This window comes from Bradyrhizobium sp. UFLA05-112 (genome assembly GCF_053572325.1).
In genome coordinates, this window is sequence record NZ_JBANBK010000005.1 from 115,163 (window position 1) to 161,146 (window position 45,984).

A 45,984-nucleotide genomic window follows, 5' to 3' on the forward strand; every position below is an offset into this window, starting at 1 on the left:
GGCGCCTCGGAACCGGCGCCGTCACACCGGGGAAATGCGGTCATTCTCGACGCGAGAAAGCACCCCCGAATCGGGCTTTTTGCAACGCCCAGAATCCGTCTTCGAACGTCTTGAAAACTGCCTGAAAATCCCTATCTGATCAAAGGGTTGCGGGAGGATACTTTGCGCTAGGCGCAATCCTCCTTTCATGGCACAAATAGCTCTCAAATCAGCGCCTTTTGCGCCGCTGATTCGGGCGACACCCTCGAAGGCCTCTCATGACAGAACCTGCTCGGCAGCCGCGTGCCGAAAACGAGCCCTCCAACGCGAGCGATTACGGCGCGGAATCGATCCGCGTGCTCAAGGGTCTCGATGCCGTACGCAAGCGTCCAGGCATGTATATCGGCGACACTGACGACGGCTCGGGCCTGCATCACATGGTCTACGAGGTCGTCGACAACGCGATCGACGAAGCGCTCGCGGGCCACGCCACGCGCGTCGACGTCGTGCTCAATGCGGACAATTCCGTCACCGTGCGCGACGACGGGCGCGGCATTCCTGTCGACATCCACAAGGGCGAAGGCATCTCGGCGGCCGAGGTCATCATGACCCAGCTCCACGCCGGTGGAAAGTTCGACCAGAACTCCTACAAGGTCTCCGGTGGTCTGCACGGCGTCGGCGTGTCCGTCGTCAACGCGCTGTCGAGCAAACTCGGCCTGCGCATCTGGCGCGACGACAAGGAACACTACATCGAGTTCGCCCATGGCGATGCCGTCGCACCGCTGAAAGTCGTCGGCGACGCGCCGGGCAAGCGCGGCACCGAGGTGACGTTCCTCGCCTCGACCGAAACCTTCAAGAACGTCGAATATGATTTCGCAACGCTCGAGCATCGCCTGCGCGAGCTCGCCTTCCTCAATTCCGGCGTCAACATCATCCTCTCCGACATGCGTCATGCGGTCGAGAAGCGCGAGGAGATGCATTATTCCGGCGGCGTCGAGGAGTTCGTCAAATATCTCGACCGCAACAAGAAGGCACTCGTGCCCTCTCCGATCATGGTGCGCTCGGAGGCCAACGGCATCGGTGTCGAGGCCGCCTTGTGGTGGAACGACAGCTACCACGAGAACGTGCTGTGCTTCACCAACAACATCCCGCAGCGTGACGGCGGCACCCATCTCGCCGGTTTCCGCGGCGCGCTGACGCGCCAGGTCAACGGCTACGCCGAGGCCAACGCCAAAAAGGAAAAGATCGCCCTCACCGGCGATGACTGCCGCGAAGGTTTGACGGCCGTGCTGTCGGTGAAGGTGCCCGACCCGAAATTTTCGTCGCAGACCAAGGACAAGCTGGTGTCCTCGGAAGTGCGTCCCGTGGTCGAGAACGTGCTCAACGAGGCGCTTGCGGCGTGGTTCGAGGAACACCCCAGCGAAGCCAAGATGATCGTCGGCAAGGTGATCCAGGCCGCGGCCGCCCGCGAGGCCGCGCGCAAGGCGCGCGAGCTGACGCGCAAGAGCCCGCTCTCGGTCTCCTCGCTGCCCGGCAAGCTTGCCGACTGCCAGGAGAAGGATCCGGCGAAGTCCGAGCTGTTCATCGTCGAGGGTGACTCGGCAGGCGGCAGCGCCAAGCAGGGCCGCAACCGCGAGTTTCAGGCGGTGCTGCCGTTGCGCGGCAAGATCCTCAACGTGGAACGCGTGCGCCCCGACAAGATGCTGTCGTCCGAGCAGATCGGCACGCTGATCACCGCGCTCGGCACCGGCATCAGCGACGATTTCTCGGTCGAGAAGCTGCGCTATCACAAGATCATCGTCATGACGGACGCCGACGTCGACGGCGCCCACATCCGCACGCTGCTGCTGACCTTCTTCTACCGGCAGATGCGCGACATCATCGACGGCGGCTATCTCTACATCGCCCAGCCCCCGCTCTATAAGGTCAGCCGCGGCAAGTCCGAGCAGTATCTGAAGGACGAGCGCGCGCTGGAGGACTATCTGATCGACGCCGGGCTCGATGATTGCGTGTTCAGCTCCGGAAACGGTGGCGATCGCACTGGCCGCGACTTGCGCGCGCTGGTCGACGACGCCCGCGTCGTCCGCAGCATCCTGCGTAACTTGCACAGCCGCTATAACCGCAAGGTCGTCGAGCAGGCCGCGATCACCGGCGTGCTGAACAAGGCGATCTACGGCGATCCCGAGAAGGCTGCCGCGGCCGCGCAATACATCGCCGGGCGCCTCGACAGCCAGGCCGAGGAGGTCGAACGCGGCTGGATCGGCCACTACGTGGAGGGCCAAGGCTTCCAGTTCGAGCGCACGGTGCGCGGCGTCAAGGAAGCCGCCATCATCGACGATGCCTTCCTCGGCTCGGCCGAAGCCCGCAAGCTCGACGAGTACACGCTGAAGCTCCAGGATGTCTACGGCCGCTCCGGCAAGCTTCGGCGCAAGGACACCGAGCAACTGGTCCACGGCCCCGTCGATCTGTTCGAGGCCGTCACTGAAGCTGGCCGCAAGGGCATCACGCTCCAGCGCTACAAAGGTCTGGGCGAGATGAACCCGGAGCAGCTCTGGGAAACCACGCTCGACACCGAGGTGCGTTCGCTGCTCCAGGTGAAGGTCAAGGAGGTCGACGAGGCCGACGATATCTTCACCAAGCTGATGGGCGACGTGGTCGAGCCGCGCCGCGACTTCATCCAGGAACATTCCCTCAGCGCCACGATCGATATCTAGCGGCCCTTCCGGCTGCCGGAGCTTCTTGAGGTAGAGGACGCATGCACCTCGACCCCTTACAACGGCTCGATGCCGACCTGCTGCTGACGCTTGACGCGCTGCTGAGCGAATCGAACGTCACCCGCGCCGCGCAGCGCCTCGGCGTGCGACAGTCCGCCATGTCCGCGCGGCTCGCGCGCTTGCGCGAGATCTTCGACGACCGGTTGTTCGTGGCTTCGCCAGACGGACGCGGCGTGCTTGCCACGCCTCGCGCGCTGGCGCTTCAGCCCGCGCTGACCAGAGTGATCGAGCTCATGGAGGGCATGCTTGGCCCAGCGGCGGATTTCGATCCGGCGACGGCGCGCCGGACCTTCACGCTCGCGCTTCACGAGATCCCCGCGATGATGCTCGCGCCCGATCTCGTTCCGCGGATTGCGACGGCGGCGCCGTCAGCCAGGCTCGTGCTCGTCGCGCCGCCGGAGCCGCAAACCCTCGCCGATCGGCTCGAGGGCGGCGAAGTGGACATCTGCATCGGCAACCGAGCGACGGCGCAGAGCGCCTGGCAGGCGCGCACGCTTTTCGAGGACCGTTTCCTGACCGCGCAGCGAAAGGGCCATCCACGCGGTTGCGCTCCACTCGACCTCGAGGCCTTCTGCGACGCCGAACATCTGCTGGTCTCGGCCGACGGGGGCGGATTCTTCGGTCACGTCGATGCCGCTCTGGCGACACTCGGCCGCGAGCGGCGCGTGGCATTGTCGATCCAAAACTACGCACTGGCGCCTACGATCGTCGGCGCCAGCGATTATCTGTGCACGTTGCCGAGCCGCTTCCTAAGTCGGTTCGAGAATACGCTCGACTTCTTCGAGCCACCACTAGAACTCGGCGCTGCGGAGCTGGCGGCCTATTGGCACCCCCGGTTTCAAGACGACCCGGCGCATCGCTGGCTGCGCGAGCAGCTCTTCGCTGCAGCGAGCTCTACCGGGCGTCGCTAGATCATGATCCGGAAAAGTGTGCAGCGGTTTGCCGAAGAGGCCATGCCCAATCAACAAACCAAAGCGCGATGACAATTCTTCCTAGATTCATCGCGCTTCGGATTTAGTCCACCTGCCGGTTGCCGTACTCGATGGGGACCCATTGATAGCCCTTGTCCGCCCGGCGGACATGGCCGATGCCGGGGAACGGCAGGTGCGGAGCCGCAATGAGCTCGCGCTCGCTGGCAAATTGAGCGAAAGCCTGCTCGCGCGTCGCTTCGGCAGCCTTCGGATTGACGTCGTAGACGATGGTAATGCTCGGGTCAGGAAACTGCACCGAGGCGACGTGGATGATGTCCCCGATGAAGGTCATCCGCTCGCCCTGGCTAACCAGGGTGTAAAACGCGCTGCCTGGCGTATGACCGGGGTGGAGCGTTGCCGTGATCCCTGGGACGACTTCCGTGGTGCTCGAGAAAGCAGCGACCTTGCCGGCATCCACATAGGGCTTTAGCGTCTTGATCGCTTCGTCGAAGTATTTGCGGTCATAGCCCGACTCAACGGAGTTTGCCGGGTTGAGGAAAAAGTCGATATCGGGCTTCCCGAGATGGACCGTCGCGCTCGGGAATACGATTCTCCCGCCTTCCACGAGGCCGCCGCTGTGGTCCGTATGGACGTGTGTGATCAGGATGTCGGTGATCTGTTCCGGCCGGTAGCCTGCCGCCGCCAGACTGGCGCGAAGCTTGCCGCCATTCCCCGGACCAAAGAGCTCGCCGGAGCCGGTGTCGACGAGCACGAGACGATCCGGCAACGCGATCAGGAAAGCGTTGATCGAAGCCTCGATCGGATTGTGCAGGAAGCTCGCATCAAGAAGCTTGTCCGTCTTTGCACGAGTCGTGCTGGTCAGCAGGGCATGCAGATCCTGCGGCACCGTGCCGTCGGACAGGACAGTAACGGTGACCGCTCCGACGTGGACACGATAGAAATCGGCACCCTGCGCGGCGACATGTGGCGTTGGGCCCGTCACCTGGGCAAACGTCGGTGAGGTTCCGTAGAGGGATAGAAGGGTAACGGCGATAGCCAGATGAAACTTGCGCATGGATGTCTCCCGAGGTTGTTCGAGCGACGATCTAGGTGCACGTCTTCATCGCGCGCAGGCCGCTGGGATCGATCGGTGGCATCGACGCCGTTGATGGCCTTCGGTCAGTCGGCCTGTTGCGACCGGTGACGGCGGGACGGGCCTGAACCGCGGCAAGTGCAGAATTGATACTGCGCTCAATTCTCTGTATTTTCCGCCCCCGAAGCGGCCCCGCCCAACCGAACTCAGGAAAGCGAGAATCTCAGTGGCGCCCATCCAATATATCGTCGAGGGCGGTCACCGGCTCTCGGGCTCGATCGAGCCGTCCGGCAACAAGAACTCGGCGCTGCCGATCATCGCGGCTGCCCTGCTCACCGAACATCCGGTGACGCTTCAGAACGTGCCGCGCATCCGCGACACCGAGACGCTGGTCGAGCTGATCCGCTCGGTCGGTGCATCGGCCGAATGGCGCGAGCGCAACACGCTCGTCATTCATGCCAAGAGCATCCGCGCGGCCGATCTCGATCCTGAGCTCTGCGTCCGCATCCGCGCCTCGATCCTGCTCGCGGGGCCCCTCCTCGCTCGCTGCGGCGAGGTGATGCTGCCGCCGCCCGGCGGCGACGTCATCGGCCGGCGCAGGCTCGATACGCATGTGCTGGCGCTGGAGCAGTTGGGCGCCAAGGTCACCGCGACCGACCGGCTGGAATTCCGCGCGCCAAAGCTGACCGGCGCCGACGTGTTCCTGGACGAGCCGAGCGTCACCGCGACCGAGAACGCACTCGTTGCGGCCGTCGCTGCCGACGGCGTCACCTATTTGCGCAACGCGGCCTCCGAACCGCATGTGCAGGACCTCGCCAATTTCCTGGTCGCACTCGGTGCGAAGATCGAGGGCATCGGCACCAACACCATGATCGTGCATGGGCAGGCCACGCTTGGCTCGGCAACTTACGCGATCCAACCCGACCATATCGAAGTCGGCTCGCTGATCGGACTTGCCGCCGTGACGCGCTCGCCTTTGCGCATCGTCCGCGCCGGCGTCGAGCATCTGCGCTCGATCCGCATGGGTTTTGAGCGGCTCGGCATCGTCTGCCGGGTCGAGGGCGACGACCTGATTGTGCCCTCCAACCAGACGCTGAAGATCCAGGACGATTTCGGCGGCCACGTGCCCAAGCTGGAGGACCAGCCCTGGCCGGCCTTTCCGGCCGATTTGATGTCGATCGCGATCGTCACCGCCACGCAATGCGAGGGCGTGATCCTGATGTTCGAGAAGATGTTCGAATCCCGGATGTTCTTCGTCGACAAGCTGATCGCGATGGGCGCGCGCATCGTGCTGTGCGACCCGCACCGCGCCATCATCGCGGGGCCCAGCCGCCTGCGCGGCGCCTCGATGATCTCGCCCGACATCCGCGCCGGCATGGCCATGCTGCTTGCGGCGGTCTGCGCCGAAGGCACCTCGACGATCAATAACGCCGACCAGATCGAGCGTGGCTATGAGCGCATCGACGAACGGCTGAACGCACTCGGCGCCAAGATCAAGCGCGTGCCGGAACGGAAGAGCTGAGGCGCCTCCTCGCTTAAACCCTGTCGTGCCCCGGACGCAGCGCAGTACCAAAAGCGCGCTACGGTGATGCGCTGCTGAGCCGGGGCCCATGTTGCGAGGCCCGTGCCCGTGGCTTCTGGGTCCCGGCTCGCGCTTTGCGGTCCGGGACACGAGAGGAGGCCATGTTTTCGACGTGGGGCTGTGTTATCGGCCGGCCATGCTCGAAACCGTCCGCCGCCCATCGCAGCAGCTCGCCGCGCAAAACCACCTCGCCGATGAATTCGGCGAGACGTTGCGGCTGGCAGTGCCGATGATGCTGACGCAGCTCGGGCAGATCGCGATGATCACCAGCGATCTCGCACTGATCGGGCGGCTCGGCGAGGACGCCGTCGCAGCTGCGGCACTTGCGCACACCGTCTATTTCGTCAGCTTCACCTTCGGGCTCGGCTTGATGGCGGCCGTATCGCCACTGGCAGCCCAGGCGTTCGGCGCCGGCGACGTCAGACGCATCCGCCGCTCCTTGCGCGTGGGCTTGTGGGTTGCGTTCCTCATCTCGCTGCCGATGATGGCTTCGCCGCTTTATGGCGAGCACATACTGATCGCGCTCGGACAGGCGCCACCTTCGGCCGTGCTCGCGCAGCGCTATCTGAACGGTCTGGCCTGGGGCATTGCGCCGGCGCTCGGCTTCATCGCGCTGCGAAGCATGATGAGCGCGGTGAACCGGCCACAGGCACCGCTATGGATCACGCTGGCGGCGATCCCCGCGAATTTCGCGCTGGTCTATTGCCTGATCCATGGCCTGTTCGGCTTGCCGAAGCTCGGCCTGTTCGGCGCGGGGCTTGCGACCACGCTCGTCAATCTCGGCACCTTTCTCGCAGCACTCGCCATTGCGGCGTGGCGCAAGCCGTTCGCCGACTATCATCCGCTCGCGCATCTCTGGCGGATCGACTGGCCCTTGATGCGCCAGCTGATCGTGATCGGCGCGCCGATTTCGTTCTCGCTGTTGCTGGAATACGGCCTGTTCTCCTCGGCGGCGCTGTTGATGGGCCTGATCTCGACCACCGCATTGGCCGCGCACCAGATCGCGCTTCAGGTCACGGCTGTGCTGTTCATGGTCCCGCTCGGCATCGGCATGGCTGCGACGGTGCGGGTCGGCCACGCCTTCGGCCGCGACGACCCGGCGGGCGTCCGACGCGCGGGTCTCGTCGCAGCCCTGCTCGGGATTACGTTCGTCGCGGTGCTGACGGTTGCGATCATCCTCGGCCGCTATGAGCTCGGACGGCTGTTCTTCGGAAGCAGCGAGGCGAGCGCACCGACTGTCAATCTGACCGCGACGCTTCTTCTGGTCGGCGCGACCTTCTTCATCGCCGATGCGTTGCAGACCATCATGGGCGGCGCGCTGCGCGGCATCAATGACACCCAGATGACATTGGTGTTCGCGGCAATAGGCTATTGGTGCGTCGGCTTCCCGATCGCCTGGGTTCTCGCCTTCCACGCCGGCCTCGGCGCGGTCGGCGTCTGGATCGGATTGTCGATCGGATCGTTCGTCTATGCCGGCCTCTTGATCTTGCGCTTTCGGATGCTGACGCGCAAAATCCCGGGATGACAAGTCCCGTTCGCGAAATCACCCCGAACGTCGATACCGGCACGGTGCTGTCAGGCGCGCAGTTCATCGACGCCTTTCGCGTCGACATTGGCACCGCGGCAGTCAACGCCCGTGAGGCCTGCACACGGATGGTCTTGAACGGACCACGCTGGGTCGATGCGCTGGTGCGCCTGCGTAATATTCTGGTGACGCCGTTCGGGCTGAAAAAATCGGGCGAAGGCGCACCTGCGCCCGGCGGCTTGATCGGCCTGTTTCCAGTGTTGAGCGAGACGCCCGAGCGGCTGGTCGCCGGCTTCGACGATTCTCACCTCGATTTTCGCATTGTCGTCGACGTGGCCGGGGATGCAGCGAGCCGCCAGGTCACCGTGACCACTCTGGTGAAGACAAACAATTTCCTCGGCCGGACCTACCTCATGCTCATCACACCGTTCCACAAGCTCGTGGCCCGCGGCATGATGGGAAGGATCGAGGAGCCGGTCCGCTAATTATTCCGCCGCTTTCACCGGCCCATCGGCCACAGCTTCGGACCACTCGCCGATGACGCGATCGAGGTCGCAGAGATTCTGGTGCATCTGCTCCAGCGAGAAGCCGAGGGCGAAGAAGCGCTCCGCGGTGTCGCCGGGATGTCCGCGGATCACGCCGTCCTGACGGACGGCGGCAACCGCCTCGGCATAGTGCTGGAGCGCGACGTGCACGGGGTGGATCGGCGGCGCGCCGGCACCCTCGCGCATGGCGTCGGCCGCCGACTTCAGGAAGCGCACGATCGCCGCGCTGACCTCTGTCAGGGGTGCCGCGAGCCTGACCTGCACCTCGACGGGCAGTGGCACCACGGTCGCGCGGCCGATCATCACGACGTCGTGGCGCAGCCGCAAGATCGTGCGCAGCAACGGGCCGGTATCCGGTCCGCTGGACAATCGCGCGGAACGCTCGCGCTCGGCTTCGGCACCAATGGTATTCATGCCGACCATTGCGGCGCCGATCCCGTCCTGAATCCGATGCAACGCATCGTTGTCGCGGCCGCGCGTCAGACCCGCGAGCAGTTCGGTAAAGGCCTCCGCAATCAGCTCGAGCAGCTTGGCAGCGCTCGCGCGAATCTGCCGTACCGCGCGCGACGGCAGCACCAGGAACGAGACGAGCAGCCCCGTCACGGCGCCGACCGAAACCTCGCTGACGCGATCGATCGCCGAGGCCATGGGATCGGCATGATGCATGGTCGGAAGCACAAGCACGATTACGGCCGTCACCGTTGCAGAGCTCAGATTCGGATAGATCGACGCGATATAGGCAAGTGGCGCCACGGCCAGCACCAGCAAACACAGCAGGCCCAGTTCGCCGGAATAGGGGATCAGGATTGCGATGGCGCCGCCGTAGACGGCGCCGCCGATCGTGCCCAGCATGTAGTCGCGCGTCGCCTTGAGCGAGCGCCCTACGCTCATCTGAGTCACGATGATGGACGTCAGCACAGCCCAGAGTGGCAACAACAGGTGTAGCGCGGTGGCGAGTGCATAGGCGGCGGTGGCGGCCACCGTGACCCGGACCGCCAGCCCCAACTGGGTCTTTCGCAACCAGAGCCGGTCGAACAGCTGTCTTACGCCTACCATCGTCAAACGTCCCGGTCCCATCCTCGTCAACCGACCAAAAGCATAGCTGATACCCGTGGCCGCGAGGCGGCTTGAAAGGGGAAATCCGCCCGCCTACCCTGCCGGCCAAAACGAGGAAACACGATGGCCCACGAAACCGCAACGCTCGCGGCCTATGTCGCCAAGCTAAAATATGAGGATATTCCAGCGGAGGTACTTGAGCGCGCAAAGGTGCTGACGCTCGATTTCCTCGGCAGCGCCATTCGCGCACGGCGCGAGGCGGAATCGACGCCGTCGCTGCTGAAGATGCTGGAAGCGCTGGCGCTCGACGGCAAGGGCGAATCCACCGTGTTCGGCGATACCAAAACCTGGACGCCGGCGGTCGCCGCACTCCTCAACGGTGCCCTCGGCCACTCCCTCGATTTCGACGACACGCATGCCGATTCCTCGCTGCATCCGAGCGCGCCGGTGGTGCCGGCCGCGTTCGCGGTCGGCGAGATGGTCGGCGCCTCCGGACGCGACGTGCTGACCGCGATCGTTGCGGGCTATGAGGTCTGCTGCCGGCTCGGCAACGCGCTCGATCCGACTTCGCACTACGCCCGCGGCTTTCATCCGACCGCGACCGCAGGCACCTATGGCGCGGCGGCCGCAGCCGGCAAGCTGTTCGGCCTCTCCGAGACGCAGATCATCTCAGCCTTCGGCGTCTCCGGCAGCCAGGCCGCGGGCTCGCTGCAGTTTCTGCTCAGCGGCGCCTGGAACAAGCGCTATCAGGTCGGCGCCGCCGCGATGAACGGCGTGATCGCCGCCACGCTGGCGCGCAACGATTTCGTGGGTTCGACGGAATCGGTCGAGGGCAAGCACGGCCTGCTCGTCGGCTACACCGACGACGCGCATCCGGACAAGGCCGTCGCCGAACTCGGCAAGAGCTACGAGACCATGAAGATCGGCGTCAAACCCTATCCGAGCTGCCGCTATACCCACGCCGCAATCGACGCGCTGATCGCGATGCGGCGCGAGCACAATCTGACGCCCGAGCAGGTCAAGCGTGTCGAGATCGGCCTGCACCGCAACGGCATCACGCTGACCGGCGATGCCCCGACCAAGCGGCACCCGCGCTCGATCGTCGGGGGCCAGTTCTCGATGTTCTTCACCGGCGCGCTTGCGCTCGACCAGGGCAGCTTCGGCTGGGACGATTACAAACGACTTGGCGATGCCGCGATCGACGCGCTCGCCGACAAGTTCGAGGTGGTGCAGGATTCGCGGCTGGAAGGCCGCGTCCATCCGTTCGGCGCGCGCGTCAGCATCACCACCGACGACGGTGTGCACGAGCGACTGCACGCCGACCCATCCGGCGAACCGACCTCATTCCCTGACGCGCAGGCAATGCAACAGAAATTCTTGACGCTGGCACGCCCGGTGCTGAATGCACGCGCTGAACAATTCGCGGATGCGATCCTATCGCTGGAGCGGTTCGATCGCGTGGCGAAGGCAACGCAGCTGGGGAGGCAGTGAGTTAGCGCCGCGCTGACACACCCTCTCCCCTTGCGGGAGAGGGTGGATTCGATGCGAAGCATCGAAGCCGGGTGAGGGGTCTCTCTCCGCGCGTGAACCTTTCACAATTGAGTTCGCGGAGAGAACCGCTCATCCGGCGCCATTCTCTTAAGAACGGCCGACGAAAGCGGCCTGTGCCACCTTCTCCCGCAAGGGAGAAGGGAAGAGGAGTTCGCCAGCTCAGTTCCCACCCGCCATCTTCGCCTTGTCATGCGTCGCCGCAACCACGTCGCTTACAAGCTGAAACACCCCGTCCACCTCCGGCGGCCAGTTCGGCGAGCGGCCGAGGCGCACGATCACCAGGCGCTCGGACGGGATCACGATCGCATATTGCCCGATCGTGCCCTTGGCGAAGAAGGCATCGCACGGCCAACCGTGCTCGATGCGGTAGTTCGCGCCAAAACTGTCGCCACGATTGGTCCAGAAGCCGGCGCCGATGCCGACCCAGCCGTTCGGCGTGGCCGTCGCGGAATAGTTCACCCAGCTCTCGGGCAGGATACGCTTGCCGCCAACGACGCCGTCGTCAAGATAGAGCTGGCCGAAGCGCGCCCAGTCGCGTGCCGACGCCAGCATTTCGCCGGAGCCCTCGATCGTGCCGGCGCCGTCGAGCTGAATCATGACGTTGACCATGCCGAGCGGCGCGAACAGTTCGCGGCGCGCGAAGCGAAGCGCATCTGCGGGCTTACCGCCGGCGGCATTGCGAATCAGCTGCGCGAGGATGAGGAAGTTGCCGTCGTGATAGTTCCAGGCCGTGCCCGGCGCGGTCGCAAGCGGCGCGCGCTCGGCAAAGGCGGCCATGTCGTTTTCCGCATACTTCATCGTGTTGACCGGCTCGAGCACAGAGCCGAGCGACGCCTGCAACGAGCTTCCGAGCGCGAGCCCGGCGGTGTGGCGCAGCAATTGGTCGACGGTGATGGCATGGCGCGGATCGTCCGGACTCTGCCAGGCGGCGATCGGCGCGGGCCCGTCGAGCTTGAGTTTACCCTGGCGCACCAGAATGCCTGTCAGCGCCGAGGTCACCGACTTGGTCATGGAGAAGCCGAGCAGCGGCGTCTCCGGTCCGATGCCATCGGCATAGCGCTCGGCGATAATGCGGCCGGCTTTCATGACAACGATCGCACGGGTGCGCCGATAAGGCGCTTGCGCTGGCTCGGCGAAGGCACGGTCGAGCGCGGTTGACAGTCCTTCGCTTTGCGGCGCCATCAGTCCCGGGCCGGCGATCTCCGGCAGCAAGGCAGGCTGCTTGTCATCCGGCGACAACGCGACGTCGGTGATCCCCTGGCCGTGCTCGAGCGTGCAGCCGAGCCCCTCGCGATAGACGGCATGGCTGCGGCCGATGCCGAACAGAGACACGGTCACGTCCTTGCGCGCACGATCGACCTGAAAATCCATCGCCCAGGTGAGCGGGCCCGCGCCCGGCATCGCATCCGTGGTCTCGGCGAGATTGCGGCTGGGATCGAGGCCGGAGACGAACGTCTCCGAACAGAGCGTGTGGGCGATGAAGCCAGTCGCAACCTTGGGCACGTCACGGGCCCTCGCCGCGGCGAGCGCGAGGCCTGTACAGGCAATGGCGGTGGTGAGGAGGACGATCTTGCGGCGGCGGGTCACGGGCTTTCTCCGGCTTTGGGGCGAATACCGGAGAAGGACCAGAGCGGGCCGATGGCAGCTCGCCGGATTTGGAAAATGACCAGGTTGAAACTGATCGGACCTGGCCGATTCTAGAGTTATCCTGTGATTTCAAAGGCATAAAACTAAGCCACATCGGCCTTGAGGCGCCGATATTCCGTCGGTGTCACGCCCGTGACCGCCTTGAAGGCGCGGTTGAACGGGCCGAGGGACTGGAAGCCGGCATCCATCGCGATGGTGATGACGGGCACTTCGGCCTGCGAGGGATCGGCCAGCGCGGCCTTGGCTTCCTCGATCCGGTGGTTGTTCAGGAACACATTGAAGTTGCGGTAGCCAAGCCGCTGGTTGATCAGCCGGCGCAACCGGTATTCCGGAATCTTGAGCCGGCCCGCCAGCGCGCCGATGGTGATGTTCTCTTGGCGGTAGATCCGCTCGTCTGCCATCAGCCGCATCAGGGCGTCGATCAGCTTCTGGTCGGCGGCGTCTTCGCTAGCTTGCGGGCGGAAAATGACCGCCGGTGCGGCCTCGGCGACAACCGGAAACAGATCGGCGGCATCGACCCGCATCATGGCGTAGGCGATGGCCGCGACGATGCAGGCGAGCACGCCGGCATTGATCGTATCGGCGGCATCGCCGACGCGATAACCCGCGACGGAGATCTGAAGCAGCGCATTCACCCCGCCATAGAGCGCGCCGGCACAGACGAGGAAGACGCGAACGCGGCGGCGGCGCTCGACCAGGTCGGCCGGCCACGAGGCGATCGTCTGCCCAATCGCAAGCGCGATGAAGCCGAGCACGATCAGGTTGACCACCGTCACCGAAAACCGTACGTGGCCGCCAGGCGCAATCCAGACGCAGCCTGCGAAGCTGAACGCCGTCACCAGCGCCCAGACCCATCCGTGCCACCAGCTTAAGCGAAACTCGTCGTCGAACAGCGCGCGCGTGAACAGCCAGAACACGACGATGTTACCGGTCGATAGCGCAACTAGCGGCGCATGCGATGCCGGGATCCGAGACGTGACACCAACCGAATAGCTCACCGCATGCGCGGCCAAGCCCAGTGCGAGAGCAGCACCGAGCCGCCCCGCCAGCACGTTGCGGAAATCGGCGACCAATGACGCAGCCAGCACCAGCAGCAGCGCGACGCTGGCGGAGCGGAAGGCGAGCTCGAGAGCGGCTGTTGTCATCGAATGCTGCGGTCGATCACGGTTGAGATCGGCCGAACATCGTTCGTTACACCGGCTTTTTCAAGGACCATCCGCATCCCCCACGCACACTGTCATCGCCCGGCTTGCAGCCTCCGCTGAAGCTTCGGCGAGCCGAGTTTGCGAGCCTCGTCGGAGCCTTGGCGGAGACCGGACCTGGCGATGACAGTGGAGTTTGTGGCCGGCCTTTGTCGCGACGGCGCTGCAAATTCCTGCTAGGCTCGCGCCCAAGAAAGCCAAAAGGAGTCCACCATGAGCTGGATGCCCGACAACGATCCCGTGCTCGGCGATCCCAAAACATGCGATGCGCTCGATCTCGTCATCGTGCCGCGCACCCGTGATCTCGGCGATGGATTTGAAGTCCGCCGCGCGCTGCCGCATGGCAAGCGGCAGATGGTCGGGCCCTTCATCTTCTTCGATCATTTCGGACCGGTGCAATTCGTCTCCGGGAAGGGCATGGACGTGCGGCCGCATCCGCATATCGGCCTTGCCACCGTCACCTATCTGTTCGACGGCGCGATCATGCACCGCGACAGCGAAGGCAACATCCAGGAGATCCAGCCCGGCGCGATGAATCTGATGACCGCAGGCCGCGGCATCGCGCATTCCGAGCGCACGCCCGATACGCAGCGCGCCTCGGGTCAGAAGATGCTGGGGTTGCAAAGCTGGATCGCACTGCCGGCGGCATCGGAAGAGATCGCCCCGTCATTCCAGCACTACGCCGCGGGCGATCTGCCGATGATCTCCGAGCGCGATTTCACCGCGCGGGTGATCGCCGGCTCCGCGTTCGGCATCACATCGCCGGTCACGATGGTCTCGCCCTGGTTCTATACCGAGGTCACGGCGGTGGCGGGCGCGCGCGTGCCGCTCGATCCCGATCACGAGGAACGCGCGATCTATGTCGTCGACGGCGAGGTCGAGATCGCCAACGAACGGTATGAGGGGCCGCGCCTGCTGATCTTCCGGCCCGGCGATCGCATCACCGTGAAGGCCGTAAGGCCGACGCGGATGATGTTTCTCGGCGGCGATGCACTCGAGGGGCCACGCCACATCTGGTGGAATTTCGTGTCCTCCAGCAAGGAGCGGATCGAGCAGGCCAAGCAGGACTGGAAAACCGGTCGCTTCGCGGCGGTTCCGCAGGAACACGAATTCATTCCGCTGCCGGAATAGGCTATCCCGATCCTGGGCCGCGCTGTCGCGCGGCCCTAAGATCTCCTGCCTGAAGGCCCTGCCGATGACCACGATGCTGACCAGTGAACTGCCGCTCCCCAAGATCGGGCGTGGCAAGGTACGCGATATCTACGCCGTTGATGACGATCGCCTGCTGCTCGTCACCACCGACCGTATCAGCGCCTTCGACGTCGTGATGGGCGAGACCATCCCGATGAAGGGCGCGGTGCTCACGCAAATCAGCGCCTTCTGGTTCAGAGAGCTTGAGGGCGTGGTGCCGCATCACGTCATCAGCGCCAACACCGACGAGATCATCGCAGCCGTGCCAGCGCTGAAAGCGCACCGCGCCGACATCCTCGGCCGCGCGATGCTGTGCAAGCGCACCACCGTGTTTCCGATCGAATGCGTGATCCGCGGCTACATCTCCGGCTCCGCCTGGAAGGAATACGCGGCGTCCGGCACGCTCGCCGGCGAGAAGCTGCCGGCAGGCCTCGTCGAGAGTGAAAAACTCAATCCTGCGATCTTCAGCCCGGCGACCAAGGCCGAGACCGGCCATGACGAGAACATCACGATCGCGCGGATGCGCGAGATCGTCGGCGACGAGGTCGCCCATACGCTGGAGAGCATGACGCGCGCGATCTACACGCTCGGTGAGGAGCTCGCGCGTGAGCAGGGCATCATCATCGCCGACACCAAGTTCGAGTTCGGCCGCGACAAGGACGGCCGCATCATCCTGATCGACGAGGTGATGACGCCGGACAGCTCGCGCTTCTGGGCGGTCGACGCCTACAGGCCAGGCCAGCCGCAGGCCAGCTTCGACAAGCAGCCCTTGCGCGACTACCTGGATGTCGAACGCCGCGCCGGCCGCTGGAACGGCGACGCCCCGCCCCCGCCGCTCCCGGCAAGCGTGGTCGAGGCGACGAGCAAGAGATATCTGGAAGCGTATCGGCGGATGACGGGAAAAGAGCTGAAGATCTAGCGCGGTCGCAAGTCATCGGGCGAGGACGCCCCTCCGACGTTGACCGCCATTCACATTCACTGTCGTCCTGGACAAGCGAGCAGAGCGAGCGCTGATCCAGGACCCATTACCACAGGACAGGGTTTGGCGAAGACTCGCGGTTAACCGATTTCGCTCCACGACTTCTCCCTGGGTAATGGGTCCTGGCTTTCGCCAGGACGACATCGAGAGATCGCCCGAAACTGTTGGCGATTTCATATTTGCAAAAATCCTTTTGCGCTAGGCTCGCAGTCGTCTACGTCTCGGACGGAAATTTTCAGGGGCGAGCACAAGGGCGTGACAGATCCAGCAATCACCTACAGTCCGGCCGCTCGATTCGATCCGGCCATCAAGCGTGCGCTGAATGATATACTGGGCGGAAGCGCAGCGAGTGTCCTGACCGTCACCTTTGGGCTTTCCTATGCGCTGCTGATCTTCGCCGGTCCGCTCTCCCCCTATCTGTCCTACGGAATCGCCGCGACCTTCATCAGCTCCGCCGTGCTTGCGGCCATCATCGGATTCGGAAGCTCTCTGCCCTTTGCGATTGCCGCACCGGACAGCTCCACCGCCGCGGTGACGGGAATCCTGGCCGCCTCGCTGGTCGAACGCATCGAGACGGCGAATCTGCCAGCACCATTGCTCTCGTCCGTATTGATCACGCTCGGCCTGTCGACCGTTCTGACCGGACTCACTCTGTGTGGATTGGGACTGACACGGATGGGCCGCGCGATCCGCTCCGTGCCTTTTCCCGTGGTCGGCGGCTTCCTCGGCGCCACCGGACTTCTGATCGTCATGGGCGCCATCCGGGTCATCACCAATCATCCGGTGCAGTTCGGGACGCTGCTGGGCTTCACGAGCGGCATCATGCTGTCGGAACTGGGGGCGGCGTGCGCGATGGCGCTGGTGCTGTATTTCACCTGGCATCGCTCGCGCAGCCCGTTCGGACTGCCGATCATCCTGGTCGGCGGCATGCTCACGGCACATGTGGCGTTCTGGATCGCGGGCATCTCGCCGGAGGACGCGCGCGCCATGGGCTGGACCTTCGAGCCTCCGCCGCCGGCCGCCTTCATGCTGCCCTGGCATACCGACGGTCTCGTCCGCTATCCTTGGCCGGCCGTGCCGGACCTGCTCGGCAACGTGGTCGCCGTGATCTTCGTCACGGCATCCAGCACGCTGTTCAACACCACGGGTATCGAGGTCGCCGTGCATCGCGAGGCTAATCTCGAGCGCGAGCTGAACGTCACGGGCGCGGCCAACATCCTGGCCGGAGCGCTCGCCGGCTATGCCGGCTGCATTTCGGTCAGCCGTTCGATCCTCAATTTCCGCAGCGGCGGCCGCGGACGCCTGTCGGGTCTGACCGTCGCGGCGATGTCGCTCTTGATGCTGGCCATCGCGCCCGATCTGCTCGGGTTCATGCCGAAATTCGTGCTTGGCGGCCTTCTGCTCTATCTCGGCGCCGATCAGCTCCACAAATGGATCATCGAGTCGCGCAAGCGGCTATCGAAGCTCGAATATCTGTCGCTGATCGCCATCATCGTGATCATCGTGATCTGGGGCTTCGTGCCGGGCATCCTGATCGGGGTGATCATCGGCTGCCTGACATTCGCGTTCAGCGCGGCGCGGGTGGAGTCGATCAAATACAGCTTTGACGGCTCCGAATACCGCTCTTCGCTCGACCGCTCGCGGGACGATCAGGACGTGCTACTGGCCCATGGCGGCACGATCCAGGGCCTGAATCTCCAGAGCTACCTGTTCTTCGGCTCGGCCAACCGGCTCTATCAGCACGTCAAGCGCCTGCTCGGGGAGCGGCCGGAGTGCCGCTATCTGCTGTTCGACTTCAAGCTCGTGACCGGCGTCGATTCCTCGGCCGCCTACAGTTTTGCCCAGATCAAGCGCAGCGCGCGCGACCTCGGCGTCGAGCTGATCCTGGTGCATCTGTCGGCCGCGGCCGAAAAGGTGCTGCGGTCCAGCGATTTCATCAGCGAAGGCGTCACCATCATTCCCGAGCTCGATCATGCGCTGGAATGGTGCGAGAACGAGATCATCTCGCAACATCAGGGGCTCGCTCAGGAAGAGGCCAACTTGCGGGACTGGTTCGCGCGGATTCTCGATAGCGAACGGGACGCCGACGAGCTGATCCGCCGCTGCCAGCGCCTCGAGGTCGATGCCGGGGAGATCATCGTGCACGCCGGCGACCCCGCCGATTCCATGCACTTCATCCTCGACGGACGCGTCGGCATCATGGTCCCTGCCGAGGACGACCGGACCACGCGCGTACGGAGCCTCGGCCGCTACACCACGATCGGCGAGATGGGGCTGGTGTCGCACACGCCGCGCAGCGCGACCATCCAGGCCGAGGTCGCAAGCGTGCTGTACGTGCTGAACACGCACCAGTTCGATGCGATCAGGGACGAAGACCCCGAGCTCAGCCACAAGCTGCTGACCTATTTCGTCTCGGTCATGGCCGAGCGGCTTAGCTTTGCAAACAGGACCATTGCGGTGCTGCGCCGGTAAGGCCGGCGTAGCTCGGAGCAAAGCGCAATCCGGGCTTTCGCACGAGGCTCGAACGTTCCGGATTTCGCTTCGCTCCATCCCGGCGACGGCACTCCCTCCGCGGCTACAGGCCTACACCCCTGCCATCATCACGTATTTGATCTCGACATATTCTTCCATGCCGTGATGCGAACCCTCGCGGCCGAGACCGCTCTCCTTGACGCCGCCAAAGGGCGCGACTTCCGTCGTGATCAGGCCGGTGTTGACGCCGACCATTCCCGACTCCAGTGCCTCGGCAACGCGCCAGACGCGGCCGAGGTCGCGGGAATAGAAGTAGGAGGCGAGACCGAACGGCGAGTTGTTGCACATCGTGATCACCTCGGCTTCGTCCTTGAAACGGAACACCGGCGCGAGCGGGCCGAAGGTCTCCTCATGCGCAACGAGTGCGTCCGGCTTGACGTTGGCGAGCACCGTCGGCTCGAAGAAGCTGCCGCCGAGCGCATGGCGCTTACCACCGGTGACGATCTTCGCGCCACCCTTCACCGCGTCCGCAATGTGTTTTTCGACTTTGTCGACGGCTTCCAGATTGATCAGCGGGCCCTGCACCACGCCGGCCTCGGTGCCGTCGCCGATCTTCATTGCAGCGACTTTCTTGGAAAGCTTTTCGACGAACTCGTCGTAGACCTTATCCTGGGCGTAAATGCGGTTGGCGCAGACGCAGGTCTGGCCCATGTTGCGATATTTCGAGACGATTGCGCCCTCGACCGCGGCATCGATATCGGCATCGTCGAACACCACGAAGGGCGCGTTGCCACCAAGCTCGAGGCCGAGCTTCTTCACACCGACGGAGGCTTGCTGATAAAGAATCTTGCCGACCTCGGTCGAGCCGGTGAAGCCAACGAAACGCACGGCGGGATGCTCGCACAGCACCTTGCCGATGGCCGACGAATTGCCGGTGAGGATATTGAATACGCCCTTCGGCACGCCGGCCTTTTCGGCGAGCGCGACCAGCGCAAGCGCCGTCAGCGGCGTTTCGTTCGCGGGCTTCAGCACAACGGTGCAGCCGGCCGCGAGCGCAGGCGAGACCTTGCGGGTGATCATCGAGCAGGGAAAATTCCACGGCGTAATCGCGCCGCAGACTCCGATCGGCTGCTTGATCGCAAGCAGGCGCGCATCGGGGCGCTGCGTCGGGATCGTCTCGCCATAGACACGGCGCGCCTCCTCCGCGAAAAATTCGACATAGGCGCCACCGATATCGACCTCGCCGAGCGCCTCGGTCAGCGGCTTGCCCTGCTCCGAGGTGAGGATCAGTGCCAGATCTTCGCGATTGGCTGCAATCAATTCGAACCATTTGCGCAAGATATTGGAGCGCTGTTTTGCCGTCAGCTTGGCCCAGGCCGGAAACGCCCGCTCGGCGGCTTTCACCGCCTGCGTGGTCTCCGCCGTGCTCATAACGGGGATTTTGGCTAGCTCGGCACCGTTCGCCGGATTGGTCACTGGCCGCGACGGCGTGCCGACCCAGGCGCCGTCGATGTAGCAGGCCTCGCGCAGCAGCGCGGGATCCTTGAGACGGTCGCGCAGGGTGGAGGTGGCTTGCGAGGCGCGTGCGGCGGCGGTCGGGGTCATGACGTTGCTCCTGGGACTGTCGGATTGGCCCGGAATATAGGGGCATGCGGCGCATCTTGCATCGCCCCGCAAACGCAAATCTGCTTCAAGCTAATCTGGGGGCAGCGCGAAGCCCGCGCAGGACGATTCTTGCTTGAGCCTGTCTTGCTTGAGCCTGGCCGCGATCTCTTAACCTCTCCCTACGGGAGGGGTCCTGCATCGTAGGCAGAAACTCAGCCCAACTCAGTCTTGTCGTTGGTCTACGCTGCGCCGCTCATATAGGTCTCGCGCCGGCCGACCATGTGCTCGGCGGCCGCCTTGGCATCGGCCTTGGTCGAGGTCGCGCAGGTCCGGTATTCGAGATCCGGCACGGCCGTGGTGTCGCGCCGGCCGAACCACGACTTTGAGCCGACCGGCAGCAGTGCGAGAGCCTGCGCCAGATTGAGCCGACCGGCAGCAGTGCGAGAGCCTGCGCCAGATTCTCGACCGCTCCGAAGGAAAATAGCGCGCCGGTACCGGCGATCCGGACTTCGTAAATGCCGGGCGAAATCGGCGCCTCGAGGTTGTCGCCCCGCCCAGCACGGGGATAGCGCTTCCATTCGCTCCAGGTCGAAATCATTTCAAGCCCCCTCGCGGTCATCGAAGCCGCCAAGATTTGCATCAATTGTTTGGCCGGCCGCGTCGATTCAGCCGTGTTCTGAACGCCTTGGTGCACAAAATGTTTCAGAGCAGTATGTTCGAAGCATACCGCCTGTTACCCTACGAGGTCTCGGCGAAGTGCGGTCATCCACCGCCGATTGTGACGAGGTGTTGCAGTTTGGTTCGCCTGTCGTCCTTCGCACGTGACCCGCCGTCAAGTCACGACATCGCGAACGGCGCGGGGGTTGAGATGCTTGCCGCACGTGGTTGCCGGGAGGACAATCGATCACTTCCAACAATAATCAAACCGGAGGAAACGCGCATGCAAAGCAAAGCCCAGATCGATCAGGTTCTGCGCCAGAAGAGCGATGCGAAGGCCATTCCAGGCGTCGTCGCCATCGCCGCGACCGGTAAGGACGTGCTGTACGAAGGCGCGTTCGGCAAACGCGACCTGTCCAAGCCCGATGCGATGACGGTGGACAGCGTATTCTGGATCGCCTCGATGACGAAGGCGGTCACCGCGGCAGGTGCGATGCAGCTGGTCGAGCAGGGCAAGCTTTCGCTCGAAGCGCCGATCAGCACGGTGTTGCCGGACCTCGCCTCAGTGCAAGTGCTCGAAGGTTTTGACGCCAGCGGCGCGCCGAAGCTGCGCCCGGCATCGCGACCGATCACGCTACGTCAGCTCCTGACCCATACGGCCGGCTTCTGCTACAACGTGTGGAACGGCGACTGCGCTCAATATCTGGAGAAGACCGGGACCCCGAACATCTTTTCCTGCCAGAACGTCGCGCTGAAGACGCCGATCATGTCCGACCCTGGCACACGCTGGGAATATGGCATCAATATTGACTTCGTCGGCAAGGCCGTGGAGGCCGTCAGCGGCAAGAAGCTCGATGCTTACTTGCGCGACAATCTGTTCACGCCGCTTGGCATGAGCGATACCGCGTTCAAGATCACCGACGACATGCGCCAGCGGCTGGTCGCCACGCATGCACGCGGCGAGGATGGATCGCTGGCGCCGATCCTGTTCGAGATCGAACAGAACCCGGAATTCCACATGGGCGGCGGCGGCCTTTACAGCACTGCCGGCGACTACATCAAGTTCACCCAGATGATCCTCAACAAGGGCCGCGGCAACGGCAACCAGGTGCTCCGGCCCGAGACGATCGCGACGATGAGCCAGAACCACATCGGCGATCTCAACGTCACCAAGCTGACGTCCGTGGCACCGATGTACACCAACGACGTCGATCTCTACCCGGAGCAGACGAAGAAATGGGGCCTCAGCTTCCTCATCAACACGGTCAAGACTGCTGAAGGCCGCAGCGCCGGCAGCCTCGCCTGGGCCGGACTTGCCAACACCTATTTCTGGATCGACCCGTCACGCGACGTTACGGGCGTCATCCTGATGCAACTCCTGCCATTCGTCGATAAGGAGTGCCTCGAGGCCTACGCCGGCTTCGAGCGCGGCGTCTATGCCGGGCTCGATGCCGGAAGCGGCCAGAGGGCGGCATAGCCCCTTAAGTCTAAGGCGCGCCCTGTCGCGCGCGCCGAGAACAGGATGTACCGTGCCCCGAAGGCCCTCGCCCTCGGGGCACGCGGCCATCATGAACCAGGCTGGAGGACACGACCTTGGCGGACAAAGCTGAAAGCTATGTATGTGGCATCTCCGATACGCCGCTGCTCGGCGACACTATCGGCCGCAGCCTCGACCTGGCCGTGCGGCGCTGGCCCGATCGTGAAGCGCTGGTCTCGCCGAGTCATGGCGTGCGATGGACCTGGAAGGAATTTGCCGAGCGGGTCGACGCGCTCGCCGCCGGTTTTCTTGCGCTCGGTCTTGAGCACGGGGCACGGATCGGCATCTGGTCGCTGAACCGCCCGGAATGGACACTGACCCAGTTCGCGGCCGCCAAGGCCGGACTGATCCTGGTGACGATCAATCCCGCCTACCGCCTCAGCGAGCTGGAATTCGCCCTTTATAAGGTCGGCTGCGCAGCGATCGTCACCGCGACAGCCTTCAAGACCAGCAACTACATGGAGATGCTCAATACGCTGCTCCCCGAGCTTGCCGGCGCCAGGCCCGGGCAGCTGCAAGCGGCGCGGCTCCCCGATTTGCGCATCGTCATCCAGATCGGCGATCCCGCCGTATCAGGCACGATTCCGTTCGACGAGGTCGCGCGCATGGGCGGCGCCCGTCACCGCGAACAGTTGGCCGCGCTCGGCGCGTCGCTGCAGTTCGACGATCCCGTCAACATCCAGTTCACCAGCGGCACGACCGGCTCGCCGAAGGGCGTGACGCTCACCCATCACAACATCCTCAACAACGGCTATTTCACCGGACGCGCGATGCGCCTCACCGAGACAGACCGCATCTGCATTCCGGTGCCGCTCTATCACTGTTTCGGCATGGTGATGGGCAACCTCGCCTCCGTCACGCTCGGCGCGGCCATGGTCTACCCCGGCGAGGGCTTTGATCCGCTCGCGACACTGCGCACGATCGAGCAGGAGAAGTGCACCGCAGTCTACGGCGTGCCGACCATGTTCATCGCAGAGCTCGATCATCCCGAGTTCTCGAAGTTCAATCTAACATCGCTGCGTACCGGCATCATGGCCGGGGCGCCGTGCCCGATCGAAGTGATGAAGCGCGTCAACACCGAGATGAACATGCGGGAGGTGACGATCGCCTACGGCATGACCGAGACCAGCCCGGTCAGCTTCCAGAGCGCGATCGACGATCCACTCGAACGCCGCGTTTCCACCGTCGGACGCATTCATCCTCATGTCGAGGTCAAGGTCGTCGATCTCGACGGCAAGATCGTCAAGCGCGGCGAACGCGGCGAGCTCTGCACCCGCGGCTACAGCGTCATGCTGGGCTATTGGGAGGACGAGGAGAAGACCGCCGACGTGCTCGACGCCAATGGCTGGATGCACACCGGCGATCTCGCCACCATCGACGCCGAAGGCTATTGCAACATCGTCGGCCGCATCAAGGACATGGTGATCCGCGGCGGCGAGAACCTCTATCCGCGCGAGATCGAGGAATTCCTCTATCGTCACCCCAAGATCCAGGACGTGCAGATCTTTGGCGTGGCGGATACACGCTACGGCGAGGAGCTCTGCGCCTGGATCCGCGTCAGGTCAGGCGAGACGCTCACGGCCGAGGAGGTTCGCGCCTTCTGCGAGGGCCAGATCGCTCACAACAAGATCCCGCGCTACGTCGAATTCGTCGACGAATTCCCGATGACCGTGACGGGCAAGATCCAGAAGTTTTTGATGCGGGATGCCGTGGAGCAACGGCTCGGGCTAAAGGCGGCGAAAACGGCGTGAGGACACTCATATCAAAATGACGCTGCCATTCCCCGCGAAAGCGGGGAATCCAGTACGCCGCGGCCTCTTCGTATTCGTCGCTGTCTCTGGAATACTGGATCGCCCGGTCCCGTCTCCGCCAAGGCTCCGACGAGGCTCGCGAACTCGGCTCGCCGGAGCTTCAGCGAAGGCGGCAAGCCGGGCGATGACGGCGAGTGTGCGGAACGTCAGTATCACGAGCTCGTCATTGCGAGCGCAGCGAAGCAATCCAGAGTCTTTCCGCGGAGATGGTCTGGATTGCTTCGTCGCTTCGCTCCTCGCAATGACGGCGCGTTACACCGTCAGCCCGCGCTGCTGCGCCAGCTCCTTCAGCGACACCTGCGGACGGGCGCCGATGTGCTGGATGACTTCGGCGGCGGCGAGCGCGCCAAGCTGGCCGCATTGGTTGTAGGAGAGATCCCGCGCGAGACCGAACAGGAAACCGGCAGCAAAGAGATCGCCGGCGCCGGTGGTGTCGACGAGCTTGTCGATCGGCGAAGCGGGCACCGCGACGGCATCTTCCGACGACACTACCATGCAGCCCTTCTCGCTGCGCGTGACCACGCCGAGATTGACGTCGTTACGGAGCTGCTTGAGCGCGGTGTCGAAGTCCGACGTCATGTACAGCGAATGTAATTCCGACTCGTTGGCAAACACGATATCGACCGTGCTGTTCTTCATCAGCGACAGGAACTCGTCGCGATAGCGGTCGACACAGAATGAATCCGACAGCGTCAGCGCCACCCTGCGGCGCGCATCATGCGCGATCTTCGCCGCCTTGACGAAAGCATCCTTGGCGTTTTTCGGATCCCAGAGATAACCCTCGAGATAGACGATGCGCGCGGCCGCGATCTCGGCCGGATCGATGTCGGCGGGCGACAGATCCTGCGCCGCGCCGAGATAGGTGTTCATGGTTCGCTCGCCATCCGCCGTCACCAGGATGTAGGAGCAGCCGGTGGCCGGACCATCCTTGGCGGCCGGCGTGTCGAAGGCGACGCCGGCGGCGCGGATGTCGTGGACATAGAGCTTGCCGATCTGGTCGTCCTTGACCTTGCCGACATAGGATGCCCGCGCCCCCAGGCTCGCAACGCCGACGATGGTGTTGGCGGCCGAGCCGCCCGACACTTCCGTGGCCGGGCCCATGTCCTTGTAGATGGCGGCCGCACGGGCCTCGTCGATCAGGGACATGCTGCCCTTGGTCATGCCGTGCTTGGCGAGAAAAGCCTCATCGGTCCGAACCAGCACGTCGAACAGCGCATTACCGATCCCCAGGACGTCATATTTGGCGTCATATTTTGCGTCAGCCATTCACCTTGATCCCGTTGCCTGATTGCGGTTAGGCGGAAAATCCGCTTCCTACTGCTTGAAAATCCGGCTCGCGGCCTATCACGACCGACCCCGCGCGAGCAAGCAACGAAGGGTTATCTTTTGACGCGTTTTCTTCACGCGAACCGGGACCACTTCGCTCGAAAACGCTATTGTATTCAGGCCTCATGATCCGCTCCTTCCTGACAGTCTCGACGGGAACATTGGCCTCGCGGCTGCTGGGATTTGCGCGGGATTCCCTAATCGCAGCGCTGCTCGGGACCGGTGCCGTCGCGGACGCATTTCTCGCCGCGTTCCAGCTCGTCAACGTGGTGCGCCGGCTGCTCAGTGAAGGCGCGCTCAATGCGGCGTTGGTCCCGGCCTGGTTGCGCACGCGCGAGCGCGCCGGCGACGAGGCCGCAGCGGCTTTCGCCGGCCGTGTGCTGGGGACGATCAGCGCGGCACTCATCGTGGCCTCGATCGCCATCGCGCTGGTGATGCCGCTGATCATCACCATCATCGCGCCGGGATTCGCCGGAAGCAACACGCGCGATCTTGCAGTGGCGAACGCGCGACTGATGCTGCCCTACCTCGCCTTCGCCGGACCGGTCACGGTGCTGATGGGGCTGCTCAATGCGCAAGGCCGTTTCGCGCTCACCGCGTTCTCGCCGCTGCTGTTCAACATCGCGCTGATCGCCGCGATCGCAGCTCTGCTGCTGGGGCACGCCGATGCCGTCTTCGCTGCATGGACGCTTGCCGCGACCGTCGGCATTGCCGGCCTCTTGCAGCTGTTGATGCTGGGCTCGCAGCGCAGCGCGCGCCTTGCCACGCCCCTGCGCGTCACCTTCGACAAGGAGATGCGCGGCTTCTTCGCCAAGGCGATCCCCGGCATGATCGCCAGCTCCGGCCCGCAATGGCTGATGGTGGCCGGCGCCATAATCGCATCGGCAACGCCGTCAGCTGTCTCCTGGCTTTATTTCGCCAACCGCCTGATCGAATTGCCGCTCGGCATCGTCGGCGTCGCCATGGGCACCGTTCTGATGCCGGAGCTGACGCGCGCGACCGGAAGCGGCGACCGTAGCGCCGTGGCGCATGCGGAATCGCGGGCGCTCGAGCTTGCCACGGGTCTCGCGCTGCCGGCGACCCTTGGCCTGATCGTGCTGGCCGAGCCGATCGTGCGATTGCTATTCGAGCATGGCGCATTTGGCGCGAGCGACAGTGCGGCAACAGCAAGCGCGCTGATGGCGCTGGCGCTGGGTCTTCCCGCCCATGTCCTGATCAAGGCGCTGTCACCGGCTTTTTTCGCCCGCGGCGACACGATGGCACCGCTGATCGCTACCGCAAAAGGGTTCGTGGTCGCCGTGGCGCTCGCCGTGGTGCTTGGCCATGTCTTCGGCGCGACGGGTATCGCGGCGAGCATCGCGTGCGGCGCCTGGAGCAGCGCGCTCTCGCTGCTTCGCAAAGGCGCCGCCGAATTCGGCTTCGCGGTCGACGCCGCCGCCCGCAAGCGGCTGCCGCGGATTGCGCTCGCCGCGCTTCTCATGGGCGCCCTGCTCTGGCTCGCGACCGCCATCGCGCCCGCCGGCGGCCACAGCCTGCTCGGGCTGATCGTTCTCGGCCTCCAGATCACAGGCGGCCTGGTGGCCTACGGCCTGTTCCTGAAACTGCTCGGCATTGCCTCCTGGCGCGAGGCGCTTGCCGCCTTGAGGCGGCCGGCGCATCTGGACCAGGACGCGTAGGAAGCAGCGAATTACACTTGACGGAGCAGCGCCGCTGTTGGAAACGACGGCCCGTCGACCTCAGGAAGGCTTGCCAGGAAAGCTTACCATGCCATTCGTTGAACGGGTTTTTTCGGGCGTCCAGCCGACGGGCAATCTGCACCTCGGCAACTATCTCGGCGCCATCGTCAACTTCGTGAAGATGCAAGAAACGCACAACTGCATCTATTGCGTCGTCGACATGCACGCGATCACGCAAGGGGTGGACGTCTGGGGTGGGCCCGCCGAGCTCGCGCGCAACACCCGCGAGGTGACCGCGGCGTTCATCGCCAGCGGCATCGATCCGAAGAAGCACATCGTGTTCAACCAGAGCCAGGTCGCAGGCCACGCCGAGCTCGCCTGGATCTTCAACTGCGTCGCGCGCATGGGTTGGCTGAACCGTATGACCCAGTTCAAGGAGAAGGCCGGCAAGGACCGCGAGAACGCCTCTGTCGGTCTTTACGACTACCCCGTGCTGATGGCGGCCGACATTCTGCTGTACCGCGCCACGCATGTTCCGGTCGGCGAGGACCAGAAGCAGCACCTCGAGCTTTCGCGCGACATCGCGCAGAAGTTCAACAACGATTTTGGCGATTCGATCCGCAGCCACGGCGCCAATGACGGCCTGTTCTTCCCGCTCCCGGAACCGCTGATCACGGGACCGGCGACGCGTGTAATGAGCTTGCGCGACGGCACCAAGAAGATGTCGAAGTCGGATGCGTCGGACTATTCGCGCATCAATTTGACCGACGATGCCGACACCATCGCGCAGAAGGTCCGCAAGGCGAAGACCGATCCGGAGCCGCTGCCGACGGAGGAGAAGGGCCTGGAAGCGCGCCCCGAGGCCGACAACCTCGTCGGCATTTTCGCCGCGCTGTCGGGCCAGGCGAAGGCCGAGGTGCTGCGCGATTTCGGCGGCGGCCAGTTCTCCGGCTTCAAGAACGCGCTGGTCGATCTCTGCGTCACCAAGCTGGCGCCGATCGCCGGCGAGATGAAGCGCCTGGTCGCCGACCCCGGTCACATCGACGCCATCCTGAACGACGGCGCCGACCGCGCGCGCGCGATTGCGGACGAAACCATGGCGCTGTCCAAGGACATCGTCGGCTTCATCCGCAAGCGTTGATTGTTGCGCCTGCGAAGTCTGGCCGACGCCGCGGCGCCGGCCAACGTCCCTCTCCCAAAGGCAAGGGGAGTGTGGCAGCATGCCGGGCGGGGATACGCCGGGACATGCATGAGCAGCAAGCGACGATGCTTTGAGCCGGGTCACAAGCCGAAATGCCTTGTCATCGTTGACGACACCGCCGAATGGGATCGCGCGGTCTATTACGCCAGCCGCTGGGCGATCCGCGCCGGCGGCGGCGTGGTGATGCTGCGCATCATCGAGACCGAAGACCAGAACCAGCAATGGCTGGGTGTCGCCGACATCATGCGCGCCGAGGCGCAGGAGGCGGCCGATGCCGCGCTCGACCGCGCTGCCGGCCGCGCCAACGGCATCGCCGCGATCACGCCGGAACGGGTGATCCGGGAGGGCGCCCCAATGGAACAGCTGCTCGATGTCATCGATCAGGATCCGGATATCGCGATGCTGGTGCTCGCTGCCAATCCCGGCGCCGAGGGACCGGGGCCGCACGTCGCACTGCTCGCCAATGCCGTCGGCACGTTCCCGATTCCAGTAACGATCATTTCAGGCGAATTGAGCGACCCCGAAGTCGACGCACTGTCGTAAGGCGCTGCGCTCATCCCCCCTCAAGGGAAGGGTAAGTGACAGCGTCTTCTCTAACCCGCTGATCCCACAACGAAACTTCCCTACCCGCCCCTTGACCGTGCGTTTGGCGTCGCCATCTGGTACTGAGAACTCACGCGCCGGCCTTGAACCGGCGACGTCCGGAGAAAACCATGTTCATTCAGACCGAAGCCACCCCCAATCCCGCCACGTTGAAGTTCATTCCCGGCCGCCTCGTGTCCGACGGCGGCCCGATGGAATTCGCCTCGCGCGAGGCCGCCGCCCGCTCGCCGCTGGCCGAAAGGCTGTTCGACGTGCCCGGCGTCACCAGCGTCTTCTACGGCAGCGACTTCATCACCGTGACCAAGGCGAGTGGTGAGTGGCAGCAGCTCAAGCCCGCGATCCTCGGCGCCATCATGGAGCACTACATGTCCGGCGCGCCGCTGCTCGCCGATGGCGTGGCCGCCAGCGACGACGCCCTCGACGAGGACGACGAATTTTTCGACGAGGCGGATGCCGAGACAGTCGACATGATCAAGGATCTGATCGAGACCCGCGTGCGGCCCGCTGTCGCCAATGACGGCGGCGACATCACCTTCCGCGGCTTCAAGGACGGCGTCGTCTACCTCAACATGAAGGGCGCCTGCTCCGGCTGCCCGTCATCGACCGCGACGCTCCAGCACGGCATCCAGAACCTCTTGAAGCATTTCGTGCCCGACGTGGTCGAAGTCCGGCCGATGTGATCAAGGTATAGTAGGGTGGGCAAAGGCGCAGTGCGCCGTGCCCACCATCCAAGGTGTGTTAGAAGTGGTGGGCACGCTTCCGCCTTCGCTCTTCGAGCTACGGCGGACAAGTCGATTTGCCCACCCTACGAAGTGCGGCGATGGCAGGGGGGCTGCGAATAGTGCGTGACGGATGGCGAATAGGCGCTTGGTTCGCTAGACTTTTCACCATTCACCACTCGCCATTCGTTCTTGCATGCTGATCCTTGCCATCGATACTGCGCTCGACGCCTGCGCCGCAGCGGTGCTGAACACCGAAACCGCCAAACTGGTCGCGCAGGAATCGCTGCCGATGAAGCGCGGGCATGCGGAAGCGCTGATGCCGCTGATCGCGCGGGTGATGCGATCGGCCGAGCTCAGCTTCACCGCGCTCGACCGCATCGCGGTTACCACCGGTCCCGGCAGCTTCACGGGTCTGCGCGTCGGGATTTCGGCCGCGCGCGGACTTGCGCTCGCCGCCGGCAAGCCGGCGGTGGGGCTGACGACGCTGTCGGCCTATGCAGCCGCCATCGTCAGCCAGAACAAGCCGGCGCCCGTCATCTCCGCGATCGATGCGCGGCATGATCACGTCTATTTCCAGATCGTCGCCGGCGATGGCAGGCAGCTCGTGCGGCCAAGAGTTGCCGGCATCGACGAGGCGATTGCCGCCTCGCAATTCGGCGCGCCGCACCTGGTCGGCAATGCCGCCAAGATTCTCGCCGATCGCTGGCCGAAGGACGCAGCCCAACCGATCGCCGTCGATCCGCAGGCCGCGCCTGACATCAATTGGGTGGCGTGGCTGGCGGCGGCCGCTGATCCCGACACCACGCCGGCGCGTCCATTTTACCTGCGTGCGCCCGATGCGAAACCGGCCGCCATTCCGCCACTCGCAGCACACGCCGCAACCTCATGATGAATTGGCTCGCCGAATGGTGGCGCGGCGGCAGCGCCGTCGTCGAGGGTGCGACCGCGCGCGACGCCGCGCGGCTGGCAGAGCTGCACGCCGCATCCTTTGCGCGCGGCTGGGGCGAAGGCGAATTCGAAAGCATGATGAGCGAGCGCAACACGCAGGTAGATCGCTTACGATTGGGCCGCAAGACGATCGGTTTTGCGGTGTCGCGGATGGGTGCGGACGAGGCGGAAATCCTCTCCGTTGCCGTGGATCAGGCCTATCGCGGCCGCGGATTCTCCCGCGCGCTGCTCTTGACCCATCTCGGCCACCTCGCTGGCCGCGGTGTGCGCACTATATTTCTCGAAGTTGAGGAAAATAACCGGCCGGCGCGGGCGCTCTACGACGGCGTCGGATTCATGGTGGTCGGGCGCCGCGAACGCTACTATAAGCAGGCAAACGGGGAACAATTGAACGCACTTCTGATGCGACGTGACTTGTCGTAACATCGATTGAACAAAGTGCCCGCCAGGCAGACAACCCTATGACCGTACTCAAACATTCGTCCGTGAAGGCGACCGGCATCGAGGCGCGCTGTGCCGCTACCGGCATGCGCATGACCGAGCAGCGCCGCGTCATCGCCCGCGTGCTCGCGGAAGCCGTGGATCACCCTGATGTCGAGGAACTCTACCGGCGCTGCGTCGCAGTCGACGACAAGATCTCGATCTCGACCGTCTATCGCACCGTAAAACTGTTCGAGGATGCCGGCATCATCGAGCGCCACGATTTTCGCGAGGGCCGCGCGCGCTACGAGCAGATGCGCGACAGTCATCACGACCACCTCATCAACCTGCGCGACGGCAAGGTGATCGAATTCACCTCCGAAGAGATCGAGAAGCTGCAGGCGGAGATCGCCCGCAAGCTCGGCTACAAGCTGGTCGACCACCGGCTCGAGCTCTATTGCGTCCCGCTCGACGACGACAAGCCATCCAACTGATGGCGATTTTGCACAGACCGCCCCGCGCGATCGGTTCACCTCTCCCCATCGGGGAGAGGTCGATTTGCTCCTGGCGATGCGAAGCATCGTCCAGTGCAAATCGGGTGAGGGGGCGCAGGTCCCACGAGAGACTGAAGCCCCTCACCCGGCGCGTCGCGCCGACCTCTCCCTATGGGAGAGGTGAAAACGGCGCGCTCTAGTGCCGATCGACCTCATCATCTTCGACTGCGACGGTGTGCTCGTCGACAGCGAGGTCATCTCGTGTCAGGCGCATGCGGACGTGCTGAGCCGACACGGCTATCCGATCACGTCGGAAGAGGTGTTCGCGCGCTTTCTCGGACGATCGACGCGACAGGCCAATCTCGAGATCGAGACCGAGCTTGGCCGCAAGCTGCCAGACACCTATCACACCGATCTGCAGGATGAATTGTTCGGCTCGTTCGAGCGCGACCTGGAAGCGATACGCGGCATTCACGACGTGCTCGACCAGGTCACACAACGCGTGTGCGTGGCCTCCAGTGGCTCGCATCAGCGCATGCGGGTCAGCCTGGGGAGAACTGCGCTCTACGAGCGCCTTGTGCCGAACATCTTCTCGGCCTCGCAAGTGAAGAACGGCAAGCCGGCGCCGGACCTGTTCCTGTTTGCCGCAAGCGAGATGAAGGTGCCGCCGGAGCGCTGCGTCGTGATCGAGGATAGTGTAGCCGGCATCGCCGGCGCGCGGGCAGCCGGAATGACCGTGTTCGGCTTTTACGGGGGTAGCCATTGTCGTCCAGGCTATGCCGATGTCCTGCGACAAGCGGGCGCCGACCTGACCTTCGACGATATGCGGCAATTGCCGGACCTGGTCCGCCGGGTCGAAGCCGACGCCTTGGCCGAGTGATTTCACCACCGCCTCTGTCATTCCGGGGCATCGCGCAGCGATGAACCCGGAATCTCGCGCCGAAACCTCTGGATTCCGGGCTCGCTCGCTATGCGAGCGCCCCGGAATGACGGCCCAGGGGCCTCCATTCGCTGGATTTTCGCTCGTCCAACCTATATCTGAGGGCCGTTCTCCACCTCAAATCCGGGTTCCATGACGCCGCCGCGCAAGCTGCACATCAAATCATATGGCTGCCAGATGAACGTCTACGATGCCCAGCGCATGGTGGACACGCTGGCTCCGGAAGGATTCGTGGAGACGGCGAGCGCAGAGGATGCCGACCTCGTCATCCTCAATACCTGCCATATCCGCGAGAAGGCCTCGGAGAAGGTCTATTCCGAGCTCGGCCGCCTGCGCGCCGCCAAGGACGAGGCGGCGCGCGGTGGCCGCACCATGCAGATCGCGGTCGCCGGCTGCGTGGCGCAGGCCGAGGGCGATGAGATCGTGCGCCGCGCGCCTGTCGTCGATGTCGTGGTGGGCCCGCAGAGCTATCATCATTTGCCGGAGCTGTTGAAGCGCGCAGGCCACGACGGCCGCGCGATCGAGACCGAATTTCCGGCGGCCGACAAGTTCGGCTTCCTCGCCCAGCCAAAGCCCGAAGCGATCCGCGCGCGCGGCATCTCCGCTTTCGTCACCGTGCAGGAAGGCTGCGACAAGTTCTGCACCTTCTGCGTCGTGCCCTATACGCGCGGCGCCGAGGTGTCGCGGCCCGTGGCGAAGATCGTCGACGACGTGAAGCGGCTCGCCGACAACGGCGTGCGCGAGCTCACGCTGATCGGCCAGAACGTCAACGCCTATCATGGCGAGGGACCGGACGGACGAAGCTGGCCGCTCGGCAAGCTGCTCGAGCATCTCGCGCAGATTCCCGGCATCGCGCGCCTGCGCTATTCCACCAGCCACCCTCGCGACGTCGATGACAGTCTGATTGCGGCCCACCGCGATCTGCCCGGCCTGATGCCCTTCGTGCACCTGCCGGTGCAGTCCGGCTCGGACCGGATCCTGGCGGCCATGAACCGCAAACATACCGCCGATGATTATCGGAAGATCATCGACCGTTTCCGGGCTGTGCGCCAAGACATTGCTTTTTCATCAGATTTTATCGTGGGCTTCCCTGGGGAGACCGAGCAAGATTTTCGCGCGACCCTCGCACTGGTCACACAAATCGGCTACGCTGCAGCCTACTCGTTCAAATATTCGGCCCGGCCGGGAACCCCGGCCGCGGACATGCAGGAGACGGTGTCCCTAGTCGAGATGGACCAGCGATTGGAGCGGCTCCAGGAGTTGATCGACGCCCAGCAATCGGCCTTCAACAAGGCTGCGATTGGCACAACCGTCGACGTGTTGTTCGAGCGCGAGGCGCGCAAGGACGGCCAGATCGTCGGCCGCACCGCTTACCTTCAGCCCGCGCATGTGATGGCTTCGCCCGACATCATCGGTAAAATCCTGCCGGTGCGCATCGACAGCCTCGAACGCTACAGCCTGCTCGGCGCGCTCGCGACGCCTGAGCCCGCGCAGCGGCCCGCTTTATCGCCAATCGCCACTGGAGCCTGAAACCCTTGCCCAAAAGCGCATCGGATTCGTCTTCGTTCGCTCCCAGCCGCAAATTTGACCGCGACATGCAAGTTCCGCCCGAAACCCAGGTCGTCATCGACTTCGACGACAACCGCGCCGCTTCCGCGCTGGTCGGCCCCTACGGGCAGAATCTGGCACAGGTCGAGCGCCGGCTCGGCGTCGTCGTCGACTCCAAGGGCAACCACATCACCATCGGCGGCACGCGCGATGGCTGCGACGCCGCGCGGCGCGTGCTGGAAATGCTCTACGCCCAGGCGGTGAAGGGACAGGATCTCGACCAGGGCGAGGTCGAAGGCGCGATCCGCGCCGTGATCGCGCAGGGCTCGCTGTTCGAGTTCGACGCCAAGTCGGCCAAGTCGACCTTCGAAAGCATCAATTTGCGCAAGCGCCCCGTGCGGGCACGCACCGCCGCGCAGGATTCCTATATTCGTGCACTGAAGCGCCATGAGCTGGTGTTCGGCATCGGCCCGGCCGGCACCGGCAAGACCTGGCTCGCCGTCGCGCACGCCGCGCAACTATTCGAGCGCAAGGAGGTCGACAAGATCATCCTGTCGCGCCCGGCGGTGGAGGCCGGCGAGCGGCTCGGCTTCCTGCCTGGCGATCTCCGCGAGAAGGTCGATCCCTATCTGCGCCCGATCTATGACGCGCTGTATGACCTGATGGATGCGCGTATCGTCGAGCGCGCGCTGCAGACCGGCGAGATCGAGATCGCGCCGCTCGCCTTCATGCGCGGCCGCACGCTGACCAATGCCGTGATCATCCTGGACGAGGCGCAGAACACCACCTCGATGCAGATGAAGATGTTTCTGACCCGTCTCGGCGAGAACAGCCGCATGATCGTGACCGGCGATCCGTCGCAGATCGACCTGCCGAACGGCCAGACCTCCGGCCTGTCGGAGGCGACCCGTCTGCTCGGCGGCGTCGAGGGCATTTCACAAGTTCATTTCACCGCCGAGGACGTGATCCGGCACGAGCTCGTGGCGCGGATCGTTGCCGCCTATGAGGGGTCGGCGCAACGGCCGGCCGCAGGCAAGCCATAGCGAGAAAATCCGGATCGAACGACGCAAGCCAAGCGCCGTCCGTTCCGAACAACACCATGTCGCATTCCAATCTTCCCATGACCGAGGTTCTCGTCGTTGCCGACTGCTGGCAGAGCGAGCCCGATGCCGAAGCGGTGATCCAGCGCGCGATCGCCGCGGCGGCCTCTTCCGTCGACGACGACGTCACCGACGCCGAAGTGGCCGTGATGCTGACCGATGATTCCGGCATCCGCACGCTGAACAGCAACTGGCGCGGCATCGACAAGCCGACCAACGTGCTGTCCTTTCCTGCACTCCAGCCGGAGGGCGAATGGAAGGCGGGCGATGCGCCGCGCATGCTCGGCGACATCGCCATCGCCTATGAGACCCTGCGGCGCGAGGCGGACGAGGAACAGAAGCCGTTCGACCACCATTTGAGCCATCTCGCGGTGCACGGTTTCCTGCACCTGATCGGCTACGACCACGAAAACGATGCTGACGCAGAGGAGATGGAAGCACTCGAACAGGACGTCCTGGCCCAGCTCGGTATCCCGGACCCCTATGCAGAGCGCTGACGGATCGATTGAGATGGCGGATTCCGAACCAATCCACGACAATCCGCGCAACACCCGCAACCTGCCGGCGGTGGTGCAGCCGGGCGAGATCGCGCGTCCGACAGCCGAAGGCTGGCTGATCCGCGCCATCCGCACGCTGTTCGGCTGGAAGGCCGGTTCGGTTCGCGACGATCTCCAGGTCGTGCTCGACGCCACGACGCCTGACGATGCCGGCTTCTCCGCCGTCGAGCGCACCATGCTGCGCAACATCCTCAACCTGCATGAGCGCCGCATCGCCGACGTCATGGTGCATCGCGCCGACATCATCGCAGTGAAGCGCGACATTCCGCTCGGCGAGCTGATGGACCGCTTCGAGAGCGCGGGCCATTCCCGCTTCGTGGTCTACAACGAGACGCTCGACGATCCCGTCGGCATCGTGCACATCCGCGATCTCCTGACCTTCATGACGGCCAAGGCCCGCGTCTCGGAAGCCACCAAGACCAAGCGCAAGAAGCCGCTGCCCGCCGGTCTCGATTTGCGCGCGGTCGACCTCGCGCTGCCGCTGCAGGATGCCAACATCATCCGCAAGCTCCTCTACGTGCCGCCGTCGATGCGGGCAATCGACCTGCTCGCACAGATGCAGGCCTCGCGCATCCATCTCGCGCTCGTCGTCGACGAATATGGCGGCTCCGACGGGCTGGTCTCGCTCGAGGACATCGTCGAGCAGATCGTCGGCGAGATCGACGACGAGCACGACAGCGACGAGCCGCCGTCGATCGTACGCCAGCTCGACAATTCCTTCATCGCCGATGCGCGCGCGAGCCTGGACGACGTCCGCTCCGTGATCGGCGAGGATTTCGTCACCGGCGAAGCGGGTGAGGAGGTCGAGACGCTCGGCGGCTATCTCGTCAGCTTCGTCGGCCGCCTGCCGGTGCGCGGCGAAGTGATCTCCGGTCCCGGCAATTACGAGGTCGAGGTGCTCGACGCCGATCCGCGCCGCGTCAAGCGCCTGCGCATCGCGGCTCGCAAGGAACGTCCGGCCCCGCGCACCCAGCGCGAAAGCCGCCGCCGCGAGGCCTCACCCGATCAAGGCACGCCGCCATCCGGCGACACGCCCAATCCGCCGCCCGGCGACGGAGCCGGCACGCAGTGACCCCGGCGCAACGACTTCGGATGGTCGCCCTTGCCATCATCCTCACCTGGGGATGGAAGCGCGCGCTCATTGCCATGGCGGCCGGCGCGCTCTCGGTGCTGGCGCTGGCGCCTTTCAACGCCTGGCCGGTGCTATTTCTGACCTTCCCGGTGCTGGTCTGGCTGATCGACGGGGCCGGCGGCGGCCGGTTCGGCGGCGTTCCCGCCGCGGCGCTGACAGGCTACTGGTTCGGGCTCGGCTATTTCGTCCCCGGCCTCTACTGGATCGGCTACGCCTTCTTCGTCGATGCCCAGACCTTTGCCTGGCTGACGCCGTTCGCAGTGCTGGGCCTGCCGGCCTATCTCGCAATCTACACGGCGATCGGATTTGCGCTGGCGCGGCTGCTCTGGACCAAGGACGCCGGGCGCATCCTCGCGCTCGCGGCAAGTCTCACCGTCGCCGAGTGGATGCGCGGCCATGCCCTGACCGGCTTTCCATGGAACGCCTTCGGCTACTCGCTGTCCGAGCCGCTGCCGCTGGCGCAGACTGCGTCACTGATCGGCCTCTGGGGCATGACGTTCCTGACGGTCGCGATCTTCGCCAGCCCTGCGGCGCTGATCGACCGCACGCCGGACAAGAAAATTCCGTGGCGCGTGCCGGTCGCAGCGATCGCACTGCTGATCGTCATGGGCATCTTCGGCGCGATCCGCCTGTCGCTGCATCCAACGACGATGGTGGCGGGCGCAAAGCTTCGCCTGATGCAGCCGAACCTTCAGCAGGATGCCAAGTTCAACTACTCCGCCAAGGCGGAGGTGATGAAGAAGTACCTGGCTTTGTCGGACCGCGCCTCCGGACCCCAGTCGACTGGCGTACGCGATACCACCATCCTGATCTGGCCTGAATCCGCCTTTCCGTTCTTCCTGGCCCGCGAAGCCGACGCGATGGCGCAAATCGCGGACCTCCTGCCCAAGGGAACAGTGCTGATCACGGGATCGGTCCGCGCGCCCGATCTGCCACCGGGCACGCGAATCACGCGCGCCTTTAACTCCATCTACGTGATCGACCACGACGGCAGCGTGCTTTCCGTCTACGACAAGCTGCACCTGGTACCGTTCGGAGAATTTCTTCCCTATCAGGACCTGATGGAGAAGCTTGGCTTCGAGCAACTGACGCGGGTTCAGGGCGGCTTCATTCCCGGCACCGTGCGGCATGCACTGCCGGTGCCGAGCGTGCCGCCCGCGCTACCGCTCATTTGCTACGAAGCCATCTTTCCCGGTGACGTTGCAGGACGCGAAGAACGGCCGGGCTGGATCGTCAACCTGACCAATGACGGCTGGTTCGGAATTTCCACTGGCCCCTACCAGCACATGGAGCAGGCTCGAATGCGTGCCATCGAGCTTGGATTGCCGCTGGTCCGCTCGGCAAATACGGGAATTTCGGCGGTCGTCGATCCCGTCGGTCGGACCATCGCCAGCCTTGGCCTCGGTATCGAGGGCGTTCTGGATTCGGGCCTGCCCGCTGCGATCCCAGCAACCGTGTATGCCAGGGTCGGCGACATTCCGGCCGCGATCCTCGTCGCGCTCGCCGTCATTCTTGCGGTGCGTAAGCGCGTTGCCAGACGACGTCCCTGATCGCCAACGGCGCTGCCGGTAAACTTTTGACAACCGTAATCCTCCGGTTGACAGAGCGGCAGCACGCTCCGCATTCTGCCCTTGCTGCAGGAAGACAGCGGGCGTTGCTAAATTTCTCCGCAATGTTTCCCAAGAATCCAAACAGAGGTTTTGGCGACGTTATCACCTGACGCATACTCCCCTGTTGCGCTAAAGGTGTCTGAGGAGGGCAGGAGAGATGTCGAAAGCGCCCAACCCTGTTGACAAATATGTCGGCAGCCGCGTGCGCATGCGCCGCATCATGTTGGGCATGAGCCAGGAGAAGCTTGGCGAAGCGCTTGGCCTGACGTTCCAACAGATCCAGAAATACGAGAAGGGCACCAACCGGGTCGGCGCGAGTCGCATCCAGCAGATCGCGGAAATTCTCCAGGTGCCGGTCTCGTTCCTGTTCGAGGGCGGACCAAGCGGCACGCCGGGCCCCGATGGCTTCAGCGAGGGCGCCTCGCCCTCCTATGTTTCCGACTTCCTCGCCACATCCGAAGGGCTGGCGCTGACGAAAGCCTTCACCCGGATCACCGATTCCAAGATGCGTCGCTCGATCGTCGATCTCGTCGAGCAGATCGCTGCCCGCGAAGGCCCCGACAAGCGCTGAGGCGCCCTGCATTCGGGCCATGAGGCTGCGCCAAATCTGGCCTATGTCGTGATGTGTGGTCCGCGTATAAGGCACGCGAATTTCCACGACATTCCTCACCCCGAGGCACAGGCGACGACATGTCCAGCTCAAATCCGTTCGACACTGCGACCATCCTTGAGGGCATCCGCCGCTGGGTGGAGATCGAGACGCCGACGGAAGCGCCTGAGCAGGTCAACAAGCTGATGTCTGTCGTCACCGAGCAGCATCGCGACCTGCCCGTCACGACCGAACGCGTCGCCGGCATCAATGGCTGCGGTGATCATCTCGTGGTGCGCTCTGCATGGGGACAGGACAGACCCGGCATCCTCGTGCTCAGCCATCTCGATACCGTACACCCGATAGGCTTCATCGAGCGCCTGCCCTTCAAGGTCGAGGGCGACAGCGCCTTCGGCCCCGGCATCTACGACATGAAGGGCGGCGCCTATATCGCCCATCACGCATTCCGCAACATCTGCGCCACGTCCGACCACTCGCCGCTCGGCATCACCCACATGTTCACCTCCGACGAGGAGATCGGCAGCCCAACCTCGCGCACGCTGATCGAAGCGGAAGGACGGAAGGCCAAATATGTGCTGGTGACGGAGCCGGCGCGCGACGGCGGCAAGATCGTCACGGGCCGCAAGGGCGTCGGGCGGTTCGAAGTCTTCATCAGAGGCGTGCCCGCGCATGCGGGCTCGCGGCCCGAGGATGGCCGCAGCGCCATCCGCGAGCTCGCCAACATCATCCAGACGCTGGAAGGGATGAACGATCTCAAGCGCGGCGTTACCGTCAATGTCGGCGTGGTGCGTGGCGGCACGCGGCCCAACGTCACGCCGGAAGAAGCCTATGCCGAGGTCGACCTGCGCGTGCTCAGCAATGCCGACGCCGAGGAATTCGTCGGAAAGATTCTTGGGCTGACCTCGAAGACCGATGGCGTCACCGTCAAGGTGACGGGCGACCTCAACCGGCCGCCCTACGAGAAGAGCAATTCCGGTGCCTCGCTCTACGAGCACGCGAAAACGCTGGCCGGCGAGCTCGGCTTCGATCTGATCGACACCCACACCGGCGGCGGATCGGACGGCAATTTCACCGCGGCCCATACCGCAACGCTCGACGGGCTCGGCGTCGACGGCAAGGGCGCACACACTCATTATGAGCAGCTCTATGTTTCCTCGCTCGAGCCACGCGCGCGGCTGCTCTACCGCCTGTACCAGACGCTGCGATGAGCGAGCGCAGATCGGATCCGGCTCGCGCTGACGACGGCGAGCGCGCGTTCTTCGGCCGCCGCAAGGGGCACAAGCTTCGGCAGCACCAGGCCGACCTCGTTGCGCATCTGCTGCCGCATCTTGCGCTCGACATCACGCAAGCGGCGCCTGCGAATGCGTGCGCGATCTTCGATCCAGCCGCGCAAGCGCTGCGGCTCGAGATCGGCTTCGGCGGCGGCGAGCATCTCGCGGCGGAGGCGCAACACTTTCCGGCCACCGGCTTCATCGGCTGCGAGCCCTATGTCAACGGCATGGCCAAGATCCTCGCGCAGATCGAGGCGCACAATATCGGCAACATCCGCCTGTTCGCGGGCGACGCCGCCGAGCTGCTGGCCTGGCTGCCGAACTCTTCGCTGTCGCGGATCGACCTGATCCATCCCGATCCGTGGCCGAAGCGGCGGCACTGGAAGCGGCGGTTCGTCCAGGACAAGACCATATCCGCGATGGCGCGCGTGCTCGAAAGCGGCGGCGAATTCCGCTTCGTCTGCGACATCGACGATTATTGCGCCTGGACGTTGTCGCATCTCGCCCGCTCGCCGGACTTCGTCTGGCTCGCCGAGCGCGCCGACGATTTTCGATTGCCCTGGGCCGGCTACACCATGACGCGCTACGGCAGAAAAGCCGCGCGCGAGGGCCGCAAGGCTGCGTATTTGCGATTCAGGCGAGTATAGATTCTTCGCGCGGTCCATCTGCAGTCGTCATGGCCAGGCTCGTCCCGGCCATGACGCCAAGCGTAGATGCCCAGGTGCGTTACTTTGAGCTCAGATCGTCTGGCGGCTGCGCCAGAAATTCACGACCCGCTCGGCGGTCGACGGCATCAGCTTGGTGAAGTTCATTCGCGCCGCTTCGATATCGGCATCTGCGGGCGCGCGCTGCGGGCCGTACCACAACAGGATCAGGGCGCGCACGGTCGGCCAGCCGAGGTTCAAAACCCGGCCCATGATCAGGATCGGGTCGTAGCGGTCGCCGGCGATCAGACGGTCGAGGACGGGGAGCCTGACGCCGGACATCGCGGACAGCGCAGCGATGGATTCCTCATATTTGTGGGCCTTTGCGAAACCGAGCAGCGCACTTTCGCCAAGATGGCCTTCGCGGTTGAGACCGAGCACGGTGCGCTGCGCCGCCGAGAAGTCGCGCCGCGGACCTTGCGGCAGCGAGGCCTCCTCGAGCTCGTTCATCGCGCGCCTGATCTCCATCTGGCGCGCAGGCTTGACCACGCTCGACAGGCGGCGGCGGATGACGTCGAGCGTTCCGCCGAGAAGGTCCTTGAGCTGATCGCCGGAGAGATCGTCGCGCTGGCCGATCTTGAGCGTCAGCACGCCGTCCTGCGCGGCGCGCTTGATCAGCTCCGAATAGCCGCCCGCCGAGAACACGGCACCGGCATTGCCAGCAGCACGCCGCACCACGTCGCGATCGCCGCGCTCGACCAGCACATCGGTGATATCGGCGGACAGGACTGGCCGCTCGGTCATGGCGAGAAGGTGGCTCTGGCCTTTCAGGCGCGCAATCTCGATCAGCGCGGCTTCGTCGAGCACAGGCGAGCGGCGTAACACGGGGCCCGCCACCTGAATTTCGTTTTCGTGCGCGAGCTGACCGACGAGATGGCGCGGTGCGTTCGCCACGCGCGAAAATCGCTCGGCAAGATCGATACGCGCCGTCAGGTCAGCATGCGGAACGAGGTCGATCAGCAGATTGTCGAAGAGATCGACGAGATCAGGCCTGAGCTTGGTGGCGTCCTGGAAGAACAGATCGGCGATGGCGCGCGCGATGTCGCTGCGACGCCTGGGGTCGCCGCGCCTGACGATCTCGTCCAGTCCGGGAATGAGCGACGTGGCAACGGTCATGAAACGCGAACTCGCATTGGGCACGCCGGGAGTACACGAGAAGCCTTAAAATGCACCGCCAGCAGGCAAATTAGGCCATCCTTGGTGAAGGAACGGTTAGAGCATGATCCGGAAAAGTGTGTAGCGGTTTTCCGAAAAGATCATGCTCAAACAAGGACCTAAAGCGGGATGACGCTCCATCCTGATTTCATCGCGCTTTAGGCCGGGCACCGCATAAAAAGGCGGTCCTGGGGCGGCCGGGCCTTGTCGAGAGCGCCGAAAAGCGCTATATCCGCGCCAACTTATCTTCTCATACGATCGGTATTGAGAGTGGGCCCGGAAGGACCCGCTCTTTTTTATTACCTGCATCGAGATCGGGCGACCACGTCTGTAGGGGCCGACCGACCCCGCGAGTTCCCTGAAGCAGCGTAAAGCAAGCGTTAACCACTAGAAGCGTCTTGACCCCAGATATGATCGAACCCAGCGCTGGTTCCACAGATACCGAGCTATTGGCCGAGCCGCGGCTCGTGGTCGAGCCGGGCGTGGCCGCGCGGGTCTCGGCGATCGCCGGCCCGGTGCTGCAAGGCATGGGCTATCGCCTGGTGCGGATCCGCATCTCCGGGGAAGCCGGCTGCACGGTCCAGGTCATGGCGGAGCGGCCGGACGGCTCGATGCAGATCGAGGATTGCGAGGCGATCTCTCGGGCGCTGTCGCCGGTGCTCGATGTCGCCGATCCCATCGACCGCGCCTATCGGCTGGAGGTTTCCTCGCCGGGGATCGACCGGCCGCTGGTGCGGCGCTCCGATTTCGAGCGCCATCTGGGGCATCTGTTGAAGATCGAGATGGCCGTCGCCCATGACGGACGAAAGCGCTTTCGCGGCGCCATCGCCGGCATCGAAGGCGACCGCGTTCGCATCACGCGCGACGACGTCAAGGCCGGCGAGGACGCCGACGTTCTCCTGGTGATGGAGGATATCGGCGAGGCGCGGCTGGTCCTGACCGACGAGCTGATCGCGGAGTCCATGCGCCGGGGTAAGGCGCAGGAGCGCGAGATGCGCCGCAATCTCGGCCTGGAGCCGCCGCAACCGGCGCACGCCAAGATCAGCGAGAAGACGACCAAGAACACCAAGCCGAAGAAGAAGCCGGCACCGAAAAACACCAAGCAACATCGCCTGACCGCCGAACGTGCGCGGCGCGGCGAAATCGAGCCTGACGAAGGAGACTAGCCATGGCAGTCAGCGCCAATCGACTTGAATTGCTGCAGATCGCCGACGCCGTTGCGCGCGAGAAATCGATCGACCGCGGCATCGTCATTGCCGCGATGGAGGACGCCATCGCGAAGGCGGCGCGCGCCCGCTACGGCAGCGAGACCGACGTTCATGCCGAGATCGATCCCAAGAAGGGCGAACTCCGGCTGTCGCGCCACATGCTGGTCGTCGACAAGGTCGAAAATCATTCCAACCAGATTTCACTGGTCGACGCGCAGCGCGCCAATCCCGGGGCCCAGGTCGGCGACACCATCGCCGATACGCTGCCGCCGCTGGAATATGGCCGTATCGCCGCGCAGTCGGCCAAGCAGGTCATCGTGCAGAAAGTGCGCGAGGCCGAGCGAGACCGGCAGTACCAGGAATTCAAGGACCGCATCGGCGACATCGTCAACGGCGTCGTCAAGCGTGTCGAATATGGCAGCGTGATCGTCGATCTCGGCCGCGGCGAAGCCATCATCCGCCGCGACGAGATGCTGCCGCGCGAGGTGTTCCGCAACGGCGACCGCGTCCGCGCCTATATCTTCGACGTGCGCCGCGAGACTCGCGGGCCGCAGATCTTCCTCTCCCGCACCCATCCGCAGTTCATGGCAAAGCTGTTCGCGCAGGAAGTGCCGGAAATCTATGACGGCATCGTCGAGATCAAGGCGGTGGCCCGCGATCCCGGCTCGCGCGCGAAAATCGGCGTGATTTCCCGCGATTCCTCGGTCGATCCGGTCGGCGCCTGCGTCGGCATGCGCGGCTCGCGCGTGCAGGCAGTGGTGAACGAATTGCAGGGCGAGAAGATCGACATCATCCCCTGGTCGCCCGACATCGCGACCTTCGTGGTCAACGCGCTGGCGCCGGCCGAAGTGTCCAAGGTCGTCATCGACGAGGACCGCGAGCGCATCGAGGTCGTGGTGCCCGACACCAACAACCAGCTTTCGCTGGCGATCGGCCGCCGCGGCCAGAACGTCCGCCTCGCCTCGCAGCTCACCGGCTGGGACATCGACATCCTGACCGAGCAGGAGGAATCCGAGCGCCGCCAGGCCGACTTCGAGAACTCCACCCGCGTCTTCATGGAATCGCTCAATGTCGACGAGGTGGTCGGTCAATTGCTGGCATCCGAAGGCTTCACCTCGGTCGAGGAACTGGCGATGGTCGACGTCAAGGAACTCGCCGGCATCGAAGGTTTCGACGAGGAGACCGCGCAGGAGCTGCAGAACCGCGCGCGCGAATATCTCGAGCAGCAGGAAGCCGAGCTCGAGGCCAGGCGCAAGGAACTCGGCGTCGAGGATGCGGTTAAGGACGTGCCCGGCGTCACCTCGAAGATGCTGGTGAAGTTCGGCGAGAACGACATCAAGACGGTCGACGACCTCGCCGGCTGCGCCACCGACGATCTGGTCGGCTGGACCGAGCGCAAGGAAGGCGGCGAGCAGACCAAGTTCAAGGGCGCGCTCGACGGCATCGACATCTCCCGCGACGATGCCGAGGCGATGATCATGCAGGCACGCGTCAAGGCCGGCTGGATCACCGAGGCGGACCTCGCCAAGCCCGCTGAAGACGCCGAGGCGTCCGAACAGCAGCCGGCTTAAGGGCGATCAGGAGATGTCGCCCGGATGCTTGCCAGCACTGACCCCGAACTCGACCATGGACCGCGGACCGAAAGGTCCGCGACCATGCGCATGTGCGTGGTCAGCCGAAAGGTCCGGCCGATCGACGAGCTGATCCGCTTCGTCGTTTCACCCCAGGGCGATATTGTTCCCGACCTCAAGCGCAAGCTGCCTGGCCGGGGCATGTGGATATCGGCCTCGCGACAAGCAGTTGCGGAAGCCGTCCACCGTCACCATTTCAGCAAGGCCTTCAGGCGCGATTTGCGCGTCCCGCCAACGCTTCCCTCTGACACGGAAACGCTGCTGGTTCGGAGTGTGACCGAGGCGCTGGCGATTGCCACCAAGGCAGGTCAGGTCCTGGCCGGCTTCGGCAAGGTCGAGACCGCCCTGAAAGAGGGAGCGGTTGCGGTCCTGATCCACGCCAGTGACGGAGCCCAGGACGGAATCCGCAAATTGGACGGGTTGGCGCGGCAAAACGAGCGGAATCGCGACGAGAAGCTGCAAATTCCCGTCGTCACCGCATTGAAATCGGCAGAATTGGATTTGGCACTAGGCAGGTCAAATGTGATACATGCTGCGCTGCTCGCGGGCCCGGCGAGCAGGACATTTTTGTCACGTAGCCAGATGCTGGTCCGATACCGGATGGCGGACGATGACGGGACTGCCGAAAAGCGCGGCCAGGATTTCTGAAGACAGAACGACGACCGGTATGACAGTGCGGCAACGCACAATGACAACAAGATCAGGATTAGGACTGCTGAATGGTTGATACCAAGACCCCTGGCGACAAGAAGCTGAGCGTTCCGAGCAAGACGCTGACGCTCAAGCCGCGCGTCGAAACGGGCACCGTGCGCCAGAGCTTCAGCCATGGCCGCAGCAAGCAGGTTGTGGTCGAGAAGCGCGGCAAGCGCCGGATCGGGGACACCGGTCCCGAGCCGCACACCCCGGAGGTTGCGAAGCCGGCCCCGGCCGCACCCCCTCCTGCGGCCGGGGCCGGCTTCGCAACCTCCGGGGTGTGCGGCTCGGGACCGGTGTCCCCGATCCGGCGCTTGC

General features: G+C 64.4%; 38 protein-coding genes and 1 pseudogene. 31 read left to right on the forward strand and 8 right to left on the reverse strand.

Features of this window, described 5'->3' with window-relative positions:
* The first annotated feature begins 257 nt into the window (after positions 1-257).
* On the forward strand, positions 258-2,693 hold the full coding sequence (gene gyrB / locus SO180_RS04805) for a DNA topoisomerase (ATP-hydrolyzing) subunit B (protein ID WP_449377667.1): 2,436 nt from the start codon (positions 258-260) through the stop codon (positions 2,691-2,693).
* 41 nt (positions 2,694-2,734) lie between these two features.
* The gene (locus SO180_RS04810; protein ID WP_449377668.1) at positions 2,735-3,664 is read left to right on the forward strand and encodes a LysR family transcriptional regulator; all 930 of its coding nucleotides are present in this window, start codon (positions 2,735-2,737) and stop codon (positions 3,662-3,664) included.
* A 103-nt stretch (positions 3,665-3,767) separates the two neighbouring features.
* Here the strand turns inward: SO180_RS04810 and SO180_RS04815 are convergent, their stop codons facing one another.
* Positions 3,768-4,739, reverse strand: coding sequence for an MBL fold metallo-hydrolase (locus tag SO180_RS04815; RefSeq protein WP_449377669.1), 972 nt, complete (start codon positions 4,737-4,739; stop codon positions 3,768-3,770).
* A gap of 244 nt (positions 4,740-4,983) precedes the next feature.
* Here SO180_RS04815 and murA point away from each other — a divergent pair, with 244 nt between their 5' ends.
* From murA to SO180_RS04830, 3 genes are all read left to right on the forward strand, one after another.
* Complete coding sequence (gene murA, locus SO180_RS04820) at positions 4,984-6,279, forward strand: UDP-N-acetylglucosamine 1-carboxyvinyltransferase (protein ID WP_449377670.1); 1,296 nt, start codon at positions 4,984-4,986, stop codon at positions 6,277-6,279.
* Positions 6,280-6,475: 196 nt separating this feature from the next.
* Entirely contained in the window at positions 6,476-7,864 is a 1,389-nt protein-coding gene (locus tag SO180_RS04825; protein ID WP_449377671.1) for an MATE family efflux transporter, read from the forward strand.
* A complete protein-coding gene (locus SO180_RS04830) occupies positions 7,861-8,349 on the forward strand; it encodes a DUF2867 domain-containing protein (protein WP_449377672.1) in 489 nt (162 codons plus the stop codon). The genes SO180_RS04825 and SO180_RS04830 overlap by 4 nt, the downstream gene beginning before the upstream one ends.
* Here SO180_RS04830 and SO180_RS04835 read toward each other — a convergent pair whose 3' ends face one another.
* A complete protein-coding gene (locus tag SO180_RS04835) occupies positions 8,350-9,465 on the reverse strand; it encodes an FUSC family protein (protein WP_449377673.1) in 1,116 nt (371 codons plus the stop codon).
* A gap of 123 nt (positions 9,466-9,588) precedes the next feature.
* Here SO180_RS04835 and SO180_RS04840 point away from each other — a divergent pair, with 123 nt between their 5' ends.
* Positions 9,589-10,956, forward strand: coding sequence for an MmgE/PrpD family protein (locus tag SO180_RS04840; protein ID WP_449377674.1), 1,368 nt, complete (start codon positions 9,589-9,591; stop codon positions 10,954-10,956).
* A gap of 219 nt (positions 10,957-11,175) precedes the next feature.
* Here SO180_RS04840 and SO180_RS04845 read toward each other — a convergent pair whose 3' ends face one another.
* Both SO180_RS04845 and SO180_RS04850 read right to left on the reverse strand, forming a co-directional pair.
* Positions 11,176-12,603 (reverse strand): serine hydrolase domain-containing protein, encoded by a 1,428-nt coding sequence (locus SO180_RS04845; protein WP_449377675.1) that lies wholly within the window; start codon positions 12,601-12,603, stop codon positions 11,176-11,178.
* Positions 12,604-12,746: 143 nt separating this feature from the next.
* The gene (locus SO180_RS04850; RefSeq protein ID WP_449377676.1) at positions 12,747-13,808 is read right to left on the reverse strand and encodes an AraC family transcriptional regulator; all 1,062 of its coding nucleotides are present in this window, start codon (positions 13,806-13,808) and stop codon (positions 12,747-12,749) included.
* Between the two features lie 270 nt (positions 13,809-14,078).
* Between SO180_RS04850 and SO180_RS04855 the strand changes: the two genes are divergently transcribed.
* The 3 genes from SO180_RS04855 to SO180_RS04865 all read left to right on the forward strand — a co-directional run bounded on the left by SO180_RS04855 (position 14,079) and on the right by SO180_RS04865 (position 18,507).
* Positions 14,079-14,996 carry a pirin family protein gene (locus tag SO180_RS04855; RefSeq protein ID WP_449377677.1) on the forward strand — a complete coding sequence of 306 codons (918 nt, stop codon included), beginning with the start codon at positions 14,079-14,081 and terminating at the stop codon, positions 14,994-14,996.
* A 64-nt stretch (positions 14,997-15,060) separates the two neighbouring features.
* Positions 15,061-15,975 carry a phosphoribosylaminoimidazolesuccinocarboxamide synthase gene (locus SO180_RS04860; protein WP_449377678.1) on the forward strand — a complete coding sequence of 305 codons (915 nt, stop codon included), beginning with the start codon at positions 15,061-15,063 and terminating at the stop codon, positions 15,973-15,975.
* Positions 15,976-16,290: 315 nt separating this feature from the next.
* A complete protein-coding gene (locus tag SO180_RS04865; RefSeq protein ID WP_449377679.1) occupies positions 16,291-18,507 on the forward strand; it encodes an SLC26A/SulP transporter family protein in 2,217 nt (738 codons plus the stop codon).
* Positions 18,508-18,618: 111 nt separating this feature from the next.
* Here SO180_RS04865 and SO180_RS04870 read toward each other — a convergent pair whose 3' ends face one another.
* Together SO180_RS04870 and SO180_RS04875 are read right to left on the reverse strand one after the other, a co-directional pair.
* On the reverse strand, positions 18,619-20,112 hold the full coding sequence (locus SO180_RS04870) for an NAD-dependent succinate-semialdehyde dehydrogenase (protein WP_449377680.1): 1,494 nt from the start codon (positions 20,110-20,112) through the stop codon (positions 18,619-18,621).
* Positions 20,113-20,351: 239 nt separating this feature from the next.
* A pseudogene (locus SO180_RS04875) lies at positions 20,352-20,710 on the reverse strand (hypothetical protein).
* A 342-nt stretch (positions 20,711-21,052) separates the two neighbouring features.
* Between SO180_RS04875 and SO180_RS04880 the strand changes: the two are divergent.
* A complete protein-coding gene (locus tag SO180_RS04880; RefSeq protein ID WP_449377681.1) occupies positions 21,053-22,246 on the forward strand; it encodes a serine hydrolase domain-containing protein in 1,194 nt (397 codons plus the stop codon).
* 116 nt (positions 22,247-22,362) lie between these two features.
* Entirely contained in the window at positions 22,363-24,057 is a 1,695-nt protein-coding gene (locus tag SO180_RS04885; protein WP_449377682.1) for an AMP-binding protein, read from the forward strand.
* A 312-nt stretch (positions 24,058-24,369) separates the two neighbouring features.
* Here SO180_RS04885 and SO180_RS04890 read toward each other — a convergent pair whose 3' ends face one another.
* A complete protein-coding gene (locus SO180_RS04890; RefSeq protein WP_449377683.1) occupies positions 24,370-25,383 on the reverse strand; it encodes an adenosine kinase in 1,014 nt (337 codons plus the stop codon).
* Between the two features lie 185 nt (positions 25,384-25,568).
* On the opposite strand from SO180_RS04890, the gene murJ reads away from it, so the two are divergent.
* The 16 genes from murJ to trmB all read left to right on the forward strand — a co-directional run bounded on the left by murJ (position 25,569) and on the right by trmB (position 40,922).
* Positions 25,569-27,119 carry a murein biosynthesis integral membrane protein MurJ gene (gene murJ, locus SO180_RS04895; RefSeq protein WP_449377708.1) on the forward strand — a complete coding sequence of 517 codons (1,551 nt, stop codon included), beginning with the start codon at positions 25,569-25,571 and terminating at the stop codon, positions 27,117-27,119.
* Positions 27,120-27,207: 88 nt separating this feature from the next.
* Positions 27,208-28,260 (forward strand): tryptophan--tRNA ligase, encoded by a 1,053-nt coding sequence (trpS, locus tag SO180_RS04900; RefSeq protein WP_449377684.1) that lies wholly within the window; start codon positions 27,208-27,210, stop codon positions 28,258-28,260.
* A 108-nt stretch (positions 28,261-28,368) separates the two neighbouring features.
* Positions 28,369-28,863: a universal stress protein gene (locus SO180_RS04905; RefSeq protein ID WP_449377685.1), complete on the forward strand. Its 495-nt coding sequence runs from the start codon at positions 28,369-28,371 to the stop codon at positions 28,861-28,863.
* A gap of 170 nt (positions 28,864-29,033) precedes the next feature.
* The gene (locus SO180_RS04910; protein ID WP_449377686.1) at positions 29,034-29,603 is read left to right on the forward strand and encodes a NifU family protein; all 570 of its coding nucleotides are present in this window, start codon (positions 29,034-29,036) and stop codon (positions 29,601-29,603) included.
* A gap of 235 nt (positions 29,604-29,838) precedes the next feature.
* On the forward strand, positions 29,839-30,534 hold the full coding sequence (gene tsaB, locus SO180_RS04915; protein WP_449377687.1) for a tRNA (adenosine(37)-N6)-threonylcarbamoyltransferase complex dimerization subunit type 1 TsaB: 696 nt from the start codon (positions 29,839-29,841) through the stop codon (positions 30,532-30,534).
* Complete coding sequence (gene rimI, locus SO180_RS04920) at positions 30,531-31,016, forward strand: ribosomal protein S18-alanine N-acetyltransferase (RefSeq protein WP_449377688.1); 486 nt, start codon at positions 30,531-30,533, stop codon at positions 31,014-31,016. Before tsaB ends, rimI begins: the two co-directional genes overlap by 4 nt.
* Before the next feature lie 38 nt (positions 31,017-31,054).
* Positions 31,055-31,507 (forward strand): Fur family transcriptional regulator, encoded by a 453-nt coding sequence (locus SO180_RS04925; protein WP_449377689.1) that lies wholly within the window; start codon positions 31,055-31,057, stop codon positions 31,505-31,507.
* Between the two features lie 199 nt (positions 31,508-31,706).
* Positions 31,707-32,387 (forward strand): HAD family hydrolase, encoded by a 681-nt coding sequence (locus SO180_RS04930; RefSeq protein WP_449377690.1) that lies wholly within the window; start codon positions 31,707-31,709, stop codon positions 32,385-32,387.
* Between the two features lie 192 nt (positions 32,388-32,579).
* Positions 32,580-33,977, forward strand: a complete 1,398-nt coding sequence (gene miaB / locus SO180_RS04935; protein ID WP_449377691.1) for a tRNA (N6-isopentenyl adenosine(37)-C2)-methylthiotransferase MiaB — start codon at positions 32,580-32,582, stop codon at positions 33,975-33,977.
* Positions 33,978-34,042: 65 nt separating this feature from the next.
* The gene (locus SO180_RS04940) at positions 34,043-35,038 is read left to right on the forward strand and encodes a PhoH family protein (protein WP_027528338.1); all 996 of its coding nucleotides are present in this window, start codon (positions 34,043-34,045) and stop codon (positions 35,036-35,038) included.
* Between the two features lie 56 nt (positions 35,039-35,094).
* Positions 35,095-35,592: an rRNA maturation RNase YbeY gene (gene ybeY / locus SO180_RS04945; RefSeq protein WP_449377692.1), complete on the forward strand. Its 498-nt coding sequence runs from the start codon at positions 35,095-35,097 to the stop codon at positions 35,590-35,592.
* A 13-nt stretch (positions 35,593-35,605) separates the two neighbouring features.
* Complete coding sequence (locus SO180_RS04950) at positions 35,606-36,724, forward strand: hemolysin family protein (protein ID WP_449377693.1); 1,119 nt, start codon at positions 35,606-35,608, stop codon at positions 36,722-36,724.
* Entirely contained in the window at positions 36,721-38,334 is a 1,614-nt protein-coding gene (gene lnt, locus SO180_RS04955; protein WP_449377694.1) for an apolipoprotein N-acyltransferase, read from the forward strand. The genes SO180_RS04950 and lnt overlap by 4 nt, the downstream gene beginning before the upstream one ends.
* Before the next feature lie 217 nt (positions 38,335-38,551).
* A complete protein-coding gene (locus tag SO180_RS04960) occupies positions 38,552-38,965 on the forward strand; it encodes a helix-turn-helix domain-containing protein (protein ID WP_074121911.1) in 414 nt (137 codons plus the stop codon).
* A gap of 119 nt (positions 38,966-39,084) precedes the next feature.
* The gene (locus SO180_RS04965; RefSeq protein ID WP_449377695.1) at positions 39,085-40,212 is read left to right on the forward strand and encodes a M20 family metallopeptidase; all 1,128 of its coding nucleotides are present in this window, start codon (positions 39,085-39,087) and stop codon (positions 40,210-40,212) included.
* A complete protein-coding gene (trmB, locus tag SO180_RS04970) occupies positions 40,209-40,922 on the forward strand; it encodes a tRNA (guanosine(46)-N7)-methyltransferase TrmB (RefSeq protein WP_449377696.1) in 714 nt (237 codons plus the stop codon). Before SO180_RS04965 ends, trmB begins: the two co-directional genes overlap by 4 nt.
* A 90-nt stretch (positions 40,923-41,012) precedes the next feature.
* Here trmB and SO180_RS04975 read toward each other — a convergent pair whose 3' ends face one another.
* Complete coding sequence (locus SO180_RS04975; protein ID WP_449377697.1) at positions 41,013-42,095, reverse strand: DUF2336 domain-containing protein; 1,083 nt, start codon at positions 42,093-42,095, stop codon at positions 41,013-41,015.
* A gap of 449 nt (positions 42,096-42,544) precedes the next feature.
* Here SO180_RS04975 and rimP point away from each other — a divergent pair, with 449 nt between their 5' ends.
* The 4 genes from rimP to SO180_RS04995 form a co-directional block, all read left to right on the forward strand.
* The gene (gene rimP, locus SO180_RS04980) at positions 42,545-43,300 is read left to right on the forward strand and encodes a ribosome maturation factor RimP (RefSeq protein ID WP_449377698.1); all 756 of its coding nucleotides are present in this window, start codon (positions 42,545-42,547) and stop codon (positions 43,298-43,300) included.
* 2 nt (positions 43,301-43,302) lie between these two features.
* Positions 43,303-44,913, forward strand: coding sequence for a transcription termination factor NusA (gene nusA, locus SO180_RS04985; protein WP_449377699.1), 1,611 nt, complete (start codon positions 43,303-43,305; stop codon positions 44,911-44,913).
* Positions 44,914-44,937: 24 nt separating this feature from the next.
* Positions 44,938-45,621, forward strand: coding sequence for an RNA-binding protein (locus tag SO180_RS04990; protein WP_449377700.1), 684 nt, complete (start codon positions 44,938-44,940; stop codon positions 45,619-45,621).
* A 71-nt stretch (positions 45,622-45,692) separates the two neighbouring features.
* A partial coding sequence (locus SO180_RS04995; RefSeq protein ID WP_449377701.1) for a translation initiation factor IF-2 associated domain-containing protein occupies positions 45,693-45,984 on the forward strand: 292 nt, incomplete at its 3' end.

What these genes read in the sequence shown, in the direction of transcription:
- gyrB (WP_449377667.1), top strand. Translation starts at nt 258, where the DNA reads ATGACAGAACCTGCTCGGCAGCCGCGTGCCGAAAACGAGCCCTCCAAC.
- SO180_RS04810 (WP_449377668.1), top strand. Translation starts at nt 2,735, where the DNA reads ATGCACCTCGACCCCTTACAACGGCTCGATGCCGACCTGCTGCTGACG.
- SO180_RS04815 (WP_449377669.1), bottom strand. Translation starts at nt 4,739, where the DNA reads ATGCGCAAGTTTCATCTGGCTATCGCCGTTACCCTTCTATCCCTCTAC.
- SO180_RS04825 (WP_449377671.1), top strand. Translation starts at nt 6,476, where the DNA reads ATGCTCGAAACCGTCCGCCGCCCATCGCAGCAGCTCGCCGCGCAAAAC.
- SO180_RS04830 (WP_449377672.1), top strand. Translation starts at nt 7,861, where the DNA reads ATGACAAGTCCCGTTCGCGAAATCACCCCGAACGTCGATACCGGCACG.
- SO180_RS04835 (WP_449377673.1), bottom strand. Translation starts at nt 9,465, where the DNA reads ATGGTAGGCGTAAGACAGCTGTTCGACCGGCTCTGGTTGCGAAAGACC.
- SO180_RS04840 (WP_449377674.1), top strand. Translation starts at nt 9,589, where the DNA reads ATGGCCCACGAAACCGCAACGCTCGCGGCCTATGTCGCCAAGCTAAAA.
- SO180_RS04850 (WP_449377676.1), bottom strand. Translation starts at nt 13,808, where the DNA reads ATGACAACAGCCGCTCTCGAGCTCGCCTTCCGCTCCGCCAGCGTCGCG.
- SO180_RS04855 (WP_449377677.1), top strand. Translation starts at nt 14,079, where the DNA reads ATGAGCTGGATGCCCGACAACGATCCCGTGCTCGGCGATCCCAAAACA.
- SO180_RS04860 (WP_449377678.1), top strand. Translation starts at nt 15,061, where the DNA reads ATGACCACGATGCTGACCAGTGAACTGCCGCTCCCCAAGATCGGGCGT.
- SO180_RS04870 (WP_449377680.1), bottom strand. Translation starts at nt 20,112, where the DNA reads ATGACCCCGACCGCCGCCGCACGCGCCTCGCAAGCCACCTCCACCCTG.
- SO180_RS04880 (WP_449377681.1), top strand. Translation starts at nt 21,053, where the DNA reads ATGCAAAGCAAAGCCCAGATCGATCAGGTTCTGCGCCAGAAGAGCGAT.
- SO180_RS04890 (WP_449377683.1), bottom strand. Translation starts at nt 25,383, where the DNA reads ATGGCTGACGCAAAATATGACGCCAAATATGACGTCCTGGGGATCGGT.
- murJ (WP_449377708.1), top strand. Translation starts at nt 25,569, where the DNA reads ATGATCCGCTCCTTCCTGACAGTCTCGACGGGAACATTGGCCTCGCGG.
- trpS (WP_449377684.1), top strand. Translation starts at nt 27,208, where the DNA reads ATGCCATTCGTTGAACGGGTTTTTTCGGGCGTCCAGCCGACGGGCAAT.
- SO180_RS04905 (WP_449377685.1), top strand. Translation starts at nt 28,369, where the DNA reads ATGAGCAGCAAGCGACGATGCTTTGAGCCGGGTCACAAGCCGAAATGC.
- SO180_RS04910 (WP_449377686.1), top strand. Translation starts at nt 29,034, where the DNA reads ATGTTCATTCAGACCGAAGCCACCCCCAATCCCGCCACGTTGAAGTTC.
- tsaB (WP_449377687.1), top strand. Translation starts at nt 29,839, where the DNA reads ATGCTGATCCTTGCCATCGATACTGCGCTCGACGCCTGCGCCGCAGCG.
- rimI (WP_449377688.1), top strand. Translation starts at nt 30,531, where the DNA reads ATGATGAATTGGCTCGCCGAATGGTGGCGCGGCGGCAGCGCCGTCGTC.
- SO180_RS04925 (WP_449377689.1), top strand. Translation starts at nt 31,055, where the DNA reads ATGACCGTACTCAAACATTCGTCCGTGAAGGCGACCGGCATCGAGGCG.
- miaB (WP_449377691.1), top strand. Translation starts at nt 32,580, where the DNA reads ATGACGCCGCCGCGCAAGCTGCACATCAAATCATATGGCTGCCAGATG.
- SO180_RS04940 (WP_027528338.1), top strand. Translation starts at nt 34,043, where the DNA reads ATGCAAGTTCCGCCCGAAACCCAGGTCGTCATCGACTTCGACGACAAC.
- ybeY (WP_449377692.1), top strand. Translation starts at nt 35,095, where the DNA reads ATGTCGCATTCCAATCTTCCCATGACCGAGGTTCTCGTCGTTGCCGAC.
- SO180_RS04950 (WP_449377693.1), top strand. Translation starts at nt 35,606, where the DNA reads ATGGCGGATTCCGAACCAATCCACGACAATCCGCGCAACACCCGCAAC.
- SO180_RS04960 (WP_074121911.1), top strand. Translation starts at nt 38,552, where the DNA reads ATGTCGAAAGCGCCCAACCCTGTTGACAAATATGTCGGCAGCCGCGTG.
- SO180_RS04965 (WP_449377695.1), top strand. Translation starts at nt 39,085, where the DNA reads ATGTCCAGCTCAAATCCGTTCGACACTGCGACCATCCTTGAGGGCATC.
- trmB (WP_449377696.1), top strand. Translation starts at nt 40,209, where the DNA reads ATGAGCGAGCGCAGATCGGATCCGGCTCGCGCTGACGACGGCGAGCGC.
- SO180_RS04975 (WP_449377697.1), bottom strand. Translation starts at nt 42,095, where the DNA reads ATGACCGTTGCCACGTCGCTCATTCCCGGACTGGACGAGATCGTCAGG.
- rimP (WP_449377698.1), top strand. Translation starts at nt 42,545, where the DNA reads ATGATCGAACCCAGCGCTGGTTCCACAGATACCGAGCTATTGGCCGAG.
- nusA (WP_449377699.1), top strand. Translation starts at nt 43,303, where the DNA reads ATGGCAGTCAGCGCCAATCGACTTGAATTGCTGCAGATCGCCGACGCC.
- SO180_RS04990 (WP_449377700.1), top strand. Translation starts at nt 44,938, where the DNA reads ATGCTTGCCAGCACTGACCCCGAACTCGACCATGGACCGCGGACCGAA.